The 57,671-nt window shown below is 46.8% G+C and carries 53 protein-coding genes, 3 pseudogenes and 1 riboswitch (2 of these 57 only partly in view); of the genes and pseudogenes, 30 read left to right on the top strand and 26 right to left on the bottom strand.

Annotated elements, in window-relative coordinates; all coding sequences use genetic code 11:
* Positions 1-680 carry the 3' portion of a 5-(carboxyamino)imidazole ribonucleotide synthase gene (locus BSQ33_RS09110; protein WP_021021478.1) on the top strand. Its footprint begins 451 nt before the window's first position, so only the last 680 of its 1,131 coding nucleotides appear in the window; the start codon falls outside the window, past its left edge; its stop codon occupies positions 678-680.
* A gap of 104 nt (positions 681-784) precedes the next feature.
* Here the strand turns inward: BSQ33_RS09110 and BSQ33_RS09105 are convergent, their stop codons facing one another.
* Genes BSQ33_RS09105 through dprA form a run of 3 tightly spaced genes read right to left on the bottom strand, consistent with a single transcriptional unit; the run spans position 785 to position 3,004 of the window.
* Positions 785-1,354, bottom strand: a complete 570-nt coding sequence (locus BSQ33_RS09105; protein WP_088133893.1) for a type I DNA topoisomerase — start codon at positions 1,352-1,354, stop codon at positions 785-787.
* 10 nt (positions 1,355-1,364) lie between these two features.
* Positions 1,365-1,838 (bottom strand): DUF494 family protein, encoded by a 474-nt coding sequence (locus BSQ33_RS09100; protein ID WP_027694359.1) that lies wholly within the window; start codon positions 1,836-1,838, stop codon positions 1,365-1,367.
* 5 nt (positions 1,839-1,843) lie between these two features.
* Positions 1,844-3,004 (bottom strand): DNA-processing protein DprA, encoded by a 1,161-nt coding sequence (dprA, locus tag BSQ33_RS09095; protein ID WP_420070609.1) that lies wholly within the window; start codon positions 3,002-3,004, stop codon positions 1,844-1,846.
* A 176-nt stretch (positions 3,005-3,180) separates the two neighbouring features.
* Between dprA and def the strand changes: the two genes are divergently transcribed.
* The 5 genes from def to BSQ33_RS09070 all read left to right on the top strand — a co-directional run bounded on the left by def (position 3,181) and on the right by BSQ33_RS09070 (position 8,930).
* The gene (def, locus tag BSQ33_RS09090) at positions 3,181-3,702 is read left to right on the top strand and encodes a peptide deformylase (RefSeq protein WP_021021474.1); all 522 of its coding nucleotides are present in this window, start codon (positions 3,181-3,183) and stop codon (positions 3,700-3,702) included.
* Positions 3,703-3,713: 11 nt separating this feature from the next.
* Positions 3,714-4,679: a methionyl-tRNA formyltransferase gene (fmt, locus tag BSQ33_RS09085; RefSeq protein WP_021021473.1), complete on the top strand. Its 966-nt coding sequence runs from the start codon at positions 3,714-3,716 to the stop codon at positions 4,677-4,679.
* Between the two features lie 51 nt (positions 4,680-4,730).
* Positions 4,731-6,017 carry a 16S rRNA (cytosine(967)-C(5))-methyltransferase RsmB gene (gene rsmB / locus BSQ33_RS09080; RefSeq protein ID WP_027694357.1) on the top strand — a complete coding sequence of 429 codons (1,287 nt, stop codon included), beginning with the start codon at positions 4,731-4,733 and terminating at the stop codon, positions 6,015-6,017.
* A 78-nt stretch (positions 6,018-6,095) separates the two neighbouring features.
* A complete protein-coding gene (gene trkA / locus BSQ33_RS09075; protein ID WP_021021471.1) occupies positions 6,096-7,472 on the top strand; it encodes a Trk system potassium transporter TrkA in 1,377 nt (458 codons plus the stop codon).
* A 12-nt stretch (positions 7,473-7,484) separates the two neighbouring features.
* The gene (locus tag BSQ33_RS09070; RefSeq protein ID WP_021021470.1) at positions 7,485-8,930 is read left to right on the top strand and encodes a TrkH family potassium uptake protein; all 1,446 of its coding nucleotides are present in this window, start codon (positions 7,485-7,487) and stop codon (positions 8,928-8,930) included.
* Positions 8,931-9,016: 86 nt separating this feature from the next.
* Here the strand turns inward: BSQ33_RS09070 and trhA are convergent, their stop codons facing one another.
* Entirely contained in the window at positions 9,017-9,664 is a 648-nt protein-coding gene (trhA, locus tag BSQ33_RS09065; protein WP_021021469.1) for a PAQR family membrane homeostasis protein TrhA, read from the bottom strand.
* 69 nt (positions 9,665-9,733) lie between these two features.
* Positions 9,734-10,525 carry a sporulation protein gene (locus BSQ33_RS09060; RefSeq protein WP_021021468.1) on the bottom strand — a complete coding sequence of 264 codons (792 nt, stop codon included), beginning with the start codon at positions 10,523-10,525 and terminating at the stop codon, positions 9,734-9,736.
* Between the two features lie 628 nt (positions 10,526-11,153).
* Between BSQ33_RS09060 and BSQ33_RS09050 the strand changes: the two genes are divergently transcribed.
* The 4 genes from BSQ33_RS09050 (at position 11,154) to BSQ33_RS09035 (ending at position 15,531) form a co-directional block, all read left to right on the top strand.
* The gene (locus BSQ33_RS09050) at positions 11,154-11,420 is read left to right on the top strand and encodes a YihD family protein (protein ID WP_021021467.1); all 267 of its coding nucleotides are present in this window, start codon (positions 11,154-11,156) and stop codon (positions 11,418-11,420) included.
* A 359-nt stretch (positions 11,421-11,779) separates the two neighbouring features.
* Positions 11,780-13,669, top strand: coding sequence for a methyl-accepting chemotaxis protein (locus tag BSQ33_RS09045; protein WP_021021466.1), 1,890 nt, complete (start codon positions 11,780-11,782; stop codon positions 13,667-13,669).
* Positions 13,670-13,795: 126 nt separating this feature from the next.
* Positions 13,796-14,782: a serine/threonine protein kinase gene (locus BSQ33_RS09040; protein ID WP_088133891.1), complete on the top strand. Its 987-nt coding sequence runs from the start codon at positions 13,796-13,798 to the stop codon at positions 14,780-14,782.
* 149 nt (positions 14,783-14,931) lie between these two features.
* A complete protein-coding gene (locus BSQ33_RS09035; RefSeq protein ID WP_088133890.1) occupies positions 14,932-15,531 on the top strand; it encodes a thiol:disulfide interchange protein DsbA/DsbL in 600 nt (199 codons plus the stop codon).
* A 108-nt stretch (positions 15,532-15,639) separates the two neighbouring features.
* Here BSQ33_RS09035 and BSQ33_RS09030 read toward each other — a convergent pair whose 3' ends face one another.
* The gene (locus BSQ33_RS09030; RefSeq protein ID WP_021021463.1) at positions 15,640-16,518 is read right to left on the bottom strand and encodes an acyltransferase; all 879 of its coding nucleotides are present in this window, start codon (positions 16,516-16,518) and stop codon (positions 15,640-15,642) included.
* 97 nt (positions 16,519-16,615) lie between these two features.
* Entirely contained in the window at positions 16,616-18,139 is a 1,524-nt protein-coding gene (locus BSQ33_RS09025) for a YifB family Mg chelatase-like AAA ATPase (RefSeq protein WP_088133889.1), read from the bottom strand.
* A 481-nt stretch (positions 18,140-18,620) separates the two neighbouring features.
* Here BSQ33_RS09025 and ilvG point away from each other — a divergent pair, with 481 nt between their 5' ends.
* The 5 genes from ilvG to ilvA are packed head-to-tail and all read left to right on the top strand — an operon-like array spanning position 18,621 to position 24,924.
* The gene (gene ilvG, locus BSQ33_RS09020; protein ID WP_021021461.1) at positions 18,621-20,267 is read left to right on the top strand and encodes an acetolactate synthase 2 catalytic subunit; all 1,647 of its coding nucleotides are present in this window, start codon (positions 18,621-18,623) and stop codon (positions 20,265-20,267) included.
* Between the two features lie 12 nt (positions 20,268-20,279).
* Complete coding sequence (ilvM, locus tag BSQ33_RS09015; RefSeq protein WP_021021460.1) at positions 20,280-20,564, top strand: acetolactate synthase 2 small subunit; 285 nt, start codon at positions 20,280-20,282, stop codon at positions 20,562-20,564.
* Positions 20,565-20,577: 13 nt separating this feature from the next.
* Positions 20,578-21,519: a branched-chain amino acid transaminase gene (locus BSQ33_RS09010; protein ID WP_088133888.1), complete on the top strand. Its 942-nt coding sequence runs from the start codon at positions 20,578-20,580 to the stop codon at positions 21,517-21,519.
* Between the two features lie 30 nt (positions 21,520-21,549).
* Positions 21,550-23,391: a dihydroxy-acid dehydratase gene (ilvD, locus tag BSQ33_RS09005; protein ID WP_088133887.1), complete on the top strand. Its 1,842-nt coding sequence runs from the start codon at positions 21,550-21,552 to the stop codon at positions 23,389-23,391.
* A 3-nt stretch (positions 23,392-23,394) separates the two neighbouring features.
* Positions 23,395-24,924, top strand: a complete 1,530-nt coding sequence (ilvA, locus tag BSQ33_RS09000; RefSeq protein ID WP_021021457.1) for a threonine ammonia-lyase, biosynthetic — start codon at positions 23,395-23,397, stop codon at positions 24,922-24,924.
* A gap of 161 nt (positions 24,925-25,085) precedes the next feature.
* Here ilvA and BSQ33_RS08995 read toward each other — a convergent pair whose 3' ends face one another.
* Positions 25,086-25,265: a hypothetical protein gene (locus tag BSQ33_RS08995; protein WP_021021456.1), complete on the bottom strand. Its 180-nt coding sequence runs from the start codon at positions 25,263-25,265 to the stop codon at positions 25,086-25,088.
* Between the two features lie 135 nt (positions 25,266-25,400).
* Between BSQ33_RS08995 and tusA the strand changes: the two genes are divergently transcribed.
* Positions 25,401-25,646 (top strand): sulfurtransferase TusA, encoded by a 246-nt coding sequence (gene tusA, locus BSQ33_RS08990; protein WP_021021455.1) that lies wholly within the window; start codon positions 25,401-25,403, stop codon positions 25,644-25,646.
* A gap of 63 nt (positions 25,647-25,709) precedes the next feature.
* Here the strand turns inward: tusA and BSQ33_RS08985 are convergent, their stop codons facing one another.
* The 5 genes from BSQ33_RS08985 to BSQ33_RS08965 all read right to left on the bottom strand — a co-directional run bounded on the left by BSQ33_RS08985 (position 25,710) and on the right by BSQ33_RS08965 (position 29,639).
* Positions 25,710-26,714, bottom strand: coding sequence for a tetratricopeptide repeat protein (locus BSQ33_RS08985; RefSeq protein WP_088133886.1), 1,005 nt, complete (start codon positions 26,712-26,714; stop codon positions 25,710-25,712).
* 69 nt (positions 26,715-26,783) lie between these two features.
* On the bottom strand, positions 26,784-27,608 hold the full coding sequence (locus BSQ33_RS08980; protein WP_088133885.1) for an HDOD domain-containing protein: 825 nt from the start codon (positions 27,606-27,608) through the stop codon (positions 26,784-26,786).
* A 335-nt stretch (positions 27,609-27,943) separates the two neighbouring features.
* On the bottom strand, positions 27,944-28,462 hold the full coding sequence (locus BSQ33_RS08975; RefSeq protein ID WP_088133786.1) for an Hcp family type VI secretion system effector: 519 nt from the start codon (positions 28,460-28,462) through the stop codon (positions 27,944-27,946).
* A gap of 256 nt (positions 28,463-28,718) precedes the next feature.
* Entirely contained in the window at positions 28,719-28,976 is a 258-nt protein-coding gene (locus tag BSQ33_RS08970; protein ID WP_021021451.1) for a hypothetical protein, read from the bottom strand.
* A gap of 108 nt (positions 28,977-29,084) precedes the next feature.
* Complete coding sequence (locus tag BSQ33_RS08965) at positions 29,085-29,639, bottom strand: TMEM165/GDT1 family protein (protein WP_021021450.1); 555 nt, start codon at positions 29,637-29,639, stop codon at positions 29,085-29,087.
* 125 nt (positions 29,640-29,764) lie between these two features.
* Here BSQ33_RS08965 and BSQ33_RS21565 point away from each other — a divergent pair, with 125 nt between their 5' ends.
* The 10 genes from BSQ33_RS21565 to atzF all read left to right on the top strand — a co-directional run bounded on the left by BSQ33_RS21565 (position 29,765) and on the right by atzF (position 43,261).
* Positions 29,765-29,908 (top strand): hypothetical protein, encoded by a 144-nt coding sequence (locus tag BSQ33_RS21565; RefSeq protein ID WP_157721374.1) that lies wholly within the window; start codon positions 29,765-29,767, stop codon positions 29,906-29,908.
* Between the two features lie 110 nt (positions 29,909-30,018).
* Positions 30,019-30,942, top strand: a complete 924-nt coding sequence (gene glyQ / locus BSQ33_RS08960) for a glycine--tRNA ligase subunit alpha (RefSeq protein ID WP_021021449.1) — start codon at positions 30,019-30,021, stop codon at positions 30,940-30,942.
* Between the two features lie 13 nt (positions 30,943-30,955).
* Entirely contained in the window at positions 30,956-33,022 is a 2,067-nt protein-coding gene (glyS, locus tag BSQ33_RS08955) for a glycine--tRNA ligase subunit beta (protein WP_021021448.1), read from the top strand.
* Between the two features lie 347 nt (positions 33,023-33,369).
* Positions 33,370-33,467, top strand: a riboswitch (guanidine-I (ykkC/yxkD leader).
* A gap of 71 nt (positions 33,468-33,538) precedes the next feature.
* The gene (locus tag BSQ33_RS08950; protein WP_021021447.1) at positions 33,539-34,615 is read left to right on the top strand and encodes a putative urea ABC transporter substrate-binding protein; all 1,077 of its coding nucleotides are present in this window, start codon (positions 33,539-33,541) and stop codon (positions 34,613-34,615) included.
* Between the two features lie 49 nt (positions 34,616-34,664).
* The gene (locus tag BSQ33_RS08945; RefSeq protein ID WP_021021446.1) at positions 34,665-35,486 is read left to right on the top strand and encodes an ABC transporter permease; all 822 of its coding nucleotides are present in this window, start codon (positions 34,665-34,667) and stop codon (positions 35,484-35,486) included.
* Between the two features lie 4 nt (positions 35,487-35,490).
* The gene (locus BSQ33_RS08940; RefSeq protein WP_198298087.1) at positions 35,491-36,309 is read left to right on the top strand and encodes an ABC transporter ATP-binding protein; all 819 of its coding nucleotides are present in this window, start codon (positions 35,491-35,493) and stop codon (positions 36,307-36,309) included.
* Positions 36,310-36,320: 11 nt separating this feature from the next.
* Entirely contained in the window at positions 36,321-37,097 is a 777-nt protein-coding gene (locus BSQ33_RS08935; RefSeq protein ID WP_232471916.1) for an urea amidolyase associated protein UAAP1, read from the top strand.
* The gene (locus BSQ33_RS08930; RefSeq protein WP_021021443.1) at positions 37,097-37,738 is read left to right on the top strand and encodes an urea amidolyase associated protein UAAP2; all 642 of its coding nucleotides are present in this window, start codon (positions 37,097-37,099) and stop codon (positions 37,736-37,738) included. Before BSQ33_RS08935 ends, BSQ33_RS08930 begins: the two co-directional genes overlap by 1 nt.
* 88 nt (positions 37,739-37,826) lie before the next feature.
* Positions 37,827-41,480 carry an urea carboxylase gene (uca, locus tag BSQ33_RS08925; RefSeq protein WP_088133884.1) on the top strand — a complete coding sequence of 1,218 codons (3,654 nt, stop codon included), beginning with the start codon at positions 37,827-37,829 and terminating at the stop codon, positions 41,478-41,480.
* A complete protein-coding gene (atzF, locus tag BSQ33_RS08920) occupies positions 41,480-43,261 on the top strand; it encodes an allophanate hydrolase (RefSeq protein ID WP_088133883.1) in 1,782 nt (593 codons plus the stop codon). Before uca ends, atzF begins: the two co-directional genes overlap by 1 nt.
* Before the next feature lie 77 nt (positions 43,262-43,338).
* On the opposite strand, the gene BSQ33_RS21560 is transcribed toward atzF, so the two are convergent.
* Complete coding sequence (locus BSQ33_RS21560) at positions 43,339-43,515, bottom strand: hypothetical protein (RefSeq protein ID WP_157721373.1); 177 nt, start codon at positions 43,513-43,515, stop codon at positions 43,339-43,341.
* Between BSQ33_RS21560 and BSQ33_RS08915 the strand changes: the two genes are divergently transcribed.
* On the top strand, positions 43,514-44,767 hold the full coding sequence (locus BSQ33_RS08915) for a valine--pyruvate transaminase (protein WP_088133882.1): 1,254 nt from the start codon (positions 43,514-43,516) through the stop codon (positions 44,765-44,767). The genes BSQ33_RS21560 and BSQ33_RS08915 overlap by 2 nt on opposite strands.
* Before the next feature lie 105 nt (positions 44,768-44,872).
* Here BSQ33_RS08915 and BSQ33_RS08910 read toward each other — a convergent pair whose 3' ends face one another.
* The 6 genes from BSQ33_RS08910 to BSQ33_RS22215 all read right to left on the bottom strand — a co-directional run bounded on the left by BSQ33_RS08910 (position 44,873) and on the right by BSQ33_RS22215 (position 49,571).
* Complete coding sequence (locus tag BSQ33_RS08910; protein ID WP_021021438.1) at positions 44,873-45,379, bottom strand: GNAT family N-acetyltransferase; 507 nt, start codon at positions 45,377-45,379, stop codon at positions 44,873-44,875.
* A gap of 130 nt (positions 45,380-45,509) precedes the next feature.
* A complete protein-coding gene (locus BSQ33_RS08905) occupies positions 45,510-46,133 on the bottom strand; it encodes a sulfite oxidase heme-binding subunit YedZ (RefSeq protein ID WP_088133881.1) in 624 nt (207 codons plus the stop codon).
* A 60-nt stretch (positions 46,134-46,193) separates the two neighbouring features.
* Complete coding sequence (msrP, locus tag BSQ33_RS08900) at positions 46,194-47,195, bottom strand: protein-methionine-sulfoxide reductase catalytic subunit MsrP (protein WP_088134561.1); 1,002 nt, start codon at positions 47,193-47,195, stop codon at positions 46,194-46,196.
* 361 nt (positions 47,196-47,556) lie between these two features.
* Entirely contained in the window at positions 47,557-48,000 is a 444-nt protein-coding gene (locus tag BSQ33_RS08895) for an Hsp20 family protein (RefSeq protein ID WP_021021435.1), read from the bottom strand.
* A gap of 329 nt (positions 48,001-48,329) precedes the next feature.
* Positions 48,330-48,725, bottom strand: a complete 396-nt coding sequence (locus BSQ33_RS22220) for a TnsA endonuclease N-terminal domain-containing protein (RefSeq protein WP_420070629.1) — start codon at positions 48,723-48,725, stop codon at positions 48,330-48,332.
* Between the two features lie 675 nt (positions 48,726-49,400).
* Entirely contained in the window at positions 49,401-49,571 is a 171-nt protein-coding gene (locus tag BSQ33_RS22215; RefSeq protein ID WP_420070608.1) for a helix-turn-helix domain-containing protein, read from the bottom strand.
* A 633-nt stretch (positions 49,572-50,204) separates the two neighbouring features.
* Here BSQ33_RS22215 and BSQ33_RS08875 point away from each other — a divergent pair.
* Together BSQ33_RS08875 and BSQ33_RS08870 are read left to right on the top strand one after the other, a co-directional pair.
* Positions 50,205-50,942 (top strand): helix-turn-helix domain-containing protein, encoded by a 738-nt coding sequence (locus tag BSQ33_RS08875; protein WP_088133878.1) that lies wholly within the window; start codon positions 50,205-50,207, stop codon positions 50,940-50,942.
* A gap of 6 nt (positions 50,943-50,948) precedes the next feature.
* Positions 50,949-51,578: pseudogene (locus BSQ33_RS08870) on the top strand (IS630 family transposase); the annotation flags it as partial.
* Positions 51,579-51,590: 12 nt separating this feature from the next.
* On the opposite strand, the pseudogene BSQ33_RS08865 reads toward BSQ33_RS08870, so the two are convergent.
* The 4 genes and pseudogenes from BSQ33_RS08865 to BSQ33_RS08850 form a co-directional block, all read right to left on the bottom strand.
* Positions 51,591-51,827: pseudogene (locus tag BSQ33_RS08865) on the bottom strand (transposase family protein); the annotation flags it as partial.
* A 107-nt stretch (positions 51,828-51,934) separates the two neighbouring features.
* Positions 51,935-52,567, bottom strand: a complete 633-nt coding sequence (locus BSQ33_RS08860) for a LysE family translocator (RefSeq protein ID WP_088133877.1) — start codon at positions 52,565-52,567, stop codon at positions 51,935-51,937.
* Positions 52,555-53,301 (bottom strand): hydrolase, encoded by a 747-nt coding sequence (locus BSQ33_RS08855; protein WP_088133876.1) that lies wholly within the window; start codon positions 53,299-53,301, stop codon positions 52,555-52,557. Before BSQ33_RS08855 ends, BSQ33_RS08860 begins: the two co-directional genes overlap by 13 nt.
* A 2-nt stretch (positions 53,302-53,303) precedes the next feature.
* Positions 53,304-54,125, bottom strand: a complete 822-nt coding sequence (locus tag BSQ33_RS08850; protein WP_088133875.1) for a 2OG-Fe(II) oxygenase — start codon at positions 54,123-54,125, stop codon at positions 53,304-53,306.
* 315 nt (positions 54,126-54,440) lie between these two features.
* On the opposite strand from BSQ33_RS08850, the pseudogene BSQ33_RS21975 reads away from it, so the two are divergent.
* A pseudogene (locus BSQ33_RS21975) lies at positions 54,441-54,679 on the top strand (serine recombinase); the annotation flags it as partial.
* 122 nt (positions 54,680-54,801) lie between these two features.
* On the opposite strand, the gene gyrB reads toward BSQ33_RS21975, so the two are convergent.
* Both gyrB and recF read right to left on the bottom strand, forming a co-directional pair.
* Complete coding sequence (gyrB, locus tag BSQ33_RS08840) at positions 54,802-57,216, bottom strand: DNA topoisomerase (ATP-hydrolyzing) subunit B (protein ID WP_021021433.1); 2,415 nt, start codon at positions 57,214-57,216, stop codon at positions 54,802-54,804.
* A gap of 19 nt (positions 57,217-57,235) precedes the next feature.
* Positions 57,236-57,671: the end of a DNA replication/repair protein RecF gene (recF, locus tag BSQ33_RS08835; protein WP_088133874.1), read on the bottom strand. The gene runs 644 nt beyond the window's last position; the window shows 436 of its 1,080 coding nt (coding positions 645-1,080); the start codon falls outside the window, past its right edge; the stop codon is at positions 57,236-57,238.

Here is a 57,671-nt window from a genome sequence, read left to right as displayed (position 1 = left end):
CCGATGCCGATGCAATCTGGCCGGAAATGCAACAATGTATTGAAGCTAGTGACAATCAAGCGATTGTTGCTGAAGAATTTGTCCCCTTTGATCGCGAAGTATCACTGGTTGGAGCTCGTGGCAAAGATGGGCAATGGGTTGTTTACCCACTATCAGAGAACATCCACACCGATGGTGTACTGAGTCTATCAACATCCATAGATGCGCAAATGTTACAGCAACAGGCCAAAACCATGTTTGAAGCAGTTGCGAACACGCTCAATTACGTGGGGGTCCTCGCGCTGGAATTTTTTGATGTTCAGGGGCAGTTACTTGTCAACGAGATCGCGCCTCGGGTACACAACTCAGGCCACTGGACTCAACAGGGCGCAGATACATGCCAGTTTGAGAATCATTTACGTGCAGTATGTGGTTTACCTCTGGGCAGTACAAAACTGATTCGCCCCACATGTATGGTGAATATTCTGGGCGAAGATACACTCCCCTCAGAGATTCTGGCAACGGAAGGATGCCATATCCACTGGTATGGTAAAGAAAAACGTTCAGGCAGAAAGATGGGGCACATCAATGTCAGTGCGGATTACTATGCAGAGCTGGAGCGAATCATCTGTTCGCTTGCTGATATACTTCCGGCAGATGCATTTCCAGCTGTCCATCAATTCGCCAGCCAACATCAATAATGCCATGTAGTCCATGGTTTGACTCACGTTTCAAACCAGAGCTTGAATAACCGACTCATCAGCCAAGGGTATCACTGCCCTTGGTGACTTATTCCATCATTTCGTTATTCAGTCTCTTGAACATGACCGCACCGCCGGGCAGCACACACCAATGTCATACCGGATGCCGATTTTTTTTCAATCAACAGCGGGAAACCACATTCGCTACATTGCCCAATCACTGGCGGAGCATTGATCGCAAACTTACACTTCGGATACTGATCGCAAGCCCAGAAAGTCTTACCAAACCGAGATTTTCGTTCAACCAATTGACCAGTATGACATTCCGGACAACACACCTCTCGGGGTTGTTCAGTCTTGGGCGGATCGGAAGATTCAATATGATGACATTGCGGGAAATGGCTACAGCCGATAAACATGCCATAACGCCCCTGCCTTAATACCAATTCATTGCCACACTCAGGGCAGGGCACACCTAAAGCTTTAACAACATGGCCATCTTGTTGGTGACGCGGGCGAATATAATCACATGCGGGATAGGCAGAGCAGCCCCAAAATGGTCCGTGTTTACCATGACGCAACTGTAACGCACTACCACATTGGGGACATGACTCAGCTTCATCCAAAGCATGTTCATGTGCAGAAAATAATTGCTGATCTATATGACGACTCATTGAATCTCTATTAGTGCAAAATACCTTGCTCTTTGGTATACAGCCATTCTTCCATCAGCGTATAGGCACTCTCATTACCCGGAACATTGAATAGCACCATCAGAATAATCCATTTCAAATCATCCAGTTCAAATTCATTGGTTTCTAATCCCATCACTCGATCAATGACCATTTCTCGAGTTTCAGGGGTCAGCACTTTAATTTGCTCCAAGAACAAAAGGAATCCGCGGCATTCAACATCAAGTCGGGCTGTCTCCTTCTCGGTATAGACTCGCATTGCTGTTGCAGCACTGATCGATAACGGAGAATGCACATCACTTTGTTGTAGAGATGCCAATTCTTCCAACCAGTTGAGGGCTTTGTAGATCTCTTTCTGATGAAAACCTGCACGCAGGAGCTCATCCTCTAACTCATCTTGATCAACTTGTAACTCAGCATCGCTATGGATGTAAGTTTCGAATAGATACATAAGAATATCCATCATCATAGCTAGCCCCTCCCCTTACGAATATAGCCACCAGCAACTGCAATCACGTGCCCGGATAATTCCAGCTCTAGTAGCTGTCTCATCACTTCATGAACTGGTATATGGGTTCGCGTTGCAAGAATATCAACTGGCGTCGCTTTTACCCCTACGTTAGCTAACACTTCAGCAAATGGCAATTCTTCGTCGTCAATTAATGGCGGAAAAAGCTCATTTTGCTGAATTTTCTCTTCTTGCTTCTCTTCTTTCTTTACCCAAGCAGATAACGTACCAACTTCAGAGAGTATCTGTTCAATATTCTGAACTAAGCAAGCGCCATCACGAATTAGTGCATTACTTCCCCGATAACCGTGCTGATGAATCGCGCCCGGGATCACAAAAACATCCCGATTTTGCTCAGCTGCATACCTTGCGGTAATCAACGACCCACTCTTTTCTGCAGCTTCAATCACCAGTACTCCCAGAGATAACCCACTGATAATCCGGTTACGGCGAGGAAAGTTCATTGATTTGGGCGGTGTTGAGGGACAAAATTCTGACACCAGAACACCGGACTGCTGTTCAAGCATCCGCTCAGCCAGCCCACGATGCCGGGCCGGATAGATACGCTCTAAGCCAGCCCCTAAAACAGCAATGGTTTTACCACCCCCCTCAATTGCTCCCAGATGAGCCTGTCCATCAATCCCTAGCGCCAACCCGCTGGTCACTGCCACTTGATGCTGAGCAAGCCCACTCGCAAAATGCCATGCATCTTGCAATCCTTGCATACTCGCATGTCGGCTACCGACAATGGCTATCTGTGGTACGGATAGCAGCGTAATATCTCCCTGCACAAACAACAGTGGTGGTGGCGACGGAATTTCTTTCAACAGTGCCGGATACTCCGGTGAAAAATAAGTCACGATATGACGATGATTGCCACGCATTTGCCATTCAAGGCAATCTTCAGCCACTTGATTCGCGGCTCCGGAGAACAGATAAGAGACCTGCACAGACGAGAGTCCCAAAGCAAGCCACTCTTTTTCAGAATAACGACTCAACAGCTCAAGCGATGCTTTGCCGAGTAACTTTAACAACGATTGTGTTCCCAGACGCGGCGTCATGCAGAGTTTTATCCACATCAATAGTCGGTCATGTTCTGTAACATGCGAGGCTGATTGGTACATCTCCGGAGATATCCTGATACAAAGTCATAAGTTGGTGAAACAATGGTCCAATCGACGGATAATTAATAATCACTTCGATTTATCACTCACAATGCTGTCAATTAGGTCTTAAAATGTCTAGAATTGGAGCATTGGACTTTTTATTGTTTCGGCACATTTCAACAATTTGAGTGTATATGTCTGTATTACAAGTATTAACTTTTCCTGATGAACGTTTAAGAACGGTCGCAAAACCCGTTCAAGAAGTCACACCTGAAATCCAGAAGTTCGTTGATGACATGATCGAAACCATGTACCAAGAAGATGGGATTGGTCTGGCAGCAACACAGGTTGATTTTCATCAGCGTATCGTGGTGATAGATGTCTCTGAAACCCGCGATCAGCCTCGTGTATTGATTAACCCTGAAATCCTCGAAAAACGGGGAGAAGATGGCATCGAGGAAGGATGTCTATCGGTTCCGGGCTCAAGAGCTCTGATTCCAAGAGCAGCAGAAGTGACGGTTCGTGCACTAGACCGGGACGGAAAAGAATATACCTTTGAAGCCGATGACCTTCTGGCTATCTGTGTACAACATGAGTTGGATCACCTTCAAGGGAAATTATTCGTCGATTATCTCTCTCCGCTAAAACGTAAACGGATTAAAGAGAAGCTGGAAAAAATCAAACGCGCGAACGAAAAAAAGAAAAATGAAGCATAAGTGAGGTCACGGTGAGTCAGTCACTCAAAATTATTTTCGCCGGAACTCCGGATTTTGCCGCCCGTCATCTGGCGGCATTATTGTCTTCAGAACATGAAGTCATTGCAGTTTACACCCAGCCAGATCGCCCCGCCGGACGAGGCAAGAAACTGACCGCCAGCCCAGTCAAAACCTTGGCAACAGCGCATCAGATTCCGGTTTATCAACCGGAAAACTTTAAATCACCAGAAAGCAAACAACAACTGGCCGAACTCAATGCTGATTTGATGGTTGTTGTCGCCTATGGACTCTTACTTCCTCAAGCTATTCTGGATACCCCACAACTAGGGTGTATCAACGTGCATGGTTCGATTCTGCCTAAATGGCGTGGTGCAGCACCTATCCAGCGTTCTATCTGGGCGGGCGATCAAGAGACGGGTGTTACAATCATGCAGATGGATGCGGGATTAGATACCGGTGATATGTTGTCGATTGCCAAACTCCCCATCGAATCAACCGATACCAGTGCTTCAATGTACGAGAAACTTGCCCATTTAGGGCCACAAGCGCTCATTGAAACGCTCAATGCAATAAGCACTAAGCAAATAACACCCGTTCGTCAGGATGACCAACTCGCGAGTTACGCACAGAAACTGAGTAAAGAAGAAGCCCGTATAGACTGGTCACAACCAGCCGATTTTATTGAACGCTGTATCCGGGCATTCAATCCCTGGCCGGTCAGTCATTTTTCCGTAACCGATCCCAAAGCAGAGTCATCCCCCGCCATTAAGGTCTGGCAAAGTCGTGTTGAGCACGTATCGACTGACCAGCCAGCCGGAACCATCATTCGAGCGGATAAAACTGGCATTTATATTGCGACAGGAAAAGATGTTCTGGTTTTAGAACAACTACAAGTGCCCGGCAAGAAAGCAATGCCTGTTCAGGATATTCTCAATGCCCGCGCCGAGTGGTTTGGGGTAGGAACTCAGCTCAATTAATACGATCGATAACCGCTCGGTTATCGACTTTACTTAAGGTTCAGATTCATGATGAATGTTCGTGCTGCTGCCGCTTCAGTTGTTTTTCAAGTTGTTGACCAAGGCGCATCACTGTCCTCTGTATTACCAGAGGCCCAGAAAAAAATAAAACCCAGAGATCATGCGCTCCTTCAGGAGATCTGTTTCGGTGTACTTCGCTATCTTCCACGTTTAGAAGCCGCTGCACATGAACTGATCAGTCAACCACTGACCGGAAAAAAACGAGTTTTTCATCATTTAATTCTGGTGGGCTTGTATCAAATTCAATTTATGCGCATCCCGGACCATGCTGCCGTCGGAGAGACTGTCAGCGCAACTCAGGATTTAAAAGGCTCACGCCTACGCGGTTTAGTGAACGCGATTCTGAGAAATTATCAGCGCAACAGTGCATCGATCGAGCAACGCCTACAAGCCAGCAAACATGATGCCGTTCAATACTGTCATCCTAAATGGTTATTGAAAGCACTGCAGGAAAGCTATCCTGAGCAATGGCAGTCTATCGTCACAGCCAACAATCACAAAGCACCGATGTGGCTTCGGATCAACCATCAGCATCACACGACTGAAAGTTACTTGAAGCGACTGGAAGAACAAAACATTGATGTGAGTCTACATCCGGAAGCCAAAGACGCCATAAAATTGGCGACGCCTTGTGATGTCAAATTATTACCGGGGTTTGAGCAAGGCTGGGTATCCGTTCAGGATGCGGCGGCACAGTTATCGGTCCATTATTTAGCACCGCAGGCCAAAGAACTGATTCTTGACTGTTGTGCCGCACCCGGTGGTAAAACGGCACATATTCTGGAACAGATTCCCGATGCACAAGTGGTTGCCGTTGATTGCGATTCATCAAGATTAAAACGGGTGAATGAGAACCTTGAACGGCTCAATCTGGATGCCAAAATCATCTGTGGAGATGCCCGGCACCCTGAAGATTGGTGGCATGGGGAGATGTTTGACCGTATTTTACTGGATGCTCCCTGTTCGGCAACGGGTGTTATCCGGAGACATCCGGATATAAAATGGCTGCGTCGTGCCGATGACATTACCGCATTGGTTTCGCTACAAAGTGAAATTCTGGATGCGATGTGGGCCCAGTTAAAACCCGGTGGAACCATGGTTTACGCGACTTGTTCAGTGTTACCTCAAGAAAATAGTCAGCAGATAAAAACGTTTTTATCTCGAACATTAGATGCACAACTGATAAATTCAGAAATTGATAATCCGGGGCGACAAATTCTGCCGGGAGAAAATGATATGGATGGTTTCTATTACGCAGTGTTACGGAAAACCGTCTAGTGTGACTTGAAACATATATCTGAGTCATCACGGATTTTAAGCGCACTGTCTTTTCAGTGGTAAACAAGAGATTATGTTATGAAAATCATCATTCTTGGAGCCGGTCAGGTAGGTGGCACACTGGCGGAAAACCTAGTTGGTGAAAACAACGATATTACGATTGTCGATAAAAGTAGTGACCGCCTGAGAGAACTTCAGGATAAATACGACCTTCGTGTTGTCAACGGACATGCCAGCCATCCGGGGGTTCTCAAAGAAGCTGGCGCTCAGGATGCCGATATGCTGGTGGCGGTGACAAACACCGATGAAACCAATATGGCTGCCTGTCAGGTCGCATTTACCTTGTTTAACACGCCAAACCGTATCGCCCGAATTCGTTCTCCTGAATACCTTGCTGAAAAAGAAACACTCTTTCATTCCGGGGCGGTCCCGGTAGATCATTTAATTGCACCGGAAGAACTGGTAACCAGTTATATCGAGCGCTTAGTCCACTATCCCGGTGCACTACAAGTGGTCAGCTTCGCCAATCAAAAAGTCAGTCTGGTCGCGGTAAAAGCGTATTATGGCGGCCCACTGGTTGGCAATGCTCTCTCAGCATTGCGCGAACATATGCCACATATCGAAACCCGCGTTGCAGCCATTTTCCGGCAAGGCAGACCCATTCGTCCTCAGGGAACAACGGTCATTGAAGCCGACGATGAAGTTTTCTTTGTCGCTGCCAGTAATCATATCCGTTCGGTCATGAGTGAACTACAGCGTCTGGAGAGACCTTACCGCAGAATCATGATCGTCGGGGGTGGTAACATCGGGGCAAGTCTCGCCAGACGTCTGGAGCATAGCTACAGTGTCAAACTGATAGAAAGAAGCTACCAGCGTGCTGAATATCTGTCGGAACAGTTGGAAAATACCATTGTGTTTTGTGGTGATGCCGCAGATCAGGAGCTGCTGACCGAAGAAAACATCGATCAAGTGGATGTGTTCATTGCCCTGACCAATGAAGATGAAACCAACATTATGTCTGCCATGCTGGCAAAACGCTTAGGCGCCAAAAAAGTGATGGTTCTGATTCAGAGAGGCGCTTATGTAGACCTCGTGCAAGGCGGTGTCATTGATGTTGCGATATCGCCACAACAGGCAACCATTTCAGCATTACTCACACATGTTCGCCGGGCTGATATCGTCAATGTCTCCTCCTTACGCCGCGGTGCTGCGGAAGCCATTGAAGCGATTGCTCACGGTGATGAAACCACCTCAAAAGTGGTCGGCAAAGCGGTTGGGGATATCAAACTGCCTCCCGGTACGACTATCGGTGCGATTGTGCGGGGGGAAGAGGTCCTGATCGCTCATGACCGGACACTCATCGAACAAGATGATCATGTCGTCATGTTCTTGGTTAACAAGAAGTATGTTTCCGATGTGGAAGCGTTGTTCCAGCCCAGTCCATTTTTCCTGTAGTGGTTGGTGACCATGCTGAATCTAAAATCGATTCTATTTGTTCTGGGCTTGGTGCTCTCCAAACTCGCTTTGTTCATGTACGTTCCGACATTGGTGTCTTTCGTCAGTGGCACGGCCGGATTTCTGGACTTCGGACAAGCCGTCCTGATCACTCATGTTGCAGCCTTTATTTTTCTGACTCTCGGGCGGACTGCAAATTTTAAGCTGAATGTCCGGGATATGTTCCTGATCACCAGTTTAGTCTGGACAGTCGCCAGTGCTTTTGCAGCACTCCCTTTCGTGTTTATCAATCACATTAGTTTTACGGACGCCTATTTTGAGACGATGTCCGGCATTACGACAACCGGCTCCACCGTCCTGAGCGGTCTGGATAACATGGCACCCAGCATCTTACTCTGGCGCTCAATCTTACAATGGTTGGGTGGGGTCGGATTTATTGTGATGGCGGTAGCCGTCCTGCCAATGCTCAATGTCGGCGGAATGAAACTGTTCCAGACGGAGTCTTCTGACTGGTCCGATAAAAGTAGTCCCCGGGCCAAAACTGTCGCCAAAAATATCGTGATTGTTTATGTCATCCTGACGCTTTTATGTTGCATTGGCTATGTCATGACTGGCATGACCGTGTTTGAGGCTATCAATCACTCATTCACAACATTATCGACCGGAGGATACTCAACCTCTGACGGTTCCATGAACCACTTCTCAAAAGGTGCCCATTGGATTGCCACCATTTTTATGTTCCTTGGCGGATTACCCTTCTTACTTTTTGTCTCAGCAATCCGTAAAAAAACACCGATCGAACTGTATAGAGATGCTCAAGTACGCGGTTTCTTCTATTTGTTTCTCGCAGCAAGCAGTATTGTGGCTGTGTGGCTCATCATCCATAACGGCTATCCCGTGATGGATGCCATTCGGGTTGCCATGTTTAATATTGTTTCTGTCGTAACAACAACTGGATATGGACTAGATGACTTTACTGCTTGGGGAGCGCTGCCCAGCACCGTATTTGCGTTTTTAATGATGGCCGGAGCCTGTTCCGGTTCGACGGCCGGTGGGATCAAAATATTCCGTTTTCAAATAGCCATCACGCTACTCAATCGACAGATGATGAAGCTCATTCATCCTTCCGGGGTCTTCGTTCAGCGCTATAATAACCGCCCGGTTACAGATGACATTATTCGTTCCGTTGTCGCTTTTGCACTGACTTTTGGGATTACAATCATCATCATTGCTGCTGCACTTAGTGCCATGGGATTGGATTCAACAACCAGTATTTCCGGTGCCATCACCGCCGTTTCAAACGTCGGCCCGGGGATGGGCGACATCATCGGCCCGACCGGTAACTTTGCGCCGCTACCAGACATGGCTAAATGGATTCTGAGTTTTGGTATGTTAATGGGAAGGCTGGAAATTCTGACGATTCTGGTTCTGTTCTTTCCCGCATTCTGGCGGAGTTAACACCGACAAAAAGCATCACATACCAGCAGACATCACCACAGTCAGTGTCATACGCCAGATACTTTTGACATCAAAGGTCTCAACACTCAGGACAACACATAATAATAAATAGAGAAGAAGTGGCAGGCACAGCCACTGAGAACGAAACCATGCCAAATCGCATGATTATATGGGATCTTTTTCGCCACATAGAAAATCACCCCGAGCGTGTAGATAATTCCGCCGGCAGCCAGCAAAGTCAATCCGCCGATATTCAGGTGAATCGCCAACTGATAGACCACGATTAAAGACAGCCATCCCATAACGACATAGATGACTAAAGACAAACGTTTAAAGCGGTGAATAAAGGCGATTTTTAAGACAATACCAACCAACGCAATCAACCAGATCACAGACATCAGTCCGATCGCTAAGGGGGTTCTCAGACTCACCAAGAGGAAAGGGGTATAACTGCCGGCAATCAACAGATAAATTGCACAATGATCGAACGTTTTGAGCCAGCGTTTGGCGCGCTGAACCGGAATCGAATGATAAAGCGTCGACGCAAGAAACAACAGAATGATGCTGCCACCGTAGATCGCAACACTCGTGACCGTCAAAACATCATCGGTTCCTGATGTGGCTTTCACCAGCAGCATCACTAAACCGACGATACCTAGAATCAAGCCAACACCGTGTGTGACCGAATTCCATAGCTCTTCTTTGAACGTATATCCCTGATTCAACGAGGTCATGTGAAACTCCTGAGGATCCATATCTTCGCTGAGTATGACACAATTCAACTTACATGTGTACGCTGAATTTTATGTGCTTTCCTCAAGAAAATCGAATACTCGCGCTGCCACCTGTTCAAGCGGTGTTTCGAGCGGAATCATCAGATGACGTTTCAACGCACCACTGCCAAGCAGATGAGACAACATACCACTGACACCATGCTGTTGTCGGTCAATCTCAAACCATAATTCTAAGCCAGACTCTGAACGATAAGCGATCACTTCAACTTCACGCCAGCGGCCATGATAAGGCCCGGTTGTCGGCACAAACTCGAACTCCTGAACGAACGGTAGCTCGAATCCACTGGCCGCTTCACATTCAACCTGACGAATTCGGAATCCCCGGGACTCGAACGCACTAAATACAGCGTCGAGCAATGGCTCCGGTCGTACCGTCACTTCATCTTTATCTGTCGGATCGGCAGCGAGAGCAATATCCAATCCGGTTTCCAACCAAACTTTTGCATCACCAATCGTGATGGGTGTATTCCAGGGAATATTGAATGTCACCAAAAAATCCCGAGTTTCTCCGGGGTGAATGGTGAACGCATACGGCAAGCGCCATTGATCCAAAACACAGTGCCGATGCACTCTTTGCGTCCGAGGGCTTCCCTGACGATCATCGCCAATCGGCGCTTCATCGATATAGCGACAACACAATCGTGCTTCAATATTATCAATGTCCTGTGCTGTCGCTCCGCCATAGACATGGATCGTAACATTGGCCTGTTGTCCGGGTTGGAGCACCTCTTGTTGTAACACAGAGTCAACTTTTGCTGACCCGATACCAAAACTTGCGAGGGTTTTCTTCAAAAAAGACATCTCTACCTCCCCCAGCCTTCTGCGATTAACGTTATCTCATCCGATCATGAGCTAAATGGGTCATCCATAGTAATACTGAACTTTGCCAGAACTCAATTCTCAACATCAATAATTTAAATTTTATGACATTGTATGAACAAAAGGTTATCGATCAATTCATATGTAAATGCTATGCTTAGTCATGTGTACATAAATTGTACATACGAAATTCCTAGACAGCTATTCGGAACGGTTTTCGCCAGATGAGCCCACCTTCAGCAGTGATGATGAAGTCTTGACTCAATAGCTAATCTAGGCCATTGAAATGGCAAGGGAAATGTCTGACCGTTAGGTATATATATGCGCCCAGCAGCAGTCAGGTTTTCGCACTCACATGGTAGTGCGTCACGTCGTCGAGCAAGCTTTGCAGCTTCTAGACCAAAAGTAAAAGTTGCACCTGTAATGACCCCGGCAGAGAAGCGTGTTCATGAAGAACCGCAAACATCAACCGAAGTAAAAGCAGCATAAGCCAACCCCATGAAAGCGCAGTCAAACACTGCGCTTTTTTATTGTCTTTTTCACGTTGGTTTCCTGCCTGTAATTTGCTACTTTACCAGCATAAGTCCATACAAAAATCATGGAGAAACCGATGAAATGTCACCGTATCGAAGAACTGCTCGACCTGTTAGAACCCGAGTGGCAAAAAGATTCTGAGTTAAACTTGCTGACCTTTTTGGTCAAACTCGCCAACGAAGCCGGTTATCAAGGCAACTTGGCAGATTTAAGCGACGATACGCTGATCTATCATCTGAAAATGCGCCATAGCGCCAAAGATGAGATGATCCCGGGCTTAAAAAAAGATCAGGAAGATGATTTTAAAACCGCTATTTTAAAAGCTCGCGGTATTATCGAATAACCACGCTGGCCCCATTCGGGGTCTGCGATGACATCAATCCAACCTTTATCGGACTGAAAATCGTTATCAGGTCAATCAACCATCGGCCTCAAACCATTCAAGTAAAATAGTGTTCAAACTCTAATTCAATTTATTTTTTAAATGAGTCAAATAAACCAACAATCACATCAATAAAATATATTAAAGCTATATAACCTTGTTGAAATATTAAATTTTACAATAATTTCTATAAGCACACTTTATATAGGGTTGTCTATCAAAAACAATCATCTCCAACCAGTAAATTTGACCAACAAATAAACAACTGGCAATGGTATGCTCTACGCACCTGAATACTTATATTAAAAAGAGGAACGTCAGTGAGTGCGAAGGCTAAATTAATATCTTATATTGGCGGATTATTTACTATCATTGTTACCATAATCTCAATTGTATGTTTTTATAATTTTCGCGCATCATCCAGCGAAAATTACACGGAGAAATTAACCAATCAATCGACATTAATTGCTCAGGTTCTCGAGCTTGAAACGAAAAGGATATTTCATATTCTTGATATTGTCGGAGATACTCTCCCCATTCAAGATGGTCGGATTACCGACGAAAAAAAATTACTCTCTACGCTGAGGGAGCTTTCCGACAAGATAGATCTCCTCAACGCTTATGTTGCATTGCCTTCCGGCAAAACATTTTCAACCAATACCAACGGTTTTATTCCTAATTTCAATGCTAAACAACACCAACGAGAATGGTTCATTCGAGGCATGAAAGGAGAACAAAATATTGTTACCACACCATTTAAAAGTATAGAGGGTAGATCGGTTATCGCACTTGCCAACCCAATATATCGAAACGGAAAAGTAATTGGTGTATTATCAGCAAACTTTTCAATAGATACAGTGAATGCTTTTGTCGACAAAATATCAGAAAATAAACAAGTATTTGTCAGTCGAACGGATGGGTTTATTTTCTCATCAAAAAATGAAGATGAGATTGGTAAAAACCTATTCACAATAAGACCCTCCTATACACCATATAAAAATGAGAAAAATAGTGTCCATTCTTATACTCATAATGGTAGAGAATATTACGTTACAGAAATAACCATTGATTCACTGAATTGGATGGTTTGGTCATGGGACTCCTGGGATAATATTCTTCAGCCATCAAAACACAATTTATATTTAACCATTGTGTTAGCCATTGTGTTACTAAGCTTATCTCTAGGCATCGTCTATTGGTTGGTCATTCAATTGATGTATAAACCGATTGGCGGAGAACCCCAACAGATATCGGATATCGTCGAACAAATTGCTAATGGCGACCTATCTCACCAGCCAACAACACAAAAACATGCGACAGGTATCTATCGATCCGTTCTACACATGGTGGCCAATCTTCGGCATATCGTCACCAATATCAATGACTCCGCCACGAACATCGATCAAGTCTCTCAGACATTGTCGTCTTCAGCCCAATATGTCAATCAAAGCTCTCAATCCCAAATGAATCAGTTGGAGCAAACTTCAACGGCAATGAATGAAATGACAGTGACCGTCGATGAAGTTGCACAAAATGCTCTGAACGCCTCTTCAGCTGCGGAAGAAGCGGCTGAAAAATCACAACAAGGGCTAGACATCGTCCAAGAGATGAACCAAAACATCCGGATGTTGGCTCAAGGCATGGAACAGGTGGTCACTACCACGGCTCAATTGGAGAAAGAGACCATTGATATCGGCGGCATTCTTGATGTGATCAATACCATCTCGGAGCAGACTAACCTGCTGGCCTTGAATGCCGCGATTGAGGCTGCCCGTGCTGGTGAAAATGGTCGAGGGTTTGCCGTTGTCGCAGACGAAGTCAGAGAACTTGCCGGCCGGACCCGAGAGAGCACCGAACAAATTCAGATGGTCATTGAACGACTTCAGGGAGAAACCCAGAAAACGGTTCAGCTCATCGCATCGAATACTGAGGGAGCCAAACATGCCGAAGAACGTTCATTACACGCAACAAACGCCTTAGAAACGATCCGCCAATCCGTGATGGTGATTCAGGATATGAATAGCCAGATCGCAACAGCGGCAGAGCAACAAACCCACGTTTCCGCGGAGATCAATGCCAGTATTGTCGAGATCAACGATCTGGCGAAGGCGACAGCAGAAACATCAGATGACAATGCGGATAAAACCCACCAGCTCACTGGGATAGCGGCCGATCTGTCGCAGTCGGTCAATGCATTTCGCCTATCGTAAGTGATGACGCTACTCCCACGGAAACCACTTCTCCCCCGGCAGGCTGATAAGCACGGAGCCTGTTTGGGGATATCATGAATCAATGTTAGTCTTTCGTCACACATCACAGACCGATAAGCTCTGATCATGACACAAGCAACCTTTCACTTCGATGCACTGACCCCAGACCTCATGTGGTATGCACTAGAGAGCATCGGTATCCGTGCCGAATCCGGATTCTTGCCGTTAAATAGCTACGAAAACCGGGTTTACCAATTTATCGATGAATCTCGTCAGCGCTATGTAGTGAAATTTTATCGTCCGGAACGATGGTCGGACGAACAAATTGAGGAAGAACACCAATTTGCTCAAGAACTCACTGAGTCAGACGTTCCGATTTCCGCACCGATCTGCCTGATGGACAAGACACTTCATCATTATCAAGGATATCGATTCGCACTGTTTCGCAGTGAAGGGGGACGCCAGTTCGAAATTGACAATGTTGAACAACTTGAGTGGGTCGGACGATTTATGGGACGTATTCATCAAGTCGGCGCGAAACACCCCTTTATGTATCGTCCGACCGTCACACTAGACGAGTACCTCTATCGTCCCCAACAACTACTGGAACAATCCACGTTTATTCCATCCCATATCGAAAAAGCGTTTTTTTCCGATCTTTCCTTGCTGATTCATGCGATAGCGCAGCTCTGGCCGCAACAAACCAACAATATCCGTCTCCACGGAGACTGCCATCCGGGCAATATTCTCTGGCGTGATGGCCCGATATTTGTCGATTTGGACGATGCGCGTAATGGCCCGGCAATTCAGGATTTATGGATGCTGCTGCACGGTGATCGTGCTGACCGACTTGCACAACTCGATACAATCCTTGAAGGTTACCAAGAATTTTGCGATTTTAACCCTTCTGAATTGAAACTAATTGAACCGTTGCGTGGTCTACGCATGGTACATTACATGGCATGGTTGGCAAAAAGATGGCAAGATCCTGCGTTTCCGGTCGCTTTTCCTTGGTTTAATGATCCCAAATACTGGGAAGGACAAGTACTTGCACTGAAAGAACAAATTTCAGCACTGGAAGAGATACCACTTTCTTTTATGCCCCAATGGTAGCCCCAATACCCAACCTTGAAGGATCGCTTCAATAAAATTCATTGCTGTGGCTTTGCATAAACATGTTTCACCAGCGTTGAATATAGGCAGTAGGAAGGATTTGAAGTTAGGTGGGTATAATACAATAATCGAATCATATGGAGTTCATCATGAAAAAGCTTTTTGCTTTATTAACAACTTTACTCGTCAGTCTGTCTATTCACGCCGCTCAGTTTGAAGAAGGCAAATACTACAAAGTGCTTGATCGGCCGCATTCCGAGAATCCGAAAGTGATGGAATTTTTCTCGTTCTACTGCCCACACTGTAATGAATTTGAGCCAATTGTTGAAAAACTGGCAGCACAACTTCCGGCAGGGACTGAATTCCAGCGAGTTCATGTTTCATTCATGGGTGGCAACATGGCGCATTCGATGAGTAAAGCTTATGCAACGATGGTCTCTCTGAATGTAGAAGACAAAATGGTGCCGGTGATGTTTGATCGCATTCATAACAAACGACGCCCGCCTCAAAACGATAAAGCTTTAAAACAAATCTTTACGGATGAAGGGATTGATGGCAAATCATTCGATAATGCATTTAACAGCTTTGCCGTAGATTCTATGGTTCGCCGTTTCGATGATACCTTTAACAACAGTGGCCTGACCGGTGTTCCTGCGGTTGTCGTCAACAATAAGTACCTTGTTCAGCCACCACACGATATTAAAATCGACCAATATTTCGAGCTGGTTGACTATTTGCTGAAAAAATAATCAACCCAAAAACAACCTCAACGGAATCATTCAAAACAATCAGGGAGCCTTTGGGCTCCCTGATTTGTCTATATGAGGTCATTTGGGTATATATTGCATCACTTGGCATCATTGATATATATCATCCAATAACGCATCTTTGTGCTCCCAGACATCTCCCAACCATCTCTGAAACTGCCGCTTATAAGGTTTGTCATTGAAATAATCACCGGATACGCGCTCATCAACCGGTAAAACCCGAACCCGAACCACAATGCGCTGCATTTTACCCATCAACATATCTTTAAATGGCACGGCCTGATTATCCGGATAAGCCAGCGTCACATCGATAATGTTCTCGAACTGCTCACCCATTGCCGCCAGCGTATAAGCGATACCTCCCGATTTCGGTGGCAACAGATGTCGATAGCTCGATTTGGTTGCACGTTGTTTCTCCGGTGTAAAACGCGTGCCCTCAACATAATTGACCACAGTGGTCGGTGTATTCTTGAATTTGGCGCAGGAGCGACGTGTTGTCGCCAGATCCTGACCGCGTTTTTCCGGATGGCGCAGCAGATATTCTCTTGAATAACGACGCATAAACGGCATATCCAGTGCCCAGCAACTCATGCCGATAAACGGTACATAAAGTAACTGCTGTTTTAAGAAAAACTTCGGCATTGGGATCCGATCTTTAAACACACTGCATAGCACGACGATATCCGTCCAGCTCATATGATTACTGATCATGAGATACCATCCCTGCCGATTTAAGTCCTCAACCCCCTGAATGTCCCATTCGACAGGGTTGGATAAATGCAAAATACGCATATTTACCGTGGCCCACAACCACATGAACCAGTTGGCAAGCCGTGTCGCATAAGCTTTTAAAGCAGAAGTTGGCAACAACAGTTTGATCAAGGCAGCGACACAGATCGCAACAGAACAAAAACCAGTATTCACCAACACCAAACAGGCGTTTACAACCAATAAAACGTAAGCCAGCATAAGATAGACGTCATTTCCGCTCAAAAATAAAATAGCGTGTGATTATACAAATTTAGTCATTGAATAACATGCTTCTCTTCGTCATGCAGATACCGTCTCACACAGCTTGCATCGTCAACTGCTTCAATAATCGATCCATGGCCCTGTATCCCAGCGCTTCTGCCAGATGTGCCCGCTGGATATGTTCCTCTCCCGCTAAATCAGCAATAGTCCGGGCAACTTTAATAATGCGATGATAAGCACGAATCGACAGCCCGAGACTGTGCAATGCATTTTCCAGAAAATCGGCATCAGATTTAGCCAATGGGCAGAACGTCTCAATTTCCCGGCTGGTCAGAAGAGAATTCGCTTTTCCCCGTAAACGGAGCATTAATTCACGCGCCCGCAGCACTCGCTCACGCACCACCTGCGTTGTTTCTCCCCGCCCCCCGCCTTCGGCAAGCATGCCTTTCGGTAAAGCAGGGATCTCGATCGACAAGTCAAAGCGATCCAATAACGGCCCTGATAATCGGCTCAGATAACGAAGAATATGTTGCGGATTGATCCGGCTTTCCTGACCATCATAATACCCTGTCGGGCTTGGATTTAACGCCCCGACTAACTGAAATCGCGCCGGGAAGCGCGTCTTCCCTTGCGCCCGGGAAATGACAATCTCCCCCGACTCCAAGGGTTCACGTAATGAGTCGAGCACTCGACGTTCGAACTCCGGCATCTCATCGAGAAAGAGTAATCCATTATGAGCCAGTGAAATTTCACCGGGACGCGGAATCGAACCGCCACCGACCAAAGCAGCCATAGAACTGGAATGATGCGGTGCTCGAAATGGCCGCTGTTTCCAGTTGTACTGATGAATATCCTGCTGCGTCAGTGAAGCAACCGCTGCGGTTTCCATCGCTTCTTCATTACTCATCTCAGGCAGTAAGTCACATAACCGCGAGGCCAGCATCGTTTTACCTGTTCCCGGAGGCCCGAGAAACAGCAAGTTATGATGCCCGGCAGCGGCAATTTCTAAAGCACGCTTCCCCTGTTGCTGGCCGATGATATCCTGCAAATCCCGCCCAGAAGCTGGTTGTTCAATCTGTGGCGGAGACTGATGTAATCCCAGCGATAAATCGCCGCATAAAGCCTGACAGACTTCTTGCAAACTCCCGGCAGAATAATGTTGTTCTTGCCCGACTAAAGCCGCCTGATCACCATTTTCATGCGGTACCACCAAAGCACGGCCAGCCAACCCGGCAGCCAGAGCTGCGGGTAAAACGCCTTTCACGGTTCGTAACTGGCCGGATAACGCTAACTCCCCTAAAAACTCATAGTTTGCCAGATGATCCGCCATAATTTGATCCGACGCTGCCAGAATCCCCAAAGCAATAGGCAGATCGAATCGGCCACCCTCTTTCGGTAAATCGGCCGGTGCCAGATTGACAGTGATGCGTTTGGGTGGAAATTCAAACCGAGAATGAATAATCGCACTACGGACCCGATCCCGTGATTCTTTGACCGTGGTTTCCGGCAAGCCCACCAGAGTAAATCCGGGCATCCCATTACTAATATGCACTTCAACTGTCACCAACGGTGCTTCTACACCAACACTCGCCCGACTATGAATGATTGCTAACCCCATATAATTCCCTTGTGATTGATTTATAAATATTCACGGTATCAATCAGTGATACGCAGAATGTACGGGGGTAGGTATAACGCAGGCGGAAAATAAAAGAATATGAAAAAAGAATGATATTTTCCTTGTCATGTAACAGAATTGTATGTTACACACTAGGTATGTCGAGATTTTCATCAATCTTGGAACATTCACTAAAATAAGATTTCTATTCATGATGCATCTGTTCGTTCGTTTACATTCTCTCATTAGCCTGATTCTAGTCGTGGTCATTATTGATTCCGCGCGGGGGCTACTGGACGAAAGATAGCAGCAAGATGAAACAAACCCCCGCACTGAAAAGTCCGGGGGTTTTTTTTAGTCTGGACAATAATAAAACGTGCGCTGACCCAGTCGGCAAAGCGGTATAACGGGAGTCGCACATGAAGTGCTCACACAACACAACACGAAGCAATAAGAACGATGAATGTACGGGAGGGACACGATGAACGGAGCGCAACTCGTCGTAGCAGCCCTGAAACAACAAGGTATCAAGACCGTATTTGGTTATCCGGGTGGTGCAATCATGCCCATCTACGATGCCCTGTATGACGGTGGTGTCGAACATATTTTGTGTCGTCACGAACAAGGGGCGGCCATGGCAGCCATCGGGATGGCAAGATCAACCCAAGAAGTTGCCGTATGCATGGCGACATCAGGGCCGGGAGCAACGAACCTCGTAACAGGGCTGGCAGATGCTTTCCTTGATTCCGTCCCGCTGGTTGCCATTACCGGACAGGTCGCCAGCTCTCATATCGGAACGGATGCATTTCAGGAGATGGATGTCATCGGCATGTCACTGTCTTGTACCAAACACAGCTATCTGGTGACCGATATCAATGATCTGGCCCCCACATTGGCGGAGGCCTTTGAAGTTGCCAAAACGGGACGCCCCGGGCCAGTCATCGTCGATATCGCAAAAGACGTTCAACTGGCCCAATCCCCTGTCACGACGCTCACCCCATGTACTCCCCCTGCCATGCCTCAAACCAATCCGGATGAACTCACGAAAGCACAAACGATGTTGAATGAAAGCCAACGTCCGGTTTTTTATGTCGGTGGCGGTGTTCAACTCGCCCATGCAACCGACACGGTACGAGAATTTTTACGACTCAACCCAATGCCGTCTGTCAGTACCCTCAAAGGATTGGGCTCGGTTGAACGCCACGACCCTCACTATCTGGGTATGTTAGGCATGCATGGGACGAAAGCAGCCAATTTAATCGTTCAGGAATGTGACCTCCTCATCACGGTCGGCGCCCGTTTTGATGATCGGGTGACCGGCAAACTCGATACTTTCGCCCCACATGCAAAAGTGATTCATATTGATATCGATGCCGCAGAGTTCAATAAACTCCGACGTGCCAATGCGGCACTGCGGGGCGACATCAATACGATTCTGCCGCAACTGGAACTCTCACATGATATTAGTGGCTGGGTTCACCACAGTGAGAGCTTGCGGAGTGGATTCAAATGGCGTTATGACCATCCCGGTGAACTGATTTATGCACCGCTGCTACTGAAACAGTTATCCGATATGATGCCTGACGACTCCGTTGTCTCGACAGACGTTGGTCAGCATCAAATGTGGGCAGCGCAGCACATTCAGCCAAGAGCACCGCAAAACTTTATTTCATCGGCGGGTCTTGGCACCATGGGATTTGGTTTGCCAGCCGCGATGGGTGCAGCCGTGGCTCGTCCTAACGACCAATCCATTCTGATTACGGGTGACGGTTCGTTTATGATGAATATTCAGGAGTTGGGCACATTAAAACGCCGCCAGATTCCGGTCAAAATCGTATTGTTGAACAACCAGCGTTTGGGAATGGTTCGTCAATGGCAATCTCTGTTTTTCGACGGTCGCCACAGTGAAACCATTCTGGACGACAACCCGGATTTCATCATGCTGGCACGCGCTTTCGATATTCCGGGCAAAACCATTACCAAGAAAGAAGAAGTTGAGCCGGCTTTACAAGAAATGCTGGCAAGCAAAACCGCTTATCTACTGCATGTAGCAATTGATGAAGAAGAAAATGTCTGGCCGCTGGTACCACCCGGTGCATCAAACAATGACATGCTGGAAAATACATAGGAGACACCAGAAATGGAAAGATATCTACTCGACATCAAAGCTGATGATAAGCCGGTTCTGCTAGAGCGGGTACTGCGTGTCATTCGTCACCGCGGATTCATCATCAAACAGGTTGCGGCAACCCAAAATCATGAAAGCAAAGTTGCCAGCGTCGAAATTATCGTCGACAGCGATCGGCCAATCACAACATTGACCAACCAAATCGAAAAATTATGGGATGTGCGTACTGTTGAAGTCATTCAAATCAGCAATAACGAACTACCCAATAACAATTTACAACAAAAAATTTGTGCATAAGGAAGAAATAATAATGGCTACTAATACTGCGGATTTTATATGGTTTAACGGGGAAATGATGCCGTGGGCAAATGCTCAAGTACATGTCCTGACGCACGCGATGCATTATGGAACATCAGTCTTCGAAGGCGTTCGCTGCTATGACACCCCCAAAGGCCCGATCGTGTTCCGTCATCGGGAACACGCACAACGTTTAGTCAACTCTGCCAAAATTTATCGCTTCCCGATTCCATATTCTGTTGAAGAAATTATGGAAGCAACCCGAGAAACCTTACGCGCAAATCAACTCAACTCCGCTTATATCCGCCCATTAGCTTTTGTCGGTAATGTCGGTCTGGGCGTTTGCCCGCCAAACGATACTGAACTGGATATGATTATCGCCGCTTTCCCATGGGGTGCCTATCTTGGCGAAGAAGCATTAGAAAATGGCGTTGATGCGATGATCTCCAGTTGGAACCGTGCTGCACCGAATACCATCCCAACGGCAGCAAAAGCCGGAGGGAACTACCTTTCTTCACTCCTGGTTGGTGGAGAAGCCCGTCGTCACGGTTATGACGAAGGGATCGCCCTGAGTGTTGACGGGTATCTGTCCGAAGGGGCCGGTGAGAATATTTTTGTGGTAAAAGACGGAGAAATCCTCACACCACCGACAACCAGCTCGATTCTTCCGGGGATTACGCGCGATACCATTATGATTTTGGCGAAAGATCTCGGCTATACCGTCCGCGAAGCCAATATCGCCCGTGAAGGGCTCTATCTGGCAGACGAAATTTTCATGACCGGAACCGCTGCTGAAATCGTACCGGTACGCAGTGTTGATCGCATCTGCGTTGGTTCAGGAAAACGCGGCCCGATCACCAAAGTGATTCAGGATGCCTTTTTCGGACTATTCAATGGAACCACTGAAGATAAATGGGGTTGGTTAGATTACGTCAATCCTCAAGAGAATGCCTAACCCCAAAAGAATCAAGTAAAGGACAACACAATGCCGAAGTATCGTTCCGCAACAACAACACATGGTCGTAATATGGCAGGGGCACGCGCTTTATGGCGTGCTACCGGCGTCAAAGAAGATGATTTTGGGAAGCCAATCATTGCCGTGGTCAACTCATTCACCCAGTTTGTACCGGGCCATGTTCATCTGAAAGACTTAGGCCAGATGGTCGCTCGTGAAATTGAAGCCGCCGGTGGTATTGCCAAAGAATTTAACACCATTGCCGTCGATGATGGCATTGCGATGGGTCACGGCGGAATGCTCTATTCACTGCCATCTCGTGAGCTGATTGCCGACTCTGTCGAATATATGGTCAATGCACACTGTGCCGACGCGATGGTCTGTATCTCCAACTGTGACAAAATAACTCCCGGAATGCTCATGGCCTCGCTGCGCCTGAATATCCCGGTGATCTTCGTTTCCGGCGGCCCGATGGAAGCCGGAAAAACCAAACTGTCCGATCAACTGATCAAACTCGATCTCGTAGATGCGATGATTCAGGGTGCCGATCCAAATGTATCTGACGAACAGAGCGAACAGGTTGAGCGTTCTGCTTGCCCGACCTGCGGTTCTTGTTCCGGTATGTTTACGGCCAACTCGATGAACTGTCTGACTGAAGCTTTGGGGCTGTCGCAACCGGGCAACGGTTCTCTGCTCGCAACGCATGCGGATCGCAAAAAACTCTTCCTCACCGCAGGTCAACGCATTGTCGGGCTGGCAAAACGCTATTACGAACAAGATGATGCATCCGTTCTGCCGCGTAACATTGCCAATAAATCTGCATTTGAAAATGCCATGGCGCTGGATATTGCCATGGGCGGTTCAACCAATACGGTACTGCACCTGCTTGCTGCAGCACAGGAAGGTGAAGTGGACTTCACCATGGACGATATTGACCGCATGTCACGTCGCGTACCGCACTTGTGTAAAGTGGCCCCGTCGACTCAGAAGTACCATATGGAAGACGTCCACCGTGCCGGCGGTGTCATGGGGATTCTCGGTGAACTCAACCGCGCCAACCTCCTGAATACTGAGACCAGAACGGTACTTGGTATCAGCCTGCAAGAACAGCTGGCGCAATATGACATCATGCAAACTGATTCTGCTGACGTGAAAGCATTCTACCGTGCCGGTCCTGCGGGCATCCGCACCACACAAGCTTTCTCACAAGATTGCTACTGGGAAACGCTGGACGATGATCGTCAGGACGGATGTATCCGTACCAGAGAACACGCGTTCAGCCAAGATGGTGGCCTTGCGGTATTGCAAGGCAATATCGCACTGGACGGCTGTATCGTTAAAACCGCAGGGGTTGATGAAAGCAACCTGAAATTCCGTGGTCCGGCGATTGTGTTTGAAAGTCAGGAAGATGCGGTTGAAGGTATTCTTGGCGGTCAAGTCAAAGCCGGTGAAGTGGTCGTCATCCGCTACGAAGGACCAAAAGGCGGTCCCGGCATGCAAGAAATGCTGTATCCGACGACATATCTGAAATCGATGGGATTGGGTAAATCGTGCGCCCTGCTAACCGACGGTCGCTTCTCTGGCGGCACATCCGGTCTGTCCATCGGTCACGCCTCTCCGGAAGCTGCCAATGGCGGTGCTATCGGGCTGATTAAAAACGGTGACATCATTGATATTGATATTCCCGGACGATCCATTGAACTGGTCGTGTCAGCAGATGAACTGGAAAGCCGTCGTGCGAAACAAGATCAGATCGGCTGGAAACCGGCCAATCGCCAGCGTGAAGTCTCTTTTGCGCTGAAAGCCTATGCCAGCATGGCAACCAGTGCTGACAAAGGTGCGGTGAGAGACAAATCAAAGCTAGGAGACTAGTCGATGACATCCACCAGCCAAACCGGCGCAGATTATCTGCGCCAAATCTTGCGCGCCCCGGTCTACGAAGTTGCGATGGTGACACCATTGCAAGACATGCCCCGGCTCGCAGCGAGAGTCAATAACCGCGTCCAGCTCAAACGCGAAGATCGCCAACCAGTTCATTCGTTTAAACTGCGCGGTGCCTACAACATGATTGCAAATCTGAGCGAGGCTCAAAAACAAGCGGGCATTATTACAGCATCTGCGGGTAACCATGCTCAAGGATTGGCCTTATCCGGTACGAAGTTAGGTGTGAAATCAACGATCGTCATGCCGAAAACCACTCCAGATATCAAAGTCGATGCCGTCCGAGGATTTGGCGGTGCCGTGGTGTTATTCGGTAATAACTTCGATGAAGCGAAAGCAGAAGCCGAACGACTTGCCGCTGAGCATCATTACACGTTTGTGCCCCCTTTCGATCATCCATTGGTTATCGCCGGACAAGGCACGATTGGCATGGAAATGCTGCAACAGAACGGTCATCTGGATTATATCTTCGTGCCCGTCGGTGGCGGTGGTCTGGCGGCCGGTGTTGCCGTGCTGATCAAACAACTGATGCCTGAAATCAAAGTCATTGCCGTTGAACCGGAAGAATCCGGTTGTTTAAAAGCGGCGCTTGATGCCGGTGAACCGGTGGTTCTGGAACAAGTCAGCATGTTTGCAGACGGGGTGGCGGTAAAACGTATTGGCGATGAAACGTTCCGTTTATGTCAGCAATATCTGGACGGTCATGTCTCTGTGTCCAGTGATGAAATCTGCGCCGCAGTGAAAGATATCTTTGAAGATACCCGTGCGATTGCAGAACCTTCCGGTGCTCTGGCTCTGGCGGGGTTGAAAAAGTACGCAGAACAGCACCAGTTGACAGGCAAACAGTTAGGAACCGTTCTCTCCGGTGCCAACACCAATTTCCACGGCTTACGCTATGTTTCAGAACGATGTGAACTCGGCGAAAAACGTGAAGGTTTGCTCGCTGTAACCATCCCTGAACGCAAAGGTGCATTTTTCGAATTCTGCCAGATCATTGGTGGCCGGGCGGTCACAGAGTTTAACTATCGTTACAATGATGACTCACTGGCCAATGTCTTCGTCGGGATTCGTCTCGCCGGTGGCCCGGAAGAACTCAACAGCATCATTCAGGATCTGCGTAAAGCTGGCTATCCGGTTATCGATTTATCCGATGACGAAATCGCCAAACTGCACATTCGTTACATGATTGGCGGAAAACCGTCGAAGCCACTCAAAGAACGGTTATACGCGTTCGAGTTTCCGGAATATCCCGGAGCATTGCTGAAATTCCTCAGTACGCTCGGGACACACTGGAATATCAGTCTCTTCAACTATCGTAATCATGGCGCCGACTACGGCCGGGTGCTTTGTGCATTTGAGCTCAGTGACGACGATTTAGTCCGTTTCTCTGCACATCTCGTTGAATTGGGTTATCAGTACAAAGACGAGACCAACAATCCGACCTATCGGTTCTTTTTGTCTTAATCTGGGAATCGCCTGCTTCTCGGCTATTATGCCGGTCAATTCAATTGACTGGCATGATGGTCGTTGTTACAGGCAAAAAAAATCCCGCATTACTGCGGGGAAGCCCAAGAAAAATGGGATAGTGTCGGAAAGGTTGCATTGTGTTTAGAGTTACTTTTCAATCAATGCTTGGATGTATCGTATTGATGGACTTCCAGCCAAAGCCCGATCATTGCAGCAATCACTCCCCATACCGGCATGAGTGAAGCTTGTTCCGACGCCGATGTGCTTATCACCAACGCTCCAAACGAGATAAATCCCACCAGAGCATAGATAGTTAGTCTGTCGATTTCGTTCAGCATTCCTTGCTCCTCGACGTCATGTTGCAAACATGTTAAATAAATTAAAACAAAAAGTTTCATTTGCCAAGAGGTTATTGAATATTTTTTCTTCGGCAGTATGATTTGACATTCAAATGACTAACAAAGCCCCCTGCCATGACCATTGATAAATCATTAGCCGACTACACATTAGAGGCCGAAGGATTACGGTGTCCCGAACCTGTTATGATGGTCAGAAAGACCATCCGTTCGATGAAAGACGGTGAGAAGTTACTGGTCATTGCCGATGACCCCTCGACAACCCGAGATATCCCCAGCTTCTGTCGGTTTATGGATCATCAGTTGTTGGAAGCTCAAATCGAGCAAGAACCGTATCTGTTTTTGATTCAGAAAGGGCTTTGAGTCGTGTTGATGTTACGAGTCGCTAATCGCTATTGATCACCAATAACCATTGATCACCAATAATTATTGATGAGCCAAGGCGTTTACTTCAGCAAATGCCCTTTCCAGATTTTCATGCGCGGCTTGATAGAAGGATGACTTTTCATCAATGGCTTGCTGCAAATAAGGAATGGCCTGGTCGGGGTGGCCCTGAATCATCAGAAAGTAGCCGACACGGTTTAACGCCTGATAACTCTCCATCTGCCGCATAAACACATTCAGCGCTCGCTGTATTTTTCCCTGACTCAGATAAATGAGACCCAGATTGTTCTGCGCTCTGCTGTTACCGGGATCAAGCGCCAATGCAGCAAGCGTGGCACGCTTGGCCTCAAGAATGTCACCGCTCATATAATAGGAATAACCAATGTTAAGCAGTAATTTGCTCGATTGAGGGTGAATATTCAGCACCTTTTTATAAAGCGCCTGAGCAATGTCATGCTGGGAATCCACATCATAAATAATCCCCAGCCCCATATAAGCATTGACGGGAGAATGTTGATCCATTTCTAAAGCATCGACAGTATCAATCTGGTTGAGCGATGGCGATAGCATCACGTGGTGATGCAAACGCATCTGATCTGCATTAATGGCGCGAATAAAGAAACGTTTTCCGACCTCAAACACCCCTTTCTTACTGTAATTCACCCCCAACTGCTGCAATACGTCGATATTATGCGGATTGTCTTGCAACGCCATCTGATACGCTTTCTCGGATAACCTATCGCGCTGATGCAACTGATGAATGCGCCCAATTTTATAAAGGGTTTCATCTCGCTGCTGTCCCGCTGGCAATGACAACGCACGAATATACTCAAACAGCGCTAAATCATCCTGCTGCGCATGCATCGCAGCATCGCCACGTGCAATCGCTTCTTGCTCAGTTTTCGGGGTACCATTCACGTCCAGACGGCTCACAGGACGACCTTCATACAACTGCGCCATCATTGAACCCCGCTTCTGCTGAGTGGCACAACCTGCAAGCAAACCAATCATCAAGGTCACTGCAATGCAAACCGATTGTATCTTCATGATCAATTCCTCATCCTTAACGCAACATCATGGTCATGACACTCATCAGCACCACTAAATCGATAACAACTAGGTGATTTGATGGGCAAGATCTTTCCCTTCTCCTCGATGGTTATCCAAGTCGGGAACAGCTGAAGACGATACATTCAGCATATCGCTATAGGCTTGTTTGGTCATAAAATTAAATTTATCCTGCTCACTGGCTAATAAATCCCAGTGTTCGTTAATGATCCGGGACAAATGAATCAACCGGGCATACTGTGGGCTCTTGGCGGCAGCATCCGGATGCTCGTAGTGCTCAATCGCATCAACCACGGAATCAGGAAACTTCCAAGTGGTGGCGAGTTTTCCTCCCAACGCAGGAGCAGTGGTCTCAAGGACCTGCTTTTGTGCCTCCAATGGTGCCATTCCCTGTTTGATTTTAGTTTGAATCTCTAATGCCAGTTCCGGCACCAATGAATGAATCATTAACTCACCGACATTATGCAAGACACCAATGGTAAACGCTTCATTTTTATCCAGACCAGCCGAAGGAGCCAGTTGACTCGCAATGACAGAGATTTCGAATGTATCAGACCAATATTGCTCCATATCTAATGTTTTGACTTGGTTGAAAGCACTGGATAGTACAGAAGCAACAACCAATGTTTTGACGGCACCAATCCCGACACGAATCAAAGCATCATTGACCGATGAAATCGTTTTACTCCCGCCAAAATAGACCGAGTTTGCCATTCTTAACAAACGCGCACTCAGCACTTGGTCCATGGCTATTTTTTTAGACAATTCATTAAAATCAACATCTTCCTGATTGACCATTTCGAGTAACTCTTGCAGTAATGACTCGATTCTTGGCAGTTCATTTAAGCGATTAATCATTGCAGCTTGGCCCATTGATTCCTCTCCATATTCAAGTGAGACAATAAGAAGCTTAGGTGAGAAGTTGCAAAATATCTTGTGACCCCAAATACAAATATGAAAGCCGAATGATAAAGATGAAACGCTCAAAGGATGATATCGAAGATGAGGGGATTATCTGGCGGGGCTCAGACTTCATCGCAGCACACAGCACAACCTGATTGCTGATGACAAAACAAGCTTATTACCAATAAATGCGGATGAAAGGTAAAAAAGGTCGCGATATAAACAAATGTTGCCCACCAAGGGTGAGCAACATGACCATCAAAGCATTGTCGGACTGGCACATCAGGTGCCTGTCCATCAGACAATTAAGCTTCGATTGGCTTACGCCAGTCGTCAGCACCTGAAGTACCCGCGTTAACGTGGTCCCAAGTGATCTTACGGTAAGACATTGATACCGTCAGGTTTTGAGTGAAATCAGCGTCTGCTGGGTTTTGGCAATGTGGCATTGCACACTCGATGTTAACGATCGTTGCGTTTTCAAGTGTTGTGGTGAAGAAGTTTTCTTGTTTACCTTCGATTGAAGTGCGGTACCACTTCAAAGTAACAGAAGACATTTTTTCACCTGAAGCCAATGCGTTATACAGCAGAGGAACGGCTTTGTTCAGGTTCACAGTGAATTTGAAAGGCTTGTGAACACGTTGACCAGCAGGCTGACCAGACTGAGGATCAGTCGGAACAGTGACAACGTGGTCAAACTGTTGAACCATCATTTCATCTTCGTGACCTTCAACAAAAGAGTCACCGATAGAATCAGCAGTACAAGCGCCTGACGTGATTAGCCCCTGAGTTTCACCTTCGATAGAGATATAACATGGAGTTGGCATTCTGAAATTCCTTCAATTATCTATAATAAGTTCATGTTTTTAATATACATAGAACCTTTAGGCTCTTGCACTGTAAGAGCAAGGCCTGTGCCAACTCACACATATCAATAAAATCAATTGGTTATAAAGATACAAATATAGATACAAGCAAGATCTTGCCCAGAGGCGAGCAAGAAGTTGCCCGGTGAGCAAAAACTTGCCCGAAAGAAGTGGAACAAGCATCACAGAAGTGTTTTATGTTGAATATAACGAAGCGTTACAGCTCCTTCTCATCCTGATAATGATGTTGCAGTTTTTCCATCTGCTTTTTCAGAGAACGGACTTCCTGATGTAACGGCACAATATGAAAAATATGGATCCAAGACTCGACGATCAGACCCATCAAGATGAGTGCCCCGATAACCATCGGTAACCACATATCGGTTAATACCATACCCAATACAGTCAGAATAAAGCCAAATCCATACAAGTAGAATTGGCTTTTCAAGCTCATGCCAGTGTAACGAACTAACATACGCCACTCCCTTTATTGACGATCCTAGCATCACAGTAGCATGAGAATCATGAAGCATGTATGTCAGATATCACGCTTGTCACCGATAGTGTTCACCGAGGACCCGACTCAATATAAAACCGCCACGCCAGCCAAACCGACAAACAGAACCGCGGTGATTTTCCGAATCAGGGCCAGCGGTAATCGATCAGCGGAGAGCTTGCCGATCAACACAACCGGTACATTGGCAATCATCATCCCAATAGTCGTTCCCAAAACCACCCAGAGCAAACCATCGGCAAATTGAGCCCCTAACACAGAAGTTGCGATCTGCGTTTTATCCCCGATTTCCGCAACGAAAAATGCAATAAAACTGGCAACAAACGGTCCCCGGCTCGAACAGGCACCATCATCATCCATTTTATCGGGGATCAAGACCCAACCCGCCATCGCTAAAAAGCTGGCAAAAATCACCCATTTCAAAATATCCGGAGAAAGGTATTCGGCAACGACAACGCCCAACCAGGCCGCGAGGGCGTGATTCACCAGAGTTGCAAGGAAGATGGCACTGATAATCGGCAACGGCTTGCGATAGCAGCTTGCCAACATTAATGAAAGAAGTTGTGTCTTATCGCCGATCTCTGCCAGCGTTACAGTTGTAATTGATATAGCTAAAATATTCACGACATGCTCTCGGGGCAGGACGATGAACCATAGACAAACATCGCATCCTACCCCTAGTACTGCGATATTTGTCTAAGGTCTTGCTAAACTCGTATGAGTCTCGAACGCCACGGTGATGGGCACCAATGATGTTGACGAACGAACCGGTGACATTGCCGCAGAACAATCCAATTCCGGGCCAATGGCGTGGTAAGCTACTCCCCAAAGACGCAGCGATTCTAACGGCCTTATGTACGGAAAACAAGCATCGTATCGGTTTTATGTCGTGAAAAGAACAATGCACAACAATTAAACAAGATTGCCCCTACTCGATACGTCAATATATCGGTATAATTCAACGTTATTTTTCATGATTCAAACAACTCGCGCGAACCCGACTATGCAAACAAACTATGATATCAAAACCTTTCAGGGGATGATCCTCGCGCTGCAGGATTATTGGGCCCGTCAAGGATGTACGATTGTTCAACCTTTAGATATGGAAGTGGGTGCAGGGACATCTCACCCGATGACCTGCCTGCGTGCCATTGGCCCAGAGCCAATTGCGACAGCCTATGTGCAGCCTTCCCGCCGTCCGACTGACGGTCGCTACGGTGAAAACCCGAACCGTCTGCAACACTATTACCAGTTTCAGGTAATGATCAAACCGTCACCGGATAATATTCAAGAGCTGTACCTCGGATCGCTGAAAGCGCTGGGGATTGATCCACAAGTTCACGACATTCGTTTCGTCGAAGATAACTGGGAAAACCCGACTTTGGGAGCCTGGGGACTGGGCTGGGAAGTCTGGCTGAACGGTATGGAAGTGACCCAGTTTACTTATTTCCAACAGGTAGGTGGTCTGGAGTGTAAACCTGTCACCGGTGAAATCACTTACGGTATAGAACGTCTGGCAATGTACATTCAGGGTGTCGATTCCGTTTATGATCTCATCTGGACAGACGGCCCGCTGGGTAAAGTCACCTACGGTGACATTTATCACCAAAATGAAGTCGAGCAGTCTACCTATAACTTTGAACATGCGGATGTGGACTTCCTGTTCACCTTCTTCGATCAATGTGAAAAAGAGTGTCAGCACCTGCTGGAACTAGAAACACCACTCCCGTTGCCTGCTTATGAACGCATTTTAAAAGCAGGACATGCATTTAACCTGCTCGATGCACGCAAAGCGATTTCTGTGACAGAACGTCAGCGCTACATTTTACGCATCCGTAATTTGACCAAAGCCGTCGCAGAAGCTTATTACGCATCTCGTGAAGCGTTGGGCTTCCCAATGTGCAAAAAGCAAGACCAACAGGCATAAGGGGAGAGAAAGCATGGCTAAAGAACTTTTAATTGAACTGGGAACGGAAGAGCTCCCACCGACACAGCTTCGCACACTGGCCGAAGCGTTTTATCACAACTTTCAAACCGAATTGAAAGCCGCTGACTTACCTTTCGAAACGATGCAGTGGTACGCCACACCACGTCGTCTGGCACTGAAAGTGGCCGGCTTGGCAGAACAACAACCGGATAAAGTCGTCGAAAAACGCGGCCCGGCAGTAGCGGTCGCATTTGATGCGGATGGTCATCCAACCAAAGCGGCTGAAGGCTGGGCGCGGGGTAACGGGATTACCGTTGCACAAGCAGAGCGACTCACAACCGATAAAGGCGAATGGCTGCTGTTCAAGCAAGCCGTCAAAGGCCAGTCAGCAAAAACACTCATTGCTGAACTCGCCGCCAAAGCATTATCCAACTTACCGATTGCCAAACCAATGCGTTGGGGCGACCAAGACACCCAGTTTATCCGTCCGGTCAAAACCCTGACGATTTTGCTGGATGAAGCATTGATCGAAGGTGAAATCCTCGGTGTTCAGTCTGGCCGAGTCATTCGCGGCCACCGTTTTATGGGTGAACCCGAACTAACCCTCGAATCAGCCAGCCAGTATCCAGACATTCTGCAACAACGCGGCAAAGTGATTGCAGACTACGAGGCTCGTAAAGCAATGATTATTGCTGGTGCGCAAAAAGCAGCAGCAGACGTGGGTGGGATTGCCGATTTAGAAGAAGACTTGGTTGAAGAAGTTGCATCACTGGTCGAATGGCCAGTCGTCCTGACCGCTTCTTTTGAAGAAGAATTCCTCAAAGTTCCTTCTGAAGCACTGGTTTACACCATGAAAGGTGATCAGAAGTACTTCCCGGTTTACGACGTCAATAAAAACCTGCTACCGAAGTTTATTTTCGTCTCCAATATTGAGTCAAAAGAACCCCGTCACGTCATCGAAGGCAATGAGAAAGTTGTCCGGCCTCGTCTGGCTGACGCAGAGTTCTTCTTTAACAATGACCGCAAACGCCCACTCATTGACCGTCTGCCAGAGCTGGAAACGGCAATCTTCCAGAAACAACTGGGTAGCATCAAAGATAAAACTGACCGGATTGCCGTATTAGCGTCTTACGTTGCCAAAAACATCGGTGCCGATGTCGAGAAAGCAACTCGTGCCGCACTACTGGCAAAATGTGATTTGATGACATCAATGGTATTCGAGTTCACCGAAACGCAAGGCATCATGGGGATGCACTATGCGCGTCATGATGGTGAAGCCGAAGAGGTGGCACTGGCGCTGAATGAACAGTACATGCCGCGCTTTGCCGGTGATCGTCTGCCAAGTAATGCGATCTCTTCTGCGGTCGCGATTGCCGATAAACTGGATACCATTGTCGGTATTTTTGGAATTGGTCAGGCACCGAAAGGTTCCGACCCATACGCATTGCGTCGGGCATCATTAGGGATTCTGCGGATTATCGTCGAAAACGGCTATCAGTTAGATTTGGCTGATTTAGTTGCCGAAGCCGCAGCACAGTTCGGCGATAAACTCACCAATGCCAACGTCGAGCAAGATGTCATCGAATTTATGCTTGGCCGTTTCCGCGCTTGGTATCAAGACGAAGGCTTCAGCGTCGATGTCATTCAGGCGGTATTGGCTCGTCATCCAACCAAACCGACTGATTTCGATCAGCGCGTCAAAGCCGTCTCTCATTTCCGTACGCTCGATGCGGCTGATTCATTGGCTGCGGCGAATAAACGTGTCGGTAATATTTTGGCTAAGTTTGATGGTCAGTTGGCAGAAGAAGTTGACCTCACCTTACTTCAGGAAGGTGCAGAAGTCGCTCTGGCAGAAAATGTCGCGGTTCTGAGTGAAGCACTCGAACCCGCATTTGCTAACGGTGATTATCAGTCAGCACTAAACCAGTTAGCCGCACTGAAAGAACCGGTTGACGCATTCTTTGAAGACGTCATGGTCATGGCGGATGATGAAGCACTGAAAATCAACCGTCTGACACTGCTCAACGACTTACGCAATCTATTCTTAGAAATTGCGGATATTTCAGTCTTGCAGAAGTAGTCGGTTCACATCAAGATAATGCCCTCAAAGCCCTGTTCATTCAGGGCTTTTTTGTTGAGCACATACCAAAGTCGTTCTTACGACAAATCATTCTCATAACTCATCATTTTTATAACCAATCATCTTTAATTAAAAATGGCTCACACACAGAAGGATATCGGACAAAAATATCAGACAAAAAGAGTGCAAAAGCGCACCAACATGGTGACACGCCCACCAACACAAATGATTACATCAATTATAAGCCATTGTTATTTATACAAATAAAACCTTTGGCATAGCCTTTGCTATTTGTTTCACTAGTTGCGAAGAGCATAATGCAGTAGTATTTCGAACGTACAATGAATGAAATAGATGTCTAGGGTTCCGGCTGCTACCGCAGCGACTGGTCCGAGAGATATCAACCTCACCTGAGGTCACACGGCGGGACAAAAGCCCGGGAGGCCAACCAATAAATATTATTGGTTATGTCTCTGATGCGCTTGTTCACCCGATGACCCACAGTGGAGGTGGTCTATGAAATTTTTCCTGAAACCGTATCTCACGGCACTCGTTTTATCTGTCACACTCATTTCTTCTCTCACCCTTTCTCGTTCGGTATCCGCCGAAGAAAAAACACAATTTACATTAGCATGGTCGATTTATGTTGGCTGGATGCCATGGGATTACGCAGATTCATCCGGCATTCTGAAAAAATGGGCCGATAAATATGGCATTCAAATCAATGTCGTTCAGGTCAATGACTATGTTGAATCGATCAATCAGTACACCGCAGGGCAGTTCGATGCAACGGTCATGACCAACATGGATGCTCTGACCATTCCGGCAGCCAGTGGTGTTGATTCGACCGCGTTAATCGTTGGTGACTTTTCCGCGGGCAATGATGGCATTGTCTTAAAAGGTGATCATAAAACACTGGCCGACATTCAAGGTCAAAATATCAATTTGGTCGAACTCAGCGTGTCACACTATCTGATGGCTCGGGCGCTCGAAGCCATAGGTTTATCAGAACAAGACGTCCATGTTGTGAATACCTCGGATGCCGATATTGTCGCAGCCTATCAGACACCGGATGTTACGTCGGTCGTAACTTGGAACCCACTACTGAGCGAGATTACGGCACAGCCCCACACATCACTGGTCTTCGACTCAACAAAAATCCCCGGTGAAATTATCGATCTGCTGGTTGCCAATACCCAAACCTTGCAAGACAACCCTAAGTTTGCCAAAGCCCTGACTGGTGCATGGTATGAAGTGATGTCTGTGATGAAATCACCACAAGCCGATGCCGCCAAAACCATGATGGCAAAAGCATCCGGTACTAATCTGGCCGGTTATAACGCTCAGTTGCAAGCCACCCAGATGTTCTTCTCTCCTGCTGATGCGGTGCAATTTACGAACAGTGCTTCACTGATGAAAACCATGCAGAAAGTCGCGCAGTTCTCTTTTGATCATGGTCTGCTGGGTGACGGAGCACCGGATGACTCTTTTATCGGCATCGAAACCCCTGCCGGAGTGTTCGGTAATGCAGGCAATATCAAACTCCGCTTCAATTCGACTTACATGCAAATGGCTGCAGAACACAAGCTGTGAGCATGACAGACCGATTGTCGCACCGTACAACAGTGGATCTGGAGTAGCTATGACTCGACTCATTAACCGGAAACCATCACCATTACTGCGTCTGATGCTAGGGGCTTTGCCTTTTGTGATCGTCCTGATCATCTACTTGGTCGCCTCAGATGCCCGTCTGAGCGTCAATCCGGCAGATAAACTATTGCCCTCTTTCAGTAGTTTCGCCAATGCGGTTGAACGGATGGCATTCACACCGAGCAAACGGACCGGAGAGTATCTGATGCTCAACGATACGCTAGCCAGCCTGCAACGGCTTGGTATCGGGGTTGGGTTGAGTGCGTTCATCGGTCTCTGTTTTGGGGTCGCCAATGGTATTCTCCCCTTATTCAGGTCTTCGTTATCACCTTTCGTGACGACAATTTCCCTGATTCCACCAATGGCGATTCTCCCCATTCTATTCATCATGCTCGGGCTAGGAGAACTTTCCAAAGTGACCCTCATTGTGATTGGTATCTGTCCCATCATCATTCGGGATATCCAGTTAAAAACCCAGTCTCTCCCGGAAGAACAACTGATCAAGGCGCAGACGCTGGGGGGAAATAGCTGGCAAATTATTGTCCGCGTGATTGTCCCGCAAATCCTGCCGCATCTGATCGATGCTGTCCGGCTGACACTCGGCAGTGCCTGGCTATTTCTGATTGCTGCCGAAGCCATTGTGGCTACCGAAGGACTAGGATATCGGATTTTTCTGGTCCGGCGTTATCTGTCGATGGACATCATTCTGCCTTATGTCTTGTGGATTACCCTGCTGGCTTTTGTCATGGACTGGCTGCTCAGGCAGCTCTCACGACGGCTTAGCCCTTGGCATCACCAGACTCAGGGAGGATAAGTGAATGAAAGAACCGATGCTGCAAATCCGCAATCTGTGGAAAGAATATGACGATAATATCGTCCTTGAACGGCTCAACCTCAACGTCACCGAAGGAGAGTTTATCAGTATTGTCGGCGCCTCCGGCTGCGGTAAAACGACCTTTCTCAATCTGTTACTGGGAACCGAATCGGTCAGCCGCGGCGACATTCTGCTCGATGGTCAACCGCTCCGGCAAGAACCCAGCGTCGAGCGGGGCATTGTCTTTCAGAAATATTCGGTCTTTCCTCATCTGACCGTTCTGGAAAATGTCCTGATCGGGCTGGAATTCGGCAGCGCTCAATTCAGCGGTCATTGGTTGGGACGCATATTTGGTCACCAGCGGCAACAAGCTCAGCAACAGGCCCGCGATATGCTGGCACAAGTCGGGCTAAGCCATGCCGAACATCAATATCCCCACCAGCTTTCAGGGGGAATGCGCCAACGACTGTCAATTGCGCAGTCACTGGTCAAACAGCCACGCATTCTATTACTGGATGAACCCTTCGGAGCACTGGATCCCGGCATTCGTAAAGACATGCATGAACTGGTACGGAAACTATGGCAGGAGCAACACTTGACGGTATTCATGATTACCCACGATTTGAGCGAAGGTTTTCATCTCGGCAGCCGGATCTGGGTCTTTGACCACCCACGTCTCGATCCGCAGTCACCGGAACGCTACGGCGCCCAAGTCACCTTCGATATTCCTTTACATAAAACCGCGGTTCAATCCGCCCAGACACATCATCTGCTGGCTGAACATGTCAGTGCGATGGTCCAACCGATTCCTGATGCAATCTGAGGAACGCTACGATGCTTAACGAAAAGATACCGAATCAACCGATGATGTCTGTCGCAGAATCAGACGTTATCTTTACCGACACCATTCCCGGTGCATCGCACTGGTCGATGAAAATACCACGCGGCTATACACTGACCGCGACCGATATTGCAGGGGGCGCCAACCTGAGTGTGCTGTTTTACAACCCGGAGAACCTGCTCGAACGCTATAATGCCCCGGACACACTCAAATGCCAGCACACCTTTAAACTCACAGCAGGTCACTGCCTCTATTCAGATATGGGCCGGATTTTTTGTCGCATCGTGCGCGATGATACCGGTTGGATCGATACCGTCTGTGGGGTCGCCAATAAAGCCAAAGTGACTGAGAAATGGGGAGCGCGAACCTATCAACATGACCGCAACCAATGGAAACAGAACGGCTATGACGCTCTGTTGGTTGAGGTTGCTAAATATGGTCTCGGCAAACGGGATCTGGCTGCCAATCTGAATCTGTTCAGTCAAGTGCGTACCGATACAGACGGTCGCCTCATCTACGAGGAAAATCATAGCCAGCCCGGAGATTCGATAGCCCTGTCTTTCGAGATGGAAACGCTAGTCATCCTGACGACTTGCCCGCATCCGCTCAACCCGGCCTCAGAATACCCGTTTAAGCCGGTACAACTGACACTGACCCAATCCAGTGCAACCGCGACGCTGGCTGACCCCGAACACGGAAAAGATGAGAATCAACGCGGTCTTGAAAATAACCGCCGCTACCACTGCATCCCCCCTCAGGAGGTACTCTGATGATAATTGAAAGTCCACGACGCGCTGAAGATGCATGCCGCCGCGATACCGTTCCGGCTGGTGATTACTACATGAAAGTCGTCCATCAGGGACAGACTGTCCGCATCCTCGATCTGGAAGGAAATCAGGCGGCGGATACACTGTTTTACAATGCCAACAACCCAGCGGAACGCTATAGCGCAATCGATACGATTCGCGAACAAGGCAATGTCTACCTAACGGCCGGAAGCCGGATTCTCTCCGATCAGGGCAATCTGATGCTGGAAATTGTCGCCGATACATGTGGCCGTCACGATACACTGGGGGGTGCCTGTGCGACCGAGAGCAATACGGTTCGCTATGCGACAGACAAGAAATGTATGCACGCTTGCCGTGACAGTTGGTTGCTGGCGGTCAGCGAACATGAAGAATTCGCGATGACCAAACGCGATATTACCCACAATATTAATTTCTTTATGAATGTGCCGATCACCGAATCCGGCGGCCTGACTTTTGAAGACGGCATCAGTGCACCGGGCAAATATGTCGAACTCACAGCCGCGATGGATGTCATTGTGCTGATTTCGAACTGTCCGCAACTGAACAATCCTTGTAATGCCTATAACCCAACCCCGATAGACGTATTGGTCTGGGACGCCTAATCCCTGCCAGTCTGAAGATCTGAGCCGGGGACGACCCCGATTCTGCTCACAATACCAACGGGACGACCCGACAATAACGGAATCACTTATGTTGAATAAGGTATTGATTGCTAACCGCGGTGCGATTGCCTGCCGGATAATCAGAACACTCAAGCAGATGAATATCACCAGTGTCGCGGTATACAGTGAAGCGGATGCGGAGAGTCTGCATGTCCTTCAGGCTGATGAAGCTTACTCTCTCGGAGACGGCGCTGCGGCCGCGACTTATCTCGATCAACAAAAAATCATCGCACTGGCTAAATCCTGCAAAGCGGATGCGATTCATCCCGGTTACGGTTTTCTGAGTGAAAACCCGGCATTTGTCACTTTATGTGAACAATCCGGTATCACTTTTCTCGGCCCGACACCGGAGCAGATGACAACCTTTGGCCTGAAACATTCCGCCCGGGCAATTGCTTCACAGGCCGAGGTGCCTCTGCTGCCGGGCAGTGATCTCATCAGCCATCTCGAAGACGCACAAACACAGGCAGAGCAAATCGGCTATCCGGTGATGCTCAAAAGTACCGCCGGAGGCGGCGGTATCGGGATGCAGCGCTGTAATCATGCCGCAGAGCTGGCCCAATCGCTGGACTCGGTACGACGACTCAGCGAAAACAATTTCAGTCACAGCGGTATTTTTTTAGAAAAATTTATCGAACAGGCTCGCCATATTGAAGTTCAGATTTTCGGCGACGGACAAGGACAGGTGATCGCCCTCGGTGAACGGGACTGCTCGGCACAACGCCGCAACCAGAAAGTCATCGAAGAAACCCCGGCCCCCAATCTGAGTGAGAGCACACGTCAGGCGCTCCGCCAGACAGCAATTCGGCTGGCAGCCGCCGTCAACTACCGCAGTGCCGGAACCGTTGAGTTCGTCCTTGATCAGCAAAGTGAACAGTTCTATTTTCTGGAAGTAAATACGCGTTTACAGGTCGAGCATGGCGTCACAGAAGAAGTCTTCGGCATCGATCTGGTTGAATGGATGGTGCAGCAAGGGGCAGGCACCCTCGACTTATCAGCATGGCAGCACGACCGACAGCCCGACGGCCATGCCATTCAGGTGCGCCTTTATGCTGAAGACCCGAATAAAAACTTCCAACCCAGTGCCGGATTAATCAGCCATGTCGAGTGGCCGCAACTGCCGGGCGTCCGTATCGAACACTGGATCGAAGCCGGTGTTGAGGTCTCCCCATACTTTGATCCGATGCTGGCAAAAATCATCGTCCACGGAGCAAACCGCGCTCAGGCGCTGGCCCGAATGACACAAGCCCTCGGTCAGCTCAGTCTGTACGGTCCAACCCATAATCAGGCGTATCTGCAACAACTGATTCAGACCCCGCTGTTCCAAGACGGTCAGATTCTGACCCGCAGTCTGGATGACTTCGTTTATCAACCGCATACTGTCGATATTCTCAATGGCGGTACCCAAACCACGATTCAGGACTATCCGGGTCGTCAGGGGTACTGGCATGTCGGCGTACCGCCATCAGGGCCGATGGATTCCCTCAGCTTCCGGCTGGCAAATCAGTTGCTGCACAATGATGACCATTGTGCCGGGTTGGAGATCATCGTGACCGGTCCGACCCTGCGGTTCAATATGAACAAGCAGATTGTCCTGACCGGTGCAACGATTCAGGCCACGCTGGATGATGAACCGCTGCAAATGGGGGTTGTCACTCAAGTGAATGCCGGACAAACCTTACGACTCGGTAAGATTACCGGCCCCGGAGCCCGGAGCTATCTGGCCGTTGCCGGCGGTTTTCAGTGTCCGGATTATCTTGGCAGCAAATCAACGTTTACCTTAGGTCAGTTCGGTGGGCATACCGGACGCGCGCTACGCAGCGGTGATGTGCTGCAACTCGATCCATCGCCGTCTGGTCGAACAGCGGAAAAAGTCACGGCACATCCGGCTGCACTGCCGGAACTGTCCGATAGCTGGCAGATTCATGTCATGTATGGTCCGCATGGTGCGCCAGACTTTTTCACGAATGATGATATTCAGGCATTCTTTGCCGCCAGTTGGACGGTGCATTTCAACTCTAGCCGGACCGGCGTCCGTTTAGTCGGCCCCAAACCGGACTGGGCGCGCCCGGACGGCGGAGAAGCAGGGTTGCACCCGTCGAACATTCACGACAATGCTTATGCGATCGGCACCATCGATTTTACCGGTGATATGCCGGTCATTCTGGGACCGGACGGCCCCAGCCTAGGCGGATTCGTCTGCCCAGCCACCGTAATCAAAGCCGATTTGTGGAAAATCGGTCAGCTCAAAGCGGGAGATAAAGTTCACTTTGTGCCGGTTTCACTGACCGAAGCGGAAGATGCCGAGCAGCAGCAACACGCTCAGATCAGCCAATGTCAGGTCGAACCTTATTCATTCACACCGGTACAACCAGACACCCCGATCGTGGCCGAAATTCCGGCATCGGCCAATCAGCAGCAGGTTGTCTATCGCCAGTGTGGTGAAGATTTTCTGCTGGTGGAATATGGCCCTCAGGTATTGGATATCCGTCTGCGTTTTCGCGTCCATGCGCTCATGCTCAGACTGGAACAATGTCAACTCTCCGGCGTTCATGAGCTGACACCGGGTATTCGTTCCCTTCAGATTCACTATGACAACCTGCACCTGCCACGCCAACAACTGCTCGACACGCTGATCGAATTAGAGCAGCAACTTGGTGATATTGAACAGTTAACGGTACCGGCGCGCATTGTTCACCTGCCTCTGTCTTGGGACGATGAAGCCACTCGACTGGCAATTCGTAAGTACGAAGAAGTCGTCAGAAAGGATGCACCATGGTGTCCGGATAATATTGAATTTATTCGCCGGATTAATGGCCTTGAGTCCGTTGATGACGTCAAACAGATTGTCTTTGATGCCAGCTATCTGGTTATGGGACTGGGCGATGTTTATCTCGGTGCTCCGGTTGCAACACCGCTGGATCCGCGCCATCGATTGGTCACCACCAAATACAATCCGGCCCGTACCTGGACCCCAGAAAATGCGGTCGGTATCGGTGGTTCGTATTTGTGTGTGTATGGAATGGAAGGTCCGGGAGGTTATCAGTTTGTCGGACGAACCCTACAAATGTGGAACCGCTATCGAACCACCCCTTATTTCCAACAACCTTGGCTGTTGCAATTTTTTGATCAGATTCGTTTCTATCCGGTCAGTGCCGATGAGTTACAAACCATTCGTCGCCAACATCCGCTCGGGCAGTATCCATTAAAAATAGAAACAACCACCTTTTCATTGGCAACGTATCAAACGCTGATCGACAACCATGCCGATGCGATTACGCAGTGCAAATCCCGTCAGCAGGCGGCTTTCGAAGCCGAAAGACAGCGCTGGGCGGACAGCGGTCAGGCGAATTTTATTGCTGAAGATGTCACGTTGGAAGCCACACCAGAGCGCGGGGAACTCGATGAAGGCTGTGAAGCAGTAGAAAGTCATGTCACCGGTAATATCTGGCAAATACAGGTTCAACCCGGCCAAACCGTGACAGCAGGCGAAACCATTGCAGTCCTCGAAGCGATGAAAATGGAGCTGGAAGTGACCTCACCGATCAGCGGCACGGTTGAAACCATTTGCCATACGACAGGTTCACCGATTCAGGCCGGCCAGCCTATTTTAACCATTCGTACGGCTGATTCAGCCAGTTTAACGACTCATTCTGTTTCAAGCAGTAAGGAAGCGAACTGATGACCATCCTCACTATCACACAATTACAGGAAGCGTACCGCTGCAAAGAACTATCGGTACGTCCCTTTTTACACCAACAACTGAAGCTGGCTCAGGATGACTCACACCATGCCTGGATCAGTACAATCACTGCGGCACAACTCGATCAATATCTTGATGCGTTGTCTGCCTATGATATCGATGAACTCCCGCTGTACGGTGTTCCTTTCGCGATCAAGGACAATATCGATCTGGCCGGGCTGGCAACCACCGCCGGGTGTGAAGCGTATCGCTACCATCCGGAAAATTCCGCTTTTGTGGTCGAGCGGCTGATCGCTGCCGGCGCGATTCCGCTCGGGAAAACCAATCTCGATCAGTTTGCAACCGGACTGGTCGGAACCCGCAGTCCGTGGGGAGCAACCACCAACAGCTTCAATCCCGAATATATTTCCGGTGGCTCAAGTGCGGGCAGTGCTGTGGCGGTGGCGACCGGTCAGGTTCTGTTTGCACTGGGAACCGATACCGCAGGCTCCGGCCGGGTGCCGGCTGCTTTCAATCATATTTACGGGCTCAAACCCACCAAAGGGCTGCTCAGTTGTCGTGGTGTGGTGCCAGCCTGTCGCAGCCTCGACTGCGTCACTTTCTTTACCAGCCACGGTGAAGATCTGGCTTTGCTGTATCAGGTCGCAGCGAGCTATGATCGTCAGGACAGCTACGCCCGCCCGGATGTTCATCCTCTCCATACGGCTCCGAAAACGACGTTTCAGGGGTTACGCATCGGCGTACCGCAAGCGGAACAACTGAATTTTTTCGGCAATCAGGCGTATCAGATCGGCTTCGAACAAGTCATCGAAAAACTGACAGCCCTTGGTGCAGAACTGGTCCCGTTTGATTTGTCTCCGTTTCTCGCTGCGGCCAGACTACTGTATCAGGGGCCATGGGTTGCTGAGCGTTATGCTGCCATTCAGCCATTTTTCGAACAGGATGCCTCACGCTGTCTGCCGGTGATTCAGACCATCATCGGTCAGGCAGAACAGTTGTCAGCCGTTGAAACCTTCCAAGGCTTCTATCAATTGCAGGATTACCAAGTGACGTGTAATGCCCTGCTGGATGATGTGGATGTTGTGCTCACACCGACCACAGGGACGACCTATACGATTGAAGCCGTCAATCAGGATCCGGTGACACTCAACAGTAATCTCGGTTACTACACCAACTTCATGAATCTGCTCGATTACTGCGCCATCGCAATCCCGGGCGGATTTACCGACGCAGCCATGCCGTTCGGCTTTACGCTATTCGGCCCCGCATTCTCTGACAGAATCCTGATGGATCTGGCTTGCGAATGGCAACAACGCATTCGTTTACCCGTCGGCGCCAGTGGCCTGTATCCGCCTCAGCGTTCACACCTTGATCTGCTGGTCTGTGGTGCACATATGCAAGGGTTGCCGCTCAACCACCAGCTCACCCGCGTCGGTGCCACCCTCAAACAACGCACCCAAACAGCAGCAAACTATCGCTTGTATGCTCTGGCTGGCTCTCCGCCGCAACGTCCCGGTCTCATCCGCAATGAAACCAAAGGTACCATGATTGATGTTGAAGTCTGGTCTGTCCCAGTTGAAGCGATCGGTACCCTGCTCGACCAGATTCCCCATCCGCTCGGTTTAGGAACCGTCGAGCTGGCTGACGGCCTCTGGGTCAAAGGATTCATCTGCGAACCAATCGGCCTCAGTCATGCAACAGATATTAGTCACTTTGGCGGCTGGCGGCATTATCTTGATTCACGCTCACATGAAGCGTAATCCTCACCCCGGTTGCTCAATCGACCCTGAAACCCTGAATCAGTGAAGGAGAGAAATAAACAGGTAAGAGTTGCTTTTCAATTAAAAATCATTACGGTTAAACCTAGTATGATGTGCTGGCGGAATCGAAGGTAATCACGAGAGAGCCGCAATGTAATCACCATCGCAATGCAAGCACCATACTGATGCACCGGCATCATTTCCGGCAACGAAAAGCGATTCTTTCCTATAAAAATATCAGGTAACTCAGTCATGCAGTTCTCTTCGTTTGGTGAAAAATTTAACCGATACTCAGGTATCACTCGGCTCATGGATGATTTGAATACTGGCCTTCGCACTCCGGGCGCCATTATGCTCGGCGGCGGAAACCCAGCCGCCATTCCGACCATGCTCGATTATTTTCATCAGGCGAGTCAGTCGCTACTCGATAGCGGTGAACTGGTTGCCGCCATGGCAAACTACGATGGCCCGCAGGGGAAAAATACCTTTCTGCGATCACTGGCAGCGCTGCTCAGAGAAAACCTCGGTTGGGCAATTACGGAAAAAAATATTAGTCTGACCAATGGCAGTCAAAGCAGCTTTTTTCATCTGTTCAATCTACTGGCCGGCAAACAAACGGACGGTTCACATAAGAAAATTCTGCTGCCGTTGGCTCCGGAATATATTGGTTACGGGGATGCGGGTATCCATGAAGATATGTTTATCTCGTACCGGCCAGAAATCGAAATGCTTGAGCATGGCCTATTTAAATATCATGTCGATTTCGAACATCTGCAAGTGGACGATTCAATTGCCGCAATCTGTGCGTCCCGTCCAACCAACCCAACCGGCAATGTGCTGACAGATGAAGAGATCCTCAGGCTGGACCAATTAGCACGTCAGCATCATATTCCACTGATTATCGACAATGCTTATGGGCTGCCATTTCCAAATATTATTTTTGAAGATGTCACCCCGTTCTGGAATGAAAACACCATTCTGTGCATGAGTTTGTCGAAACTCGGTTTACCGGGCGTCCGCTGCGGCATTGTGATTGCCAGTGAAGAAATCACCCAAGCAATGAGCAATCTCAGCGGCATTATTAATCTTTCCCCCAGCAGTATTGGTCCGGCGATCGCCAACCATATGATTGAACAAGGCGATCTACTACGTCTCAGCGCAGATGTGATCCAGCCGTTCTATCGGCAAAAATCCCAATACGCGATCGAATTGCTCCAACAGGCGATTCCTGATCCACGCTTTCGGATCCACAAACCGGAAGGGGCGATTTTCCTCTGGTTATGGTTCGATGAACTCCCGATCACCACAATGGAACTCTATCAACGCCTGAAAGATCGTGGTGTGTTGATTATCCCCGGTGAATATTTCTTTATCGGCCAACAAGAAGAATGGCAACATGGTCACCAGTGCTTACGAATGAATTATGTGCAAGATGACCAGCAGATGCAGAAAGGGATTGCCATCATCGCAGAAGAAGTCGCCAAGGCATATGAGGTCGGCGTTTAACTAATCAGGATTGAACCGAGAGATATCGTCATATTGATAGGAACCATCATGATAAGACCGTTTGGTCCGGGTTGAAAATCATGGCGATATCTGAGGTTGAAGTGGCTAAGCGTTTGAGTCAGTTTCTGTTTTATAAACTGACATCCCCCGCGCCTGATAGTTTGCCAGCGCATGTTCGTGGTCAAGCGTGCAGGTGTGAACCCAGACCCGTTGCGGGTTATCCCAGTGCCACGCAGACTGAAGGGCATGAGTCAGTAAGTAACCGCCAAATCCATGCCCCATAAAATCAGGTGCGAGTCCAAAGTAAGCAATTTCAATATTCCCGTCAGCTTGCTGTTCGAGTTCGTAATAACCGGCAATACTGCCCTGACTTAAAGCAAACCAAGTTCTCAGGTGTGGCGATTCCGCATAGGTTTGCCATTCCTGATCAGAAAGCGCGAGCTTATCCCACCACTGCCAAGGTTCACCGACTAACTGATAAAGATAACGGTTAAAACGATAGTTCTTCACTTGCACTTCAATCACCTCAAACCCTTCCGGTTTGGGCTTTTCATTCAATGCCGTCAGTGAATGCATTTCCAGATAGTATGTGGTGACGTCCTGTTGTTTCATTTCAACTCCGTTGATCAAACTGCTTTGTGACCGGCTGATTGTATCAAAACAATCAGAACGTGTTTGTCCTTATCAAAAAAGAGAGCGGTATCTGCCGGGAATGAATCGACATTGATTCAGAAAAAAACGTTTAATGTGGTTTGACGGGCGCACCGCCCCGACGACGTAAACGAGACTGACAAAAACGCCATAGCAGAGGCAAACGGAAACTCAGCAACACCAAACCAATCACACCATAAAACGCGGCTTCGTAATAACTGGAGCGGACTTGCCAGAACAGGTGAATCCAGCCCAGAATTAACGCCACATAAACCAGACGGTGCAGGGTTTGCCAACGTCTCCCGAGCCGTTTCATCCAGCCTTTGGTTGACGTGATGCCCAAGGCTATCAAAATCAGTAATGCCGGCGCACCAACCAGAATATAAGGCCGCTTCACCAGTTCCGAGCCAAAGAAAGCCAGATTTCCGCCCAAAATAAACTGGTAATAAGCCAACAGATGCAGCAATCCATAAAACAGTGCAAACAGCCCCAACATCCGTCGATGGGGCATTAACCAACGCCATTTCAGATACCGGGCAAATGGAGAGACCGTTAACGTGATCAGCAGAAAACGTAAGGTCCAAAGCCCGGTTTCCAGCACGATAGTTTTCGCCGGATCGCCCCCTAAATTCTGAGTAAACACACCCCACACCAAAAGTGATAACGGTGTACAGCCGAGTATGAAAATCACGATACGACGTAAAGTAACCGGCATTTAATTTCTCCTCACTGCGTCTCCGACGATCAAAACCGATCTCGGCGTTCACGAACTTAATCAGTAGTTACGGGTTAAATCCATCCCCTGATACAAAGACGCTACTTCGTCATAGCCGTTAAATAGCCGTGTCGGAATAATATTTGGGCTCAATAATCCCGAGGGTAAACGTCGCTCTTCTTTCTGACTCCAGCGCGGGTGATCGACCTGAGGATTCACATTGGCATAAAACCCGTATTCATGGGGGGCTAACTGGCTCCATGTCGTCGGCGGCTGTTTTTCTGTCAGTTCAATTTTGACAATCGATTTGATACTTTTGAAACCATACTTCCATGGCACAACCAAGCGAAATGGCGCACCACTCTGATTCGGCAGGGTTTTACCATACAACCCAACTGCAATCATCGTCAGGGGGTGCATCGCTTCATCGATCCGCAACCCTTCGACATATGGCCAGTCAATAGAGCTAAATAAACTGTTCTGTCCCGGCATTTGTTCCGGACGCTCGACTGTCGTAAAAGCAACATATTTCGCTTTACTGGTCGGTTCAAATCGTTTGAGTAACATTGATAAAGGGAACCCGATCCAAGGAATCACCATCGACCAGGCTTCAACACAGCGCAGCCGATAAATCCGTTCTTCTAGTGTGATACCTTTGAGTAAATCTTCTAAATGATAGGTGCCTGCTTTAGTAACTTCACCGCCAATTTGGACTTGCCACGGGAACGGCTGAAAATCCCCGCTCTCATCCGCAGGATCATTCTTGCCGTAACCAAACTCATAAAAGTTATTGTACTGTGTGACATTCTTATAGGGCGTTAACGGTTCATTGATGATTTGCTGATTGGTGCGCGCATCGCGCAACTGCTGCTTGAGCCATTGCGGCGTGTTCGGTTGAAACTCTCCGGCTTCCTGACTGGGTTTGGCCAGTACATTCAGTGATGGGAGTAAGACGCTGGCTCCGAGCGCAAGCGAGCCTTGCATAAATTTCCGGCGAGAACGATAAATGGCTTCCGGTGTCACATCAGCTTCTGTCAGCTGTGGTTTTTTCCTGATCAACATAATCTGTCCTTCCATGCTTTGATGAGCGTTGGTGATGATTTCGCCTTTATCAACTTTCTCTTTACCAAACTTCCCCAACCAAACACCTCTGAACCAAACGTTCCTTAACAAAAAGAGTATCGTGCAATGGTTCTTTTAGCCAAGATGAAAGTGATAAATTCACGCGTGCTCAACGGTCTTGTGTAGATTAGACGGATAAAACGGCAATTTATTACATCAGGTTGAATCTTTTTTTCGCAATGTGTCAATCCCCATCTCTTATTCGAATGCATAATCCGGTAGCAGTCTCACATCAAGGGCGATCAAAAAGAGCGCCATAAGGCGCTCTTTCACAACTTTTCCTAACCGATTTGTCAGCCAATCATGACTCTTTACTTTCGATTAGGTTTTTACCGTTAATCGCAATTTTGCGTGGTTGCATTGCTTCTGGAATTTCACGTTCCAGATCAACATGCAACAAGCCATTTTCCATGGTTGCACCCACCACTTTGACATAATCAGCCAACTGGAACTTACGTTCGAAGTTGCGCTCTGCAATACCTTGATAAATGTATGTTTTCTCATCTTCAGGTTTACGTTCACCTTGTACAATCAGGGTATTTTCCTGTTGGGTGATCTCAAGATCCTGCTCGGCAAATCCAGCGACAGCCATCGTAATCCGATACTGATTTTCGCCTTTTTGCTCGATATTGTATGGGGGATAACCTGAAGAGCCATTTTTTGCGTTGGCGGTTTCCATTAGGTTAAACAGACGGTCAAAGCCAATGGCATTACGGTATAAAGGTGTGAAATCGACAGTTCTCATATTTCTATCCTCTCTATGAAGCAATAGTTTCATGAATTTGAATATGTTCGACTTTCTGTTCAGACGACCCAGAGAGCGAACGGTTGTACTTTGGTTAACGCACCTTCTCGTCAGAGCAAGGCGGTTTTCCGGTTCAGAGGCCCGATATGGCATCCTCTTCATTCATAGATATATGGTCATTCAAATTCGGTTCAAGGGGATCAAATTAATTTTTTTAAAATTTTTTGCCGCTGTCTGTCATACTCGATACATACCGGACACAGACAAAAAAACAGCCACCGAATGGTAGCTGTTTTTCATAAGAACATGGTATGAGCAATAAAATCTCATCAGAAATGTGGGATCTCATAAGTCATGAACTGAATGTTCTCTTGAGCCAGCAAAGAATATGCACAGCTAAGTGACCCAGTAAATTCTGCAAGATCAAGAAAAGTTACAGCCTGTCTACGAGAGAGCCATGATCTAGACTGCTCGATAAGGTCCACACTACACGGATGTGAAAGGTAGGACCTCAGGAATGATAAATTACTCTGTCTGGCTGGCTGATTGAGCTCTTCATCTGTTATTACAATGAAGTAACAGCCATGCTGCTTCCAATAAGTATCTATATTACGAAGTTTAGTTTTTAGTTCGACATTGGCTAACTTACTGGATGGCTTTACTTCTACGTAGATACGCTGGCCAGTTTTTAAACGCAATTCAAAGTCCGGGGTATATTTCTGTATACATCCGTCATTTGATAGGCTTATTGTGACTGGTTGTTCTCTGTAACTAACTACAATTGGAGAGAACTCGAAGAGTAAGCAGGCCTTCTTCTCAAGTTGCGATTCCCAGGCAACTTGCCGGTTATTTTTTTACTGAAGGCAAAAAGCCCACAACTTTTCCTGCGGTCGGCCTAACAGGCTCCCTTGCTCGAATCACTGATGGTTGAGGTGCGGAATTTAGACGCAGCCTAGCTCCCCGCTCGGTTCCAAATGGAACCACGGTATTTTTAATAGACATGAAAAGCCCTTACCCTGAGAGGTAATAAAAATTACTGTTTATGGTTAGATCGTTTACGAGGTCTTGCACTCAGAGCTAGGAAAAGAGATACTTTTGATTCTGACGTCGTAAGTTTCAGACTTACACAGGCACTACGGGGCAGTCCTTACGGGTTGTCCCGTTTTGTTTTTAAGCCATCAAATACTCCTGATCTCGATTCTAGGTTTCGATTTTGATCTGGTATCCATATTCAGAATGTTACGAATAACATTCACTTTATCCGAACTCATTGCCCCGAGATGATCACGTAAATCACGCATCAGAACATACTCTTCAAGCGTTGCGTTATCCGGTAATCAAATCGTTCGCTGAGATTGATCTACTTTGTCCCAGAGCATTTCTTGCTCTTCTATATCCAGCTAAAGAGAATCTATCAGCTTACTTAAAACTTGCTTTGAAGGAGGGCCTTTCTTCCCGTTTTCCATTGCACTCACGTAGCAGGCATTCACACCTAAGTAGTCAGCCAGCTGAATTTGTTGCAACTGACGACTTCGCCTTAGTGATTCCAAATACAATCCAAATGGAGTCATCAATATGTTCCGGGAATAGGTTGATTTGTTACCAGAATAAGGTATCAGAAGGGAATAAATCAAAAGAAAATTTAAATAAAAAACCATGAAAATCAAAGTTATACACTTTGATATATCATTATTAGTTAGTTTAATAAACGAATATGGACACACTGTTAGACAACTTCACGCTATCAAAAAATTACAATTCACTAAGTGAAGCTGCAACAACTTGATTGTTTACAGCTTATGACTGAGTGGTGATTGCCTTGCAATATCTTCATCTTTTAGTGTTTCACCTTACAGTTCTACATGCTCTAATGCAGCTTGCATATAGATCGCCTCGTTGATGTGTGAGAGTGATAAAGTCTCATACTAAAATGGCAGCGATCCCATCGGTGCGCTGCCATTTCTAAAACGGTTATGCCCCATTCCTTGCTAAGGTTGCTTTGCTTTCATTTCTCTATTTTAAATATTTAGCTTACTTTTTCTTATACAAAAAGTGTCAACCGATTTCGCTTTTTTGAAAAGGCAAGATCCTGTTGTTTTGTATAATATAGTTTGTTATCTTACAACCATTGTTGCATATGGGCGAGAGATAGTTTGATTATTTGTATTTATTAATTTCGAACCTTAGGAAAATACATCATCATAATGAGCCAGATTACTTTTAAGAATATAGAAACGTCTCGAACTATAACATTGGACGTCAATCAGAGAATGTTGAAATCCTCTGGACGAGAAATCCATATACAAGACTCTGCTGTACTAGTTTCACTTCATCGTTTGTTTACACGAAAGGAGGGTGTTGTTAAATATAGTGATATTGCTTGTGTTGTAAGAGAGCAAAAATCTGCATTCCATATGGAAGATTGCCCAGATGGTATTATTGCTAATAAATATATTTTTAAGACTCGAAGTATCTTAAAAAATTTAATGATTGATGATTTAATTGTCACAGTTAGAGGACTTGGATATAAAGTCTCTGAAAAGTGGTTATCCATTGTTGACGAAAATAAAGACGAATATCAAAAAGATGCTTTTTTGAATACGATTACTTCAATTATCGATGATTGTATTAAGTATAGTAAAGATGCCGAAATCAGTCATGATAAAAGTGGTTTTTCTTTTATAAAACCTAGTAAAGATAAGGTATTAGAAAACTTCTCCCGAATAGATGATTGTTATAATTCATTTCTAACTTACTATTCAGAACCCGGTAATAGTATTGAGCTTCTTGAACTAAGAGAAAAAATCACTAAGGTACTACTTTACGTAATTTATTGGCGTGTAGGTGATAGTTTGTCCGACGATAAGTTCCGTTCAGACTACAAAAATGAACTAAATCTTTTATTAAGACAAATAAAGCAAGCTATCGATTTAATGAGATAAAAACTGGGGGTCGTCTGGCGCAGAGCTGCACCAACGCTCCATATCAAAGACCCGGAGAAAGAGGAGAAACTTGCCCGTATCAGGCAGGCTTTAGAACAATGTAATATTGACCATCCGGTCTTTTACGAAGATGAGGTGGATATACATCTGAACCCGAAAATAGGTTCAGACTGGATGACTCGGGGCAAAGGTCAGCAAAAGAAAGTCGTCACACCGGGACAAAACGCCAAACATTATCTGGCCGGAGCTCTGCATACGAAGACAGGGAGAGTGACGTATGTCGCCAGCTCCAGTAAGAGTTCAGAGCTATTTATTGCGATGCTAGAATGCTTGAAACACCAGTATCGGCGAGCAAAAACGATCACGCTGATTGCCGATAATTACATCATTCATAAAAGTAAAAAGACGCAAAGTTGGCTGAAGAAAAATCCCAAGTTTATTCTGCTATTTCAGCCAGTTTATTCTCCGTGGGTTAACAAAATAGAAAAGCTTTGGCACGCCTTGCATGAAACAGTGACCCGAAACCATCAGTGTAAAACGATGTGGCAATTATTACAGCGGGTACGTTACTTTATGGATAACGTTTCACCATTTCCCGGCAGTGGTCATGGTTTGATGAAAATGGAGCGTAATTAGGATCAGTTATTTAGAGATAATACGGGCTATCGTATCATCGGCAGGAATATCGTTAATAAACATTCCATTGCGCTTAAACCAATCATGATGACCAAGAATGTATTCGCGAATGTCAAACCATCCTTTTGCTCCTGCAATAACGGCACATAAAGAGCCAAACAATACCTTAAATAAACAATAGGTTACCTTTGCCAATTGGCGTTCATCTGTCACCGCGTGGAAGTATTCTTTAAACTCGTCAATATGCATTGTAGGTAGCTCTCTTTCTTCAAAGGAGCGTATATATTCACAGGTAAATATGATCGTCAACTCGATCGTTTTAATAGGTCAAGAAATGTTCACGATCTTGCCCTGATCTAATAAAAGGTATAAGAACTAATCATATAAAACCCCATAACTGACATAACACTCCCCAAAATTCGATCAATCAAATACACATTATTATTGAATTTTCCCTTGAAAAGTGGTGTGGTAATAAGATAAATAAAAGTTAAATACCATATCATTTGAACAGCCATTATTGAAACTACGATCAATACTAATTGTTCGGTATTCATTGATGGTGTAATAATGATTGAAAATATTGAAATAAAGTACATTGCTGCTTTGGGATTCATAATATTAACGATGAGGCCACTTAAAAATGCAGACGATGTTGAACTGATGGAAGTAGTATCATCCTCTATGTTTTTTTGTTTTGAAAATGACCCCTTTATTGATTTATAACCAAGATAGATAAGATAGCTTCCTCCTAAAATACCAATCACATGAGTAAATAGTTTTGAATGAGCTAATATTGTCGCTAATCCAGCTAAGGAATAGCTCATATGAAACAGCAGCCCAACACATACACCTGCACCGCATAAAATACCGGCTTTACGACCTTGGAATAATGTTTTCTGTGATACCACGACAAAGTCGGGACCGGGAGAAATTGAAGCCATTAAATGAATAGCCAAAATAGAAAGTAATGCAGTTACAAATTCCATTTATTAACTCCGTCAATTAAATAATTTACTTTAATACGGTCTTTTTTACGCTTAATTCGCGTAACCTTAAGACCTTTTAGTTCTGATGTCTTGCCGATGTGTGTTCCACCACAAGGGAGTGGTTTAAACCCATCAATCACGATCATCCTGCATTGAGTCTGTTGAGGTATCAATTGGCTTAATAGTGGTCTAATCGATTGAGCTTCATTTAGATTTAATGTTAACGATTGAATATATCTTGATGATTTATTGACTATTTCATCTATTTTATCATTAATAATTTCAACTGAAAGAACGTCATTTGTCTTTTCATTTTCTATCAATTCAATATACGAAGCATCAGGGTAATGATGACCTTTTGATGGTACTAAGTTACTGTCTAACATTTCGATAATGTTACTCAGTAAGTGACCTGCCGTATGTAATTTGGCATTGGTTAATCTACGCTCAATATCTATGCGTTGTATACATGGTTTACCAACGGACGTTAAGAGAGAAGGATCCAATTTCACTAAATGCGCAATCCCCATTTCGGTTGTTTCTGAGTGGTAAACTTGGTGTGTATTACCATCAATTACTAGTATACCTAGGTCACAGGGTTGTCCTCCTCCTTGTGGGTAAAAAATAGTATCACTACAAAAAATAGCTAATGATTCATCCATTTTTACGACTTTAGTGATTTGAGTCGGAAACTCAGGTAAGTAAGTATCTAGGAGATATTTATGTACATACATGATTAACTCCATATTTGCAGAGCTTTATCTGAACCTTCAAATCCGATAAAACATGACCACGTCAATCTGGAACCTTGTTGTATATTTTCTACTGAGTGAATTCTCATAGGGTTAAATAAAATAAGTTCACCAACTTCCGGAATGATTCGGATATAATTGTTACTCAGGAACTCTTCTTTTACCCCATAACTGCCTTCAATTCGGATTAAATCGTATTCTTCTTTTGAATTTGGCCAGTTATCCCAAAGTATGAGAGCACCACCTTTTTCACTAGTTTGCAGATAAACATTTGCTGTAAGTTGATTGATAATATTTGTACGCATTTCACCGATAAGATCCCAGCTCAATACATCGTTGTGTGGTTCAGCAAAAGAACCTTCTTTAAACTCTCGAACTAATCCTGCGAAAGTTTTGTGGTTATCTATCTCTGCGAGATGGCAATGATTTGGCCACACTTCGCTTAGTTCTAAACGCAAGCGATCGATTGGAGTCAAAAATGGACTTACTTCCTTACGCATTTCTTTTATCCATACTTGTGAGAATTCACGATAGCGCTGTAGCGAAACTTCGTCGTTTTGACATTCAAAGAATGCTTGCCCAACTCGACCAATTTTGGGGGCGTTTACATAGCTACCAAAAAATTCACTATTTCTAATTTTATCGGAAATTGCTTTTGAGTTTCGTTTGCTAAAATATTCGGGTATACGTACTACGTCGATAGTTCGATTAAGCAAGCCTTTTAAATGCCACATTTCAATCTCTTTAGCTGAGATAATATTTTTTGATGATTGTTTCTGAACAGTGTTTAGGTTGGTTGAATCCATGTTTATACCTGAAATTGATTTATTTTGAGGTTCACATGCTAAGTAATTTTTATTTATGAATAAAACACGGATAAATTCGAGATATTTGGATAAAAATTAAATATTATTTCAAATAAAAGTGATGTATTGACAGAGGTTGCCATACTAGGTGTAATCCGAGTAGTTGGGACATCCTATGGTGTGTAATTCGGAAATGTCCAGAAATGAGTTATAACCAGTATGATACTTTAATTCTCAGTTGTAGCTCGATTCAGACTTGGTAGTAGCAATTAGTATGAATTTTTATTTTTGATCACGTTTAATCTAAAACGAACTGCTATCGCGAGAAAAGATTACCAAGATCGCCGCCGCCGTCAGGCTGAAGGAATAAAGAACGTCAAAGAGGAAGGGAAATACAGAGGGCGGTAAGCCGATTCCGGTCTACACCAAAAAATCTATCCGCTACGAGTTATCAATAAGCTGAGTATCAGTGATACCGCAAACTTACCAATGTTTAAGATCGTACAGTAATTCGCGTTGCTAAGAAGTTGGCAAGAGAGCATTCAAAAGGGTAAGAAGCTTATCGTACGTTTTTAGTTCAATTGGGCTTCATACCCCTAAAATTATTAGATAATGAGACATTAGACCACGAAATTGAGATCCCAGACCAGGAAGTCTGAGATCACACAAATGCCGACTAAACGTCCAAGTTAGCCACTTTCAGCGCATTGTCTTCAATGAAGGCACGACGTGGTTCAACTTGATCACCCATCAGCGTGGTAAACAACTCGTCGGCACCGACCGCATCATCAATCGTCACCTGCATCATACGACGCGTTTCCGGATCCATGGTGGTTTCCCACAACTGATCAGGGTTCATTTCTCCCAGACCTTTGTATCGTTGTACCGCCAAGCCACGACGAGATTCTTTCATCAGCCATTGAATGGCTTCAGCAAAGCTATTCACCAACTGTGTCCGTTCGCCCCGCTTAATATAAGCGCCTTCCTCAATCAGCCCATTCAGCTCTTCAGATAAGGAAGCCAATGAGCCGTACTCTTTCGAATTCAGCAGATCGACACTCAGCATATATTCGTAAGTCACGCCATGAGTACGAACCGTAATTTTCGGAGAAACAAGTCCAGTCTCTTGATTTTGTTCAATCTTATAACTGTACTGACTTGCACCGACTTCTTTGGCATTGAGCTGTTCAACTAAGAGTTTGGTCCAGGCTTCAACTTTATCGTGATCAGTACAATCAGCTTCAGTCAGACGAGACATATAAAGAAACTCACAGACCAAAGCATATGGATAACGGCGGCTCATTCGTTCAATAAGTTTCATCGCAGAATTATAACGCTGAACCAATCCTTCCAGAGACCCGCCAGACAGGGCTGGTGCATCAGGATTCACGTGGAATGAAGCCCCATCTAACGCCAGAGAAATCTGATACTGGGTCATTGAATCTTCATCTTTAATATACTGCTCTTGTTTACCTTTTTTGACTTTATACAGCGGTGGCTGCGCAATATAAACATAGCCCCGTTCAATCAACTCAGGCATTTGACGATAGAAAAAGGTCAACAGCAACGTACGAATGTGCGAACCATCGACATCGGCATCGGTCATGATAATGATATTGTGATAACGCAGTTTGTCCGGGTTATATTCGTCACGGCCAATGCCGCACCCTAACGCGGTAATCAGTGTTGCTACTTCCTGAGACGATAGCATTTTGTCAAAGCGGGCTTTTTCAACGTTGAGGATCTTACCTTTCAACGGCAAAATAGCCTGATTTTTCCGGTTTCGGCCTTGTTTGGCAGAGCCACCAGCCGAGTCACCCTCCACAATATATAGTTCAGAAAGGGCTGGGTCTTTTTCCTGACAGTCGGCCAGTTTGCCCGGCAGACCTGCAAGGTCCAACGCGCCTTTACGACGTGTCATCTCACGAGCTTTACGAGCCGCTTCACGGGCACGCGCTGCATCGATAATTTTCGAACAAACAATTTTGGCTTCATTCGGGTTCTCAATCAGAAATTCTGATAATTTTTCACCCATTGCGGTTTCAACCGCAGATTTCACTTCTGAAGAAACCAGTTTGTCTTTAGTTTGGCTGGAGAATTTAGGATCAGGCACTTTCACTGAGATAACCGCCGTCAACCCTTCACGGGCATCATCACCGGAGGTCGATGTTTTCTCTTTTTTGCTGAAGCCTTCTTTGTCCATGAACGTGTTCAGCGTCCGAGTCAATGCCGCCCGGAAACCTGCCATGTGCGTCCCGCCATCACGTTGAGGAATGTTATTGGTAAAGCAGAAAATACTTTCCTGAAAACTGTCATTCCACTGCATTGCGACTTCAACCGTAATGCCATCTTCCCGTTCCTGATTGAAGTGGAAGACGCGGTCATGGATCGGTGTTTTATTGCGGTTCAGGTGCGATACGAATTCCTGAATACCACCTTCATACTTGAAGTGATCCTGTTTGCTATCACGTTCATCGATGAGTTTGATTGAAACACCGGAGTTGAGGAAAGACAGCTCACGCAGACGCTTGGCAAGAATTTCATAATGAAATTCAATATTGGTAAATGTTTCACTGCTCGGCCAGAACCGGACCATCGTTCCGGATTTTTCGGTATCCCCTACGGCAGCCAATGGTGACTGTGGCACACCGTGATGATAAGTCTGAGTATAAATGTGGCCACCACGATGAATGGTCAGGGCAACCTTTTCAGACAAAGCGTTCACAACCGAGATACCCACACCGTGCAAACCACCGGAAACTTTGTACGAGTTATCGTCAAACTTCCCGCCGGCGTGCAGCACTGTCATGATAACTTCTGCCGCAGACACATTCTCTTCCTCGTGAAGCTCAGTCGGAATACCACGGCCGTCATCACTGACAGAGACGGAGTTATCTTCGTGAATTGTCACGATGATGTCTTTACAGTAACCCGCTAACGCTTCATCAATTGAGTTATCTACCACCTCAAAGACCATGTGGTGCAGACCCGTACCATCATCCGTGTCGCCGATGTACATCCCCGGACGTTTTCTGACGGCGTCCAGACCTTTCAGTACTTTAATACTCGATGAATCGTAATTATTCGACATGAGTTACTCTCTTTATTTTTTATCCTTGCTCTATCCGGCCTTGTTCCACATGGAACAATTTGCTGTCTGACATACACATGTCATCCACCTGTTCTCGGGTAATAGAGCTTACAAAAACTTGCGCTCCGGTCGCTTTTAAACAGTCTGCTAACCTTTTACGGCGCTCGCTGTCCAGCTCGGAAGCAAAATCATCAATGAGATAAATACATTGCTTACCCGTTAAGGATGTTAAGTGTTGTCCTTGTGCGACCCGTAGGGCACAAACCATCAACTTAAGCTGACCGCGCGACAAAACATCCTCAACCGGTGTACCGTTCACTTTTATTCTTAAATCCGCTTTATTCGGCCCACTGAATGTGTAACCCAACATTTTATCGCGTTCAAAATTTCTTTCGAGAAGCGTTTGATATAACGTCTCTTTTTCCCAGCCACGATAGTATTGTAACTGGATTTCA

Origin of the sequence: Vibrio gazogenes, assembly GCF_002196515.1 — a bacterium.
GTDB classification, from domain to species: domain Bacteria; phylum Pseudomonadota; class Gammaproteobacteria; order Enterobacterales; family Vibrionaceae; genus Vibrio; species Vibrio gazogenes_A.
The sequence above is the reverse complement of the archived record's forward strand: the minus strand, read 5'-3'. Positions and strand labels throughout refer to the sequence as shown.

Bases quoted from the DNA above. Each gene is read 5' to 3' on its own strand.
- BSQ33_RS09105 (WP_088133893.1), bottom strand. From the start codon at position 1,354: ATGAGTCGTCATATAGATCAGCAATTATTTTCTGCACATGAACATGCT.
- BSQ33_RS09100 (WP_027694359.1), bottom strand. From the start codon at position 1,838: ATGATGGATATTCTTATGTATCTATTCGAAACTTACATCCATAGCGAT.
- dprA (WP_420070609.1), bottom strand. From the start codon at position 3,004: ATGTACCAATCAGCCTCGCATGTTACAGAACATGACCGACTATTGATG.
- def (WP_021021474.1), top strand. From the start codon at position 3,181: ATGTCTGTATTACAAGTATTAACTTTTCCTGATGAACGTTTAAGAACG.
- rsmB (WP_027694357.1), top strand. From the start codon at position 4,731: ATGAATGTTCGTGCTGCTGCCGCTTCAGTTGTTTTTCAAGTTGTTGAC.
- trkA (WP_021021471.1), top strand. From the start codon at position 6,096: ATGAAAATCATCATTCTTGGAGCCGGTCAGGTAGGTGGCACACTGGCG.
- BSQ33_RS09070 (WP_021021470.1), top strand. From the start codon at position 7,485: ATGCTGAATCTAAAATCGATTCTATTTGTTCTGGGCTTGGTGCTCTCC.
- trhA (WP_021021469.1), bottom strand. From the start codon at position 9,664: ATGACCTCGTTGAATCAGGGATATACGTTCAAAGAAGAGCTATGGAAT.
- BSQ33_RS09060 (WP_021021468.1), bottom strand. From the start codon at position 10,525: ATGTCTTTTTTGAAGAAAACCCTCGCAAGTTTTGGTATCGGGTCAGCA.
- BSQ33_RS09050 (WP_021021467.1), top strand. From the start codon at position 11,154: ATGAAATGTCACCGTATCGAAGAACTGCTCGACCTGTTAGAACCCGAG.
- BSQ33_RS09040 (WP_088133891.1), top strand. From the start codon at position 13,796: ATGACACAAGCAACCTTTCACTTCGATGCACTGACCCCAGACCTCATG.
- BSQ33_RS09035 (WP_088133890.1), top strand. From the start codon at position 14,932: ATGAAAAAGCTTTTTGCTTTATTAACAACTTTACTCGTCAGTCTGTCT.
- BSQ33_RS09030 (WP_021021463.1), bottom strand. From the start codon at position 16,518: ATGCTGGCTTACGTTTTATTGGTTGTAAACGCCTGTTTGGTGTTGGTG.
- BSQ33_RS09025 (WP_088133889.1), bottom strand. From the start codon at position 18,139: ATGGGGTTAGCAATCATTCATAGTCGGGCGAGTGTTGGTGTAGAAGCA.
- ilvG (WP_021021461.1), top strand. From the start codon at position 18,621: ATGAACGGAGCGCAACTCGTCGTAGCAGCCCTGAAACAACAAGGTATC.
- ilvM (WP_021021460.1), top strand. From the start codon at position 20,280: ATGGAAAGATATCTACTCGACATCAAAGCTGATGATAAGCCGGTTCTG.
- BSQ33_RS09010 (WP_088133888.1), top strand. From the start codon at position 20,578: ATGGCTACTAATACTGCGGATTTTATATGGTTTAACGGGGAAATGATG.
- ilvD (WP_088133887.1), top strand. From the start codon at position 21,550: ATGCCGAAGTATCGTTCCGCAACAACAACACATGGTCGTAATATGGCA.
- ilvA (WP_021021457.1), top strand. From the start codon at position 23,395: ATGACATCCACCAGCCAAACCGGCGCAGATTATCTGCGCCAAATCTTG.
- BSQ33_RS08995 (WP_021021456.1), bottom strand. From the start codon at position 25,265: ATGCTGAACGAAATCGACAGACTAACTATCTATGCTCTGGTGGGATTT.
- tusA (WP_021021455.1), top strand. From the start codon at position 25,401: ATGACCATTGATAAATCATTAGCCGACTACACATTAGAGGCCGAAGGA.
- BSQ33_RS08985 (WP_088133886.1), bottom strand. From the start codon at position 26,714: ATGAAGATACAATCGGTTTGCATTGCAGTGACCTTGATGATTGGTTTG.
- BSQ33_RS08980 (WP_088133885.1), bottom strand. From the start codon at position 27,608: ATGGGCCAAGCTGCAATGATTAATCGCTTAAATGAACTGCCAAGAATC.
- BSQ33_RS08975 (WP_088133786.1), bottom strand. From the start codon at position 28,462: ATGCCAACTCCATGTTATATCTCTATCGAAGGTGAAACTCAGGGGCTA.
- BSQ33_RS08970 (WP_021021451.1), bottom strand. From the start codon at position 28,976: ATGTTAGTTCGTTACACTGGCATGAGCTTGAAAAGCCAATTCTACTTG.
- BSQ33_RS21565 (WP_157721374.1), top strand. From the start codon at position 29,765: ATGATGTTGACGAACGAACCGGTGACATTGCCGCAGAACAATCCAATT.
- glyQ (WP_021021449.1), top strand. From the start codon at position 30,019: ATGCAAACAAACTATGATATCAAAACCTTTCAGGGGATGATCCTCGCG.
- glyS (WP_021021448.1), top strand. From the start codon at position 30,956: ATGGCTAAAGAACTTTTAATTGAACTGGGAACGGAAGAGCTCCCACCG.
- BSQ33_RS08950 (WP_021021447.1), top strand. From the start codon at position 33,539: ATGAAATTTTTCCTGAAACCGTATCTCACGGCACTCGTTTTATCTGTC.
- BSQ33_RS08945 (WP_021021446.1), top strand. From the start codon at position 34,665: ATGACTCGACTCATTAACCGGAAACCATCACCATTACTGCGTCTGATG.
- BSQ33_RS08940 (WP_198298087.1), top strand. From the start codon at position 35,491: ATGAAAGAACCGATGCTGCAAATCCGCAATCTGTGGAAAGAATATGAC.
- BSQ33_RS08935 (WP_232471916.1), top strand. From the start codon at position 36,321: ATGCTTAACGAAAAGATACCGAATCAACCGATGATGTCTGTCGCAGAA.
- BSQ33_RS08930 (WP_021021443.1), top strand. From the start codon at position 37,097: ATGATAATTGAAAGTCCACGACGCGCTGAAGATGCATGCCGCCGCGAT.
- uca (WP_088133884.1), top strand. From the start codon at position 37,827: ATGTTGAATAAGGTATTGATTGCTAACCGCGGTGCGATTGCCTGCCGG.
- atzF (WP_088133883.1), top strand. From the start codon at position 41,480: ATGACCATCCTCACTATCACACAATTACAGGAAGCGTACCGCTGCAAA.
- BSQ33_RS08915 (WP_088133882.1), top strand. From the start codon at position 43,514: ATGCAGTTCTCTTCGTTTGGTGAAAAATTTAACCGATACTCAGGTATC.
- BSQ33_RS21560 (WP_157721373.1), bottom strand. From the start codon at position 43,515: ATGACTGAGTTACCTGATATTTTTATAGGAAAGAATCGCTTTTCGTTG.
- BSQ33_RS08910 (WP_021021438.1), bottom strand. From the start codon at position 45,379: ATGAAACAACAGGACGTCACCACATACTATCTGGAAATGCATTCACTG.
- BSQ33_RS08905 (WP_088133881.1), bottom strand. From the start codon at position 46,133: ATGCCGGTTACTTTACGTCGTATCGTGATTTTCATACTCGGCTGTACA.
- msrP (WP_088134561.1), bottom strand. From the start codon at position 47,195: ATGTTGATCAGGAAAAAACCACAGCTGACAGAAGCTGATGTGACACCG.
- BSQ33_RS08895 (WP_021021435.1), bottom strand. From the start codon at position 48,000: ATGAGAACTGTCGATTTCACACCTTTATACCGTAATGCCATTGGCTTT.
- BSQ33_RS22215 (WP_420070608.1), bottom strand. From the start codon at position 49,571: ATGACTCCATTTGGATTGTATTTGGAATCACTAAGGCGAAGTCGTCAG.
- BSQ33_RS08875 (WP_088133878.1), top strand. From the start codon at position 50,205: ATGAGCCAGATTACTTTTAAGAATATAGAAACGTCTCGAACTATAACA.
- BSQ33_RS08860 (WP_088133877.1), bottom strand. From the start codon at position 52,567: ATGGAATTTGTAACTGCATTACTTTCTATTTTGGCTATTCATTTAATG.
- BSQ33_RS08855 (WP_088133876.1), bottom strand. From the start codon at position 53,301: ATGTATGTACATAAATATCTCCTAGATACTTACTTACCTGAGTTTCCG.
- BSQ33_RS08850 (WP_088133875.1), bottom strand. From the start codon at position 54,125: ATGGATTCAACCAACCTAAACACTGTTCAGAAACAATCATCAAAAAAT.
- gyrB (WP_021021433.1), bottom strand. From the start codon at position 57,216: ATGTCGAATAATTACGATTCATCGAGTATTAAAGTACTGAAAGGTCTG.